The sequence below is a fragment of the Alienimonas sp. DA493 genome, from assembly GCF_043951915.1.
Classification (GTDB): domain Bacteria; phylum Planctomycetota; class Planctomycetia; order Planctomycetales; family Planctomycetaceae; genus Alienimonas.
In genome coordinates this window covers 1-57671 of sequence record NZ_JBINJD010000012.1, presented here as the reverse complement: position 1 = coordinate 57671, position 57671 = coordinate 1, and the positions used below count along the sequence as shown (strand labels likewise).

Annotated in this window: 44 protein-coding genes (1 of these 44 running past the window's edge); 27 read left to right on the top strand and 17 right to left on the bottom strand. The window is 72.2% G+C overall.

Annotated features, from left to right (window positions below; all coding sequences use genetic code 11):
- Together ACG2DA_RS03305 and ACG2DA_RS03300 are read left to right on the top strand one after the other, a co-directional pair.
- Positions 1 to 173, top strand: partial view of a molybdopterin-dependent oxidoreductase gene (locus tag ACG2DA_RS03305; protein ID WP_395254043.1) — the final stretch only. 646 nt of this gene lie to the left of the window's left edge; only the last 173 of its 819 coding nucleotides appear in the window; its start codon lies off the left edge, out of view; it ends in the stop codon at positions 171 to 173.
- A gap of 54 nt (positions 174 to 227) precedes the next feature.
- A complete protein-coding gene (locus ACG2DA_RS03300; RefSeq protein WP_395254042.1) occupies positions 228 to 1067 on the top strand; it encodes a hypothetical protein in 840 nt (279 codons plus the stop codon).
- Positions 1068 to 1099: 32 nt separating this feature from the next.
- Here ACG2DA_RS03300 and ACG2DA_RS03295 read toward each other — a convergent pair whose 3' ends face one another.
- On the bottom strand, positions 1100 to 4141 hold the full coding sequence (locus tag ACG2DA_RS03295) for a cytochrome P460 family protein (RefSeq protein ID WP_395254041.1): 3042 nt from the start codon (positions 4139 to 4141) through the stop codon (positions 1100 to 1102).
- Between the two features lie 90 nt (positions 4142 to 4231).
- On the bottom strand, positions 4232 to 4531 hold the full coding sequence (locus ACG2DA_RS03290; RefSeq protein WP_395254040.1) for a ferredoxin family protein: 300 nt from the start codon (positions 4529 to 4531) through the stop codon (positions 4232 to 4234).
- A gap of 265 nt (positions 4532 to 4796) precedes the next feature.
- Here ACG2DA_RS03290 and ACG2DA_RS03285 point away from each other — a divergent pair, with 265 nt between their 5' ends.
- Positions 4797 to 5381: an RNA polymerase sigma factor gene (locus tag ACG2DA_RS03285; protein ID WP_395254039.1), complete on the top strand. Its 585-nt coding sequence runs from the start codon at positions 4797 to 4799 to the stop codon at positions 5379 to 5381.
- 163 nt (positions 5382 to 5544) lie between these two features.
- Positions 5545 to 8475: a hypothetical protein gene (locus ACG2DA_RS03280; RefSeq protein WP_395254038.1), complete on the top strand. Its 2931-nt coding sequence runs from the start codon at positions 5545 to 5547 to the stop codon at positions 8473 to 8475.
- Here the strand turns inward: ACG2DA_RS03280 and ACG2DA_RS03275 are convergent.
- The 4 genes from ACG2DA_RS03275 to rph all read right to left on the bottom strand — a co-directional run bounded on the left by ACG2DA_RS03275 (position 8444) and on the right by rph (position 13680).
- On the bottom strand, positions 8444 to 10252 hold the full coding sequence (locus ACG2DA_RS03275; protein WP_395254037.1) for a hypothetical protein: 1809 nt from the start codon (positions 10250 to 10252) through the stop codon (positions 8444 to 8446). The genes ACG2DA_RS03280 and ACG2DA_RS03275 overlap by 32 nt on opposite strands.
- 152 nt (positions 10253 to 10404) lie before the next feature.
- Positions 10405 to 12171 carry an ammonia-forming cytochrome c nitrite reductase subunit c552 gene (locus ACG2DA_RS03270; RefSeq protein WP_395254036.1) on the bottom strand — a complete coding sequence of 589 codons (1767 nt, stop codon included), beginning with the start codon at positions 12169 to 12171 and terminating at the stop codon, positions 10405 to 10407.
- Positions 12172 to 12240: 69 nt separating this feature from the next.
- Complete coding sequence (gene nrfH / locus ACG2DA_RS03265; protein WP_395254035.1) at positions 12241 to 12744, bottom strand: cytochrome c nitrite reductase small subunit; 504 nt, start codon at positions 12742 to 12744, stop codon at positions 12241 to 12243.
- Between the two features lie 150 nt (positions 12745 to 12894).
- Entirely contained in the window at positions 12895 to 13680 is a 786-nt protein-coding gene (gene rph / locus ACG2DA_RS03260; RefSeq protein ID WP_395254034.1) for a ribonuclease PH, read from the bottom strand.
- A gap of 185 nt (positions 13681 to 13865) precedes the next feature.
- Between rph and ACG2DA_RS03255 the strand changes: the two genes are divergently transcribed.
- Positions 13866 to 15038, top strand: a complete 1173-nt coding sequence (locus tag ACG2DA_RS03255; protein ID WP_395254033.1) for a peptidylprolyl isomerase — start codon at positions 13866 to 13868, stop codon at positions 15036 to 15038.
- 33 nt (positions 15039 to 15071) lie between these two features.
- On the opposite strand, the gene ACG2DA_RS03250 is transcribed toward ACG2DA_RS03255, so the two are convergent.
- Both ACG2DA_RS03250 and ACG2DA_RS03245 read right to left on the bottom strand, forming a co-directional pair.
- A complete protein-coding gene (locus ACG2DA_RS03250) occupies positions 15072 to 15593 on the bottom strand; it encodes a GNAT family N-acetyltransferase (protein ID WP_395254032.1) in 522 nt (173 codons plus the stop codon).
- A gap of 48 nt (positions 15594 to 15641) precedes the next feature.
- A complete protein-coding gene (locus ACG2DA_RS03245; RefSeq protein ID WP_395254031.1) occupies positions 15642 to 15857 on the bottom strand; it encodes a hypothetical protein in 216 nt (71 codons plus the stop codon).
- A gap of 168 nt (positions 15858 to 16025) precedes the next feature.
- On the opposite strand from ACG2DA_RS03245, the gene ACG2DA_RS03240 reads away from it, so the two are divergent.
- Positions 16026 to 17618, top strand: a complete 1593-nt coding sequence (locus tag ACG2DA_RS03240; protein WP_395254030.1) for a hypothetical protein — start codon at positions 16026 to 16028, stop codon at positions 17616 to 17618.
- A 136-nt stretch (positions 17619 to 17754) separates the two neighbouring features.
- Here ACG2DA_RS03240 and glnA read toward each other — a convergent pair whose 3' ends face one another.
- A complete protein-coding gene (glnA, locus tag ACG2DA_RS03235; protein WP_395254029.1) occupies positions 17755 to 19179 on the bottom strand; it encodes a type I glutamate--ammonia ligase in 1425 nt (474 codons plus the stop codon).
- A gap of 692 nt (positions 19180 to 19871) precedes the next feature.
- Here glnA and ACG2DA_RS03230 point away from each other — a divergent pair.
- The 4 genes from ACG2DA_RS03230 (at position 19872) to ACG2DA_RS03215 (ending at position 24206) form a co-directional block, all read left to right on the top strand.
- Complete coding sequence (locus ACG2DA_RS03230) at positions 19872 to 20444, top strand: helix-turn-helix domain-containing protein (RefSeq protein ID WP_145361065.1); 573 nt, start codon at positions 19872 to 19874, stop codon at positions 20442 to 20444.
- 225 nt (positions 20445 to 20669) lie between these two features.
- Complete coding sequence (locus ACG2DA_RS03225) at positions 20670 to 22517, top strand: ArnT family glycosyltransferase (protein ID WP_395254028.1); 1848 nt, start codon at positions 20670 to 20672, stop codon at positions 22515 to 22517.
- A 92-nt stretch (positions 22518 to 22609) separates the two neighbouring features.
- Positions 22610 to 23125, top strand: coding sequence for a cyclic pyranopterin monophosphate synthase MoaC (gene moaC / locus ACG2DA_RS03220; RefSeq protein WP_395254027.1), 516 nt, complete (start codon positions 22610 to 22612; stop codon positions 23123 to 23125).
- Positions 23126 to 23168: 43 nt separating this feature from the next.
- Positions 23169 to 24206, top strand: a complete 1038-nt coding sequence (locus ACG2DA_RS03215) for a polyprenyl synthetase family protein (protein ID WP_395254026.1) — start codon at positions 23169 to 23171, stop codon at positions 24204 to 24206.
- Between the two features lie 44 nt (positions 24207 to 24250).
- Here ACG2DA_RS03215 and ACG2DA_RS03210 read toward each other — a convergent pair whose 3' ends face one another.
- Positions 24251 to 24958, bottom strand: coding sequence for a zinc metallopeptidase (locus tag ACG2DA_RS03210; RefSeq protein ID WP_395254025.1), 708 nt, complete (start codon positions 24956 to 24958; stop codon positions 24251 to 24253).
- Positions 24959 to 25077: 119 nt separating this feature from the next.
- On the opposite strand from ACG2DA_RS03210, the gene arfB reads away from it, so the two are divergent.
- The 3 genes from arfB to ACG2DA_RS03195 all read left to right on the top strand — a co-directional run bounded on the left by arfB (position 25078) and on the right by ACG2DA_RS03195 (position 27927).
- Positions 25078 to 25617 (top strand): alternative ribosome rescue aminoacyl-tRNA hydrolase ArfB, encoded by a 540-nt coding sequence (gene arfB, locus ACG2DA_RS03205; RefSeq protein WP_395254024.1) that lies wholly within the window; start codon positions 25078 to 25080, stop codon positions 25615 to 25617.
- A gap of 106 nt (positions 25618 to 25723) precedes the next feature.
- The gene (gene nth / locus ACG2DA_RS03200; protein WP_395254023.1) at positions 25724 to 26494 is read left to right on the top strand and encodes an endonuclease III domain-containing protein; all 771 of its coding nucleotides are present in this window, start codon (positions 25724 to 25726) and stop codon (positions 26492 to 26494) included.
- Positions 26495 to 26616: 122 nt separating this feature from the next.
- Entirely contained in the window at positions 26617 to 27927 is a 1311-nt protein-coding gene (locus ACG2DA_RS03195) for an ATPase, T2SS/T4P/T4SS family (protein WP_395254022.1), read from the top strand.
- 196 nt (positions 27928 to 28123) lie between these two features.
- Here ACG2DA_RS03195 and ACG2DA_RS03190 read toward each other — a convergent pair whose 3' ends face one another.
- Together ACG2DA_RS03190 and cls are read right to left on the bottom strand one after the other, a co-directional pair.
- A complete protein-coding gene (locus ACG2DA_RS03190; RefSeq protein ID WP_395254021.1) occupies positions 28124 to 29605 on the bottom strand; it encodes a nitrogen regulation protein NR(II) in 1482 nt (493 codons plus the stop codon).
- A 258-nt stretch (positions 29606 to 29863) separates the two neighbouring features.
- Positions 29864 to 31354: a cardiolipin synthase gene (cls, locus tag ACG2DA_RS03185; protein ID WP_395254020.1), complete on the bottom strand. Its 1491-nt coding sequence runs from the start codon at positions 31352 to 31354 to the stop codon at positions 29864 to 29866.
- 140 nt (positions 31355 to 31494) lie between these two features.
- Between cls and ACG2DA_RS03180 the strand changes: the two genes are divergently transcribed.
- On the top strand, positions 31495 to 32298 hold the full coding sequence (locus ACG2DA_RS03180) for an enoyl-ACP reductase (protein ID WP_395254019.1): 804 nt from the start codon (positions 31495 to 31497) through the stop codon (positions 32296 to 32298).
- Between the two features lie 63 nt (positions 32299 to 32361).
- Here the strand turns inward: ACG2DA_RS03180 and ACG2DA_RS03175 are convergent, their stop codons facing one another.
- Complete coding sequence (locus tag ACG2DA_RS03175) at positions 32362 to 33270, bottom strand: GHMP kinase (protein ID WP_395254018.1); 909 nt, start codon at positions 33268 to 33270, stop codon at positions 32362 to 32364.
- A gap of 128 nt (positions 33271 to 33398) precedes the next feature.
- Between ACG2DA_RS03175 and ACG2DA_RS03170 the strand changes: the two genes are divergently transcribed.
- A complete protein-coding gene (locus tag ACG2DA_RS03170; RefSeq protein WP_395254017.1) occupies positions 33399 to 34526 on the top strand; it encodes a lactonase family protein in 1128 nt (375 codons plus the stop codon).
- 221 nt (positions 34527 to 34747) lie between these two features.
- Entirely contained in the window at positions 34748 to 41587 is a 6840-nt protein-coding gene (gene uvrA, locus ACG2DA_RS03165; RefSeq protein WP_395254016.1) for an excinuclease ABC subunit UvrA, read from the top strand.
- Between the two features lie 100 nt (positions 41588 to 41687).
- On the opposite strand, the gene ACG2DA_RS03160 is transcribed toward uvrA, so the two are convergent.
- A complete protein-coding gene (locus ACG2DA_RS03160) occupies positions 41688 to 42407 on the bottom strand; it encodes an SDR family oxidoreductase (protein WP_395254015.1) in 720 nt (239 codons plus the stop codon).
- Between the two features lie 70 nt (positions 42408 to 42477).
- On the opposite strand from ACG2DA_RS03160, the gene ACG2DA_RS03155 reads away from it, so the two are divergent.
- The 6 genes from ACG2DA_RS03155 (at position 42478) to ACG2DA_RS03130 (ending at position 48133) form a co-directional block, all read left to right on the top strand.
- Complete coding sequence (locus ACG2DA_RS03155; RefSeq protein ID WP_395254014.1) at positions 42478 to 42894, top strand: rhodanese-like domain-containing protein; 417 nt, start codon at positions 42478 to 42480, stop codon at positions 42892 to 42894.
- Positions 42895 to 43017: 123 nt separating this feature from the next.
- Positions 43018 to 44178 (top strand): HD domain-containing phosphohydrolase, encoded by a 1161-nt coding sequence (locus tag ACG2DA_RS03150; RefSeq protein ID WP_395254013.1) that lies wholly within the window; start codon positions 43018 to 43020, stop codon positions 44176 to 44178.
- Positions 44175 to 44966, top strand: coding sequence for a type II CAAX prenyl endopeptidase Rce1 family protein (locus ACG2DA_RS03145; protein WP_395254012.1), 792 nt, complete (start codon positions 44175 to 44177; stop codon positions 44964 to 44966). Before ACG2DA_RS03150 ends, ACG2DA_RS03145 begins: the two co-directional genes overlap by 4 nt.
- 99 nt (positions 44967 to 45065) lie before the next feature.
- Positions 45066 to 46352 (top strand): site-2 protease family protein, encoded by a 1287-nt coding sequence (locus tag ACG2DA_RS03140; protein ID WP_395254011.1) that lies wholly within the window; start codon positions 45066 to 45068, stop codon positions 46350 to 46352.
- Between the two features lie 72 nt (positions 46353 to 46424).
- Complete coding sequence (locus ACG2DA_RS03135) at positions 46425 to 46658, top strand: DUF3072 domain-containing protein (RefSeq protein ID WP_395254010.1); 234 nt, start codon at positions 46425 to 46427, stop codon at positions 46656 to 46658.
- Between the two features lie 143 nt (positions 46659 to 46801).
- Positions 46802 to 48133: a PQQ-binding-like beta-propeller repeat protein gene (locus tag ACG2DA_RS03130; protein WP_395254009.1), complete on the top strand. Its 1332-nt coding sequence runs from the start codon at positions 46802 to 46804 to the stop codon at positions 48131 to 48133.
- Between the two features lie 235 nt (positions 48134 to 48368).
- On the opposite strand, the gene ACG2DA_RS03125 is transcribed toward ACG2DA_RS03130, so the two are convergent.
- Together ACG2DA_RS03125 and ACG2DA_RS03120 are read right to left on the bottom strand one after the other, a co-directional pair.
- Positions 48369 to 49373: a zinc-dependent alcohol dehydrogenase family protein gene (locus ACG2DA_RS03125; RefSeq protein WP_395254008.1), complete on the bottom strand. Its 1005-nt coding sequence runs from the start codon at positions 49371 to 49373 to the stop codon at positions 48369 to 48371.
- Positions 49370 to 50557 (bottom strand): phosphotransferase, encoded by a 1188-nt coding sequence (locus tag ACG2DA_RS03120; protein ID WP_395254007.1) that lies wholly within the window; start codon positions 50555 to 50557, stop codon positions 49370 to 49372. Before ACG2DA_RS03120 ends, ACG2DA_RS03125 begins: the two co-directional genes overlap by 4 nt.
- An 86-nt stretch (positions 50558 to 50643) precedes the next feature.
- Here ACG2DA_RS03120 and ACG2DA_RS03115 point away from each other — a divergent pair, with 86 nt between their 5' ends.
- The 4 genes from ACG2DA_RS03115 to ACG2DA_RS03100 all read left to right on the top strand — a co-directional run bounded on the left by ACG2DA_RS03115 (position 50644) and on the right by ACG2DA_RS03100 (position 55740).
- Positions 50644 to 52461, top strand: a complete 1818-nt coding sequence (locus ACG2DA_RS03115) for a hypothetical protein (RefSeq protein ID WP_395254006.1) — start codon at positions 50644 to 50646, stop codon at positions 52459 to 52461.
- A complete protein-coding gene (gene polX, locus ACG2DA_RS03110) occupies positions 52458 to 54266 on the top strand; it encodes a DNA polymerase/3'-5' exonuclease PolX (RefSeq protein WP_395254005.1) in 1809 nt (602 codons plus the stop codon). The genes ACG2DA_RS03115 and polX overlap by 4 nt, the downstream gene beginning before the upstream one ends.
- A gap of 83 nt (positions 54267 to 54349) precedes the next feature.
- Complete coding sequence (locus tag ACG2DA_RS03105; RefSeq protein ID WP_395254004.1) at positions 54350 to 55513, top strand: prolyl oligopeptidase family serine peptidase; 1164 nt, start codon at positions 54350 to 54352, stop codon at positions 55511 to 55513.
- 59 nt (positions 55514 to 55572) lie between these two features.
- Complete coding sequence (locus ACG2DA_RS03100; protein WP_395254003.1) at positions 55573 to 55740, top strand: hypothetical protein; 168 nt, start codon at positions 55573 to 55575, stop codon at positions 55738 to 55740.
- Positions 55741 to 55748: 8 nt separating this feature from the next.
- Here the strand turns inward: ACG2DA_RS03100 and ACG2DA_RS03095 are convergent, their stop codons facing one another.
- The gene (locus ACG2DA_RS03095; protein ID WP_395254002.1) at positions 55749 to 56345 is read right to left on the bottom strand and encodes a zinc-ribbon domain containing protein; all 597 of its coding nucleotides are present in this window, start codon (positions 56343 to 56345) and stop codon (positions 55749 to 55751) included.
- Between the two features lie 122 nt (positions 56346 to 56467).
- Between ACG2DA_RS03095 and ychF the strand changes: the two genes are divergently transcribed.
- Complete coding sequence (ychF, locus tag ACG2DA_RS03090; protein ID WP_395254001.1) at positions 56468 to 57556, top strand: redox-regulated ATPase YchF; 1089 nt, start codon at positions 56468 to 56470, stop codon at positions 57554 to 57556.
- The last annotated feature ends 115 nt before the right edge of the window (positions 57557 to 57671 follow it).

Genomic DNA, 57671 nt, shown 5'->3' with positions numbered 1-57671 from the left:
TCGTCTCCCTGCGGCTGAGCGACCGCGACGAGCCCGGTTACTGGGAACGCCTCGGCTACGCCGATCGGGGCGACCCGTGGTTGCAGGACGAAACGAACCCGGACGGCGAACGCTTCCGCGACGCCGCCGGCCGCCGCCCTGACGAGGCCGGCGACGAAGCGATGATGATCTGATGAAGGCCGCCAGCGTCGGTTGAGTGCCCTGCGGCCGGCGCTCACCCTGCAGCGATGCTGCCCGTCCTCGCCTTCGCCCTGCTCTCCCCCCCGCTGCCGGTCGGCCCTGCATTCGAGGAGGTCGCCACGTTCCAGGCCCCGGAAGCCCACCAGGCCGTCGCCGTGGACGCGGACTGCTTCTACGCGATCGGCAACCGCGTGATCGCCAAGTACGACAAACGCACCGGCGAGCGGCTGGCGACGGTCGAGGCGAGCGCCGACCTGCCGCTGATCCACATGAACGGCGGGGTCGTGCAAGGGGGAGAGTTGATCGTGTCCCACTCGAACTTTCCCTTCACGCCGATGACGGGGTCGGTGGAACGGTTCGCAACCGGGGCGTTTCCGCGACAAACCGCACTGACGCATCTCGAATCGTACAGCCTCGGTCTGACGGACGGGTCGCTCACCTCCTCGCTCCCCTTTCTGCGCGAACCGTTCAGCCCTGTCGGGCCGAGGGCGGCAACCGTCTACACCTTCGCCCATTATGAACTGCCGTTGATCCCCGGCTACGAGTCCGGGGTGGAACGGACCCGCATTGAGGTGCGGCCGAACGACGGAGACGCCCCCGCGGGCTTCGTTCTGCCGGAGTCGCTCCTCCGTCGCCTCCGCCCGCACTCCGTCAGCGGGGCGAGCTTCGACGTCGAAGGCCGGCTGTGGCTCTCCGGCCACGACCTGCCGGAGCTGTACCGCGTCGCCTTCCCGCGCGTCGGCAGCGAGATGGTCCTCGAAGCGGCCCACCCCGCCCTGATCGCCGGTCAGGGCATCGCGTGGGACCCCAGCGAACCCGGCGTGCTGTGGGGGACCCGGCGGCGCGAGGGGCTCGTCGTGAAGATGCGTCTCAAACAGACGCCGTAACGCCGAGGCCCCGCGGGGCCTCGGCGTTACGCTCACCGCACCGGCGCCTCCGCGGCGACGACGGGCAGCTTCCAGTTGGCGATCGAGGTGCCCTCGGTCTTCAGGTTCGCGCAGAGGGCGTACAGCCGGCGGGCCGCGGGGCCGGGTTCGGCGTCGGCCGGGCCGTTCATCACGGTGAACAGGTTCCGCAGGAAGTACGGCGGCGTCGCCTGATAGAACAGCCGGGCCCGCACGGTGCAGGTCGCCGGGTCGACGCCGTCGGGGACGCTCATCTCGTAGCGGGTCACGTCCGCCCCGTCGCCGGCGGTGAAGTCGGCGTCCTGCGAGGCCAGCGGCCCCGGTCGGGTCGCGGCGAGGTACGGGCCGTCGAGGTCCGGCGAGGGGCCGTCGTGCGTCCAGCCGCGAGGCAGCAGGCGATTGTCCTTCACCGTCTCGCAGCCGTGCACGAAGCTGGTCGTGAACCGGCCGGCGTGGTTCTTCAACAGCGTTTCGTAGATCTGCACCTGCGACGGATCGCGGACCACCCGGTGATGGGGCTGGTATTGCTGGACGCCGGCGGCGTCCTCGGCGAAGAACTCTGTGGGCAGCGGCTCGCCGGCGGCGTCGACCAGCGTGCCGGTTGCGTCCGTGGCCCCGCTGATCCAGACGACTTCGCCGTCGGCGTCGACCAGCGACACTTCCAGGAACGCCCGCCGGAAACCCACGCCCGTCGGGAAGCGGTGCCCGGCGAGGTTTTCGACCCGCACCGTCGCCGTCACGGCGCCGTCGCCCGGTTCGGCCGTCACCGTGAGCCGGGCCGTCTTGGAGGCGGCGGTCTGCACCATGCCCGCAATCGCGTTGGGCAGGTCGTTCGTGCCGCCGGTCATGAAGTCCGTCTTGCGGACCCCCAGCACGTCGTCGTGCTGGTTCATCATCTCCAGGAGGAACACGTTCAACCCGCTGAAGTCGTGCCGGCGGTAGCCCTCGCGGACGGGGATCGTCAAATCGGCGTGCGGGGCGAGGTTCTCCGCGTCCGGGTAGGTGACGTCCTGCACCACGGCCACGCGGGAGCGGGTTTTCGGACCGTCCGGCGTGCCGTCGGCCGTGTCGCTCATGTGGCACTCCTGGCAGCTCCGCCCCGTCGGGTTCTTCAAGCCGTCGGGGCCCTCGAACTCCGTCTGGAACTCGCTGTTGAGCCATTCCAGGTAGGTTGCCTGCTCCACGTGGTGATGGAACCCGCGGAAGCTTGGCGTGCTGTCGACCGCCGCGAGGCTGCCGTCGTGCTCGTGGCCGGGCCCGCCGTGGGCGTCCAACGGCATGTCGACGTTCGGCAGGCTGACGACGTGACAGGTGCCGCACATCCGGCTGTCGGTCAGGTAGTCGCTGGTCTTCGGCTTCAGCCCGGTGGCGTGGTGCATCACGTAGGGGCGGAGCGAATCGTCCCGGTCCGGTGCGGCGATCTCGCCCGGCGGACCGAAGACCGCGTTGCCGGTGGTGTTTTCGTCGAGGTAGTGCCGCAGGTCGCTGCGGTCGTCCCCGGCCGGCTGCTCCCGCGGGACCATCCGGTGGCAGACCAAACAACTCACTCCGTCCCGGGCGAGGGCGCCGTAGCGGTCCTCGCCGAGGCCGATGTGGGCGTCCGCCGCGGCGGTGGCGGCGTGGCCCTCCAGGGTGAAGCGGGCGTCGGGGCCGCCGTCGTCTTGGAAGGCGTGCTGGCCCATCGCCCCGTGGCACCGCAGGCAGGCGTCCTGCAGGTCCCGGGCGAGGGCTTTGGCCTGCTCCGCGGGGAATTCCCGCTTCACGATCGCCAGCTCGGTTTCGAGCTGGGCGAGGAAGATCGGATCGCGGCCGGCGAGCCCCATCGGCGTCCAACGCCACTCGCCAAAGGGCGACTGGTGCAGGCCGTCGGCGCCGTACTCGGCCCGGTCCGGGTCGTCCTTCGCCCCCAGCGGGAGGAACATCGTCGGACCGAACGGCGCCGTCAGGCCGGCGTGACAGCCCATGCATTGGTTCGACGTCGCCCAACGCTTCGCCGGCCCGTCGCCCTCCGCCGGGGCCAGCGGGGCCCAGTCGTGCGTCACGCCGGGCAGGCGGGCGCAGTCGCCCAGTTCCGCGTTCGGCAGCGGGCCGAACCGGGCGAGGAACGCCGCATCGACGGAGCGTTCCGGCCGGTCGCACACCCCCGGCCGGGTGCAGCCGGGGTGGGAGCCGTGGCCGTCGGCGGCGCCCTCGGCCTCGGCGTCGGCCGCCTTGCCGTTGGCGATCCAGGTGCCGAGGGCCGCCAGCAGGGCGTCGTTGGCGGTGACCGCCGGCTCCGCCTCCGCGGTCGCCTCCTCCCGCCAGCTGTCGTCCACGCGGAACAGCAGCGGCTCGCCGGGGAAGCCCTCGACGTTCCGCAGCGAGGCGAACAGGAACTCGTTGTCGCGGCTCGCCGGGTCGTCGACGCCGGGGCTCTGCGTCGCCCCGTGACACCGGGTGCAGTAGTGCCCGAAGCCGCTGACGGGGTGCTCGTTGGTCGCGTGATTGTCCGCCGGCGGCGTATCCGGAACGGGGTTGCTCCAGAACCAGCCGTCGCGGGACCCGTTCGAGTCCTTCACCATCACGGTCCAGCTTTGCAGGCTGGCCCGCAGTTCCTCCTCCGTCTTGCCGGCGTGGCGGGCGGCGGGGGCGTCGTACTGCTCCTTGACGACCATCGCCCCGTCCGGCAGGGCCCCGACGCGGCCGGCCTTCAGCCACTCGATCACCTCCGGGCTGTACCAGACGCGCACCGCCGGGTGCGTGCCGTAGTACTTGCCGTTCAGGTACGGCCCGGTGTCGCGGACGACGCCGTCCTGCTCCCACCCCAGTGCGACGTAGGTGCGGTCGTTGAGAAAGGGGAACAGGATCGCCTCGTACGCCGCGACGGAGCCGGTCGAGGGCAGCGGCAACCCGGCGGGCCGCCCGTGCGGGGCGGCGCCCGGCGCCGGGGGAGCGGCGTCGCGGCCGCGGTCGGCCGGGTCGGCGCCGCGGACGGCCGCGGTTCCCGCGACGATCAGCAGCGCCGCGCCCGCCGCCAGGACGCAAGCGGAGCCGGGGCGGAACGAAAGACGCGGCACGGGGGCGGGCTCGAACGAGGACGATTCGCCATCTTATCGGCAGAACCGCGCCGTCCCTCCCAATCCGATCCCGCGGGTCGGAAAGGTTGCCTAGCTCTGCTGGCAGGCGGCGTCGTCGCCGCCCATCGGGGCCTTCTGCTCGGTGATCACCGGGCACTGCGGGGACATTTCCGCGTTCAGCTCGGTGAAGGCGTTCCACTCCTCGGGGAGGTTGTCCTCGTGGAAGATCGCCTCGACGGGGCACTCCGGCACGCAGGCCTCGCAGTCGATGCACTCATCCGGATGGATGTAGAGCATGCTCTCCCCCTCGTAGAAGCACTCCACCGGGCACACGACCACGCAGTCGGTGTATTTGCAGTTGAAGCAGGGCTCGGCGACGACGTGCGTCATAGGGATATGGGGGACCGACAAGCGGCCTCGGCAGCGGATCAAAGAGGGGACGCTGTTCTAGTCGGCACGCGCGGCCCCTTCAACCCGCACAGATTTCGCAGGCTCCGCGCGCCCGGGACCGCGATCCGTTGTCCGGCCCGTCGCGGCGGTCGTAGACTTTGGGGGCGGGCACGGATCCGGCCCCGCCGATAGGGCCGCTTTCCCTTCGACCACACGCGACGCCGCCCCCCGCCGGGCGACGCGCCGTCCCAGCCCCACCCCGCCGATGGCCCTCACCGACGTCGATCGCGGCCTGCTGACCCGCTGTCTGCGGCAGACGCCCGGCGCGTGGGAGGAGTTCGTCAGTCGGTTCGGAGGCCTGCTGGTGCACGTGGTGCGGCACACCGCCGCGGCCCGCAGCGTGCCGCTGTCGAAGGACGTGGAAGAGGACGTCGTCGCCGACGTGATGCTGGAGTTGCTCGCCGACGACTGCGCCGCCCTGCGGCGGTTCGAGGGCCGCAGCAGCCTGGCGAGCTATCTGACCGTAATCGCCCGCCGCACCGCGGTGCGGGAGCTGGCCGAACGCCGGGCCGCCGCCGCGATGGGGCATGTCGAGGGCCACGCCCCGCCCGGGGTGAAGCCGGCGCCCGCCAAGGCAGCCGCCCCCGCCGCGGACGGCCGCATCGCCGATCGGGAGCAGGTCGAACGGCTGTTGGCCGCCCTGCCCGACCGCGACGCGGAGATCGTCCGCCGCTACCACCTGCAGGGCGAAAGTTACCGGGAGATCGCCGCCGGGATGAACGTCCCGGAGAACTCCATCGGCCCCGCACTTTCGCGCGCCCGGCAGAAGCTGCGCGACCTGGGTCTGTAGAAGAAACGGCGAAGATCCGGAGCCCCGACGGGCGCGACCGGACGTTTCGGCACATCCGCCGGGCCCGAAGGGCGCGCCGCTTGCCGCGGACCAACGCCCCGCGGCAGACGGACGGCTAGGTTTACCGGCTGCCGCGTTCGCCCCCCGTTCCCCGGCCCCCGCCGTGTCGCTCGCTCGCCCCGCCCCGGTCGTCCTCGCACTGCTGTGCGGCCTTCTCGCCCCGGGTCCGCTCGCGGGCCAGAGCCCGCTCGCCGCGCCGGAGCCGGCCGCCGAACGCGCCGCCCCGGGCGGGCGGCCGCCGGCCGGGTTCTCCGTTCGCACCTACACCGACGAGGCGGGCGACCACAAATACAGCGTGTACGTGCCCCGCACGCCCCCGCCGCCGGAGGGCTACCCGATCGTGCTGTTCCTGCACGGGGCGTACGAACGCGGGACCGACGGCCTCCGGCAGACGACCGTCGGCCTCGGCCCGATCGTGCGGGAGGACCCGGACTTCCCCGCCGTGGTGGTGTTTCCCCAGGTCGAGGATTCCGACGGCCGCATCCTGCCCGCCTGGAACCCGGACCGGCCGGACGGCGAGCGGGCGCTGGAGATTCTCGAGGAGGTCGAGAACGCCCTGCCGATCGACCCGGCCCACCGGGTCCTCGCCGGCTGGAGCATGGGCGGCTACGGGGTGCTCGGCCAGTTGGCGCAGGGCGATCCGCTGCGGTGGTCGGCGGCGGTGTCGGTGGCCAGCGGACGGTCGATCGGGTTGGATGTCGAGGCGCTCGCCGCGGCCTCCCGGGTCACGCCGCTCTGGATCGTCGCCGGCGCCCAGGACCGCTACGTGCCGTTCATCGAGACGGAGGAGACGGTCCGTGAAATCCGCGAGGCCGGCGGCCGGGTGCGGTTCACGCAGGTGCGGAACGCCGGCCACGACGTGTGGAAGACGGCGTTCTCCTCCGACCGCTTCGCCGCGATCCTGCGCAATCCCCGGGTGGTGGCCCCGCGGGCCGCGAACGGGGCGCCGGGCGAAGTGGACGAGGGCCTCGTCGAACCGCCTGAGGAGCAGTTGCCGGACGAGGACGAGCTCGACCGCTCCGAGGCCGTCGCCGCTTCGCCGGAAGAGTTCGAACCGGAGCTGATCCTCGAACGCGGCGCCTTCGTGCGGGCGGACAACGCCCTGTTGGAGAAGCTCGTGCGGCAGTACGCCCGCTCCCTGCCGGCGGACGCCCTCACCGGCACGATCCCGGACCAGAACATCACCCGGGAGGCGCTGGGTCACAAAATCCACGTGTTTTTCAGCGGCATCCGCTATTCCGGGCGGGTCGTCGACGCGTCGCTGGTCGGCCGGGCCGGCAACTACGTGACGGGCCGGGTGGAGGTCGTAGACGCCAGCATCACGGTGCAGCGAATCTTCATGCGAGCCCCGCTGGGCCACCGCGGCTTCGCCGGTCCGATCGCCGTGCGGGCCGGCGTGCGGCGGCCGCTCGTCCTGGAGGTCGACATCCGCCCCTCGGTGGTGAACGGGGAGTTGCAGCTCACCGCGCTGCGCACCCGGTTCGCCCTGCCGCCGGACGACTACTACGTCTGCGGTCCGGGCTGCGTGGACGAGGACGGGCTGTTCCTGACGGAATCGAAGCTCGCCAAGACGCTGGTCGAGGGGCTCTACGACGCCCGCACCCAGGGGGAGCAGGCCGTGCACGATGCGGTGCCGGAGTTCCTCCAAAACGCCGGCTCAAACGTCTCGCTGGGCGACCCCGGCGGACTGACCGGCGAACTGTTGCCGCTCCCTCTGGTCGAGCCGTCCATTCAGGTGAGGCTCGCCGGGGTGCAGGCCGACGAGAAGGGGCTGAACGCGATCTTCGATCTGGCGTTCGGCGCCCCGGCCGATCATCCGCCGCACCCGCCGCGGCGGGCCGACGGCGGCGTCACCTTCGACTTGGCGACCGGCGCCGGCAAACCGGAGGGGTTGGCCGTGGGCGTCTCCGCCAGTCTGGTGCGGGTGCTCTCCGACCAGTTGGTCGAGGAGGGCGTGCCGCGGATCGACGCCCGCGACGTGCCCGGCAACCCGCTGGCGAGCCTCCATCAGCGGGAGAACCTCCTCCGGATCGTCCCCGGTCTGAACCGGCCCGAATACGCCGACCACGAACTGCGGGCCCGGCTGACGCTCGTCGGCCCGATCGCCGCGATCGGGGGGGATTCCCGGGAGAACGCGCTGGTGCGGATGGAGTCCGACGCGGTCGAACTGACGATCGACCACCGCCCTGACGGCGGGGACCGGGACGGCGGCGCCTGGCAGCGGGCCGGCGTGGTGCGACTCGCCCTGCGGCAGCCGATCCGGGCCACGGTGCGTCGCAACGGCTCCTACCGCAACTTCCTCGCCGTGGCCGAGGGGGAAGACGCCGGCATCGCCGCGCTGGACGCCCGCGCCCTCGTCGGGGACCGCATCGACGGCGACCTCGCCGCCCGCCTCGTCCGCGAGGGTTGGGACAACTGGCTGGACGACGAAGGCCCCTTCAGCGGCCCGCTGCAGGACTTCGACGTGCCCGGCGCCGCCCTGCGGATCGAGGAATTGAACTCTCGCGGCCCCGCCTCCGGCGCCACCGATGGCCTGGTGATCGCCGAATTCATCGTGCCGGACACGACCCTGGAGAACCGCTCCGAACTCACGCTGACCTACCGGGTGCGCGAGGAGCCGAACGGCCCGTGGGGCGGACCGTTCACCCTCGCCCCCGGCGAGATTCACACCTACAAGGTGCGGGAACCGCTGCGGTTCGAGCAGCTCGGCGCCGCCTCGACCGTCGAGGCGACCCGCACGCTGGAGGTCGGGCAGGCGTACCAGTTCCACGTCCCGGTCGGGGCCGTCTACCCGACGCTGGACGCGGCGCGCGATTTGGCGGAGGAACTGTCGCTGTACCAAAAAGACCCGCGACCGTGGCGGCAGCGCGCCCCGATCGCGGGTCGAGAGTTTCCGACGCTGACGACGGCCCCCCCGGCGGCGGATCGCCCGGGGACGGCCGTCCGGCGGACGGAACGGACGGCCCGGGGCCCCCTGCGGAGCCCCGCGGCCGTGCGGAGCCTCACTCCGTATCCGTCTCCAGCCCGAAACTGACCCACAGCCCGCCGTGCTCGTCCGGCACGAAGTAGCTGGCGGAGACGCCGAGGTACTTCTGGATGGCGTCGAACGGCGGGAGGGCGTCGGCGATCTCGTTCATCGCCTCGGCGGTGCTGGGATCGGGCACCGTGCCGGTCAGCTGGCCGGAGCGGAACAGGTCGTAGTAGACCTCCGCCTGTCCCCGCTGATCGGAGAAGGAGAGGATCGAGACCTCCGCCGGCATCTTGCCGAGCGCCTCGGCGAAGGCGGGGGCCTCGGCCAGCGGTTCGTCGGCCGGGCCGCGGAGGGCGGCTTCCAACCGGGCCACGTCGGTCGTCAGCAGCAGGGACTCGCCGCTGACGGCCATCGCGATCGCGCTGCCGTCGGCCGGGTTGCTGCCCTCGTAGATCGGCGTGCCGCGGAAGTCGCGGCTCTTCAGCATCCCGCCGGAGGCGTCCAGCGCCTGGTCCAGCAGTTCGGAGACCCGCCGGGCGTCGCTCAGGCCGAGGGCGAAGATCACCGGCTGAACCGGCGGCTGGGCGGCTTCGTCGCCGTCGTCGTCGAAGGAGTCGGCGCCGTCCAGCGCCTCGGCGAGGTTCGTCACCGGGTAGCCGACGATCTCGACCCGCCCGGTGAAGGAGTCCACGACGTCCTGCTTGATGTCCACCGGCAGCGTCTCGGACCGCTGGGCGACGGCCCGGTCGAACTCGCCGGGGCCGACCATGCTGTCGTAGGTGGTCCGCACGGCGTCGTAGGCGGCGGCCAGGTCCCAGTTGAAGGCGCTGTAGCTGGAGGCGTCCGCCCCGGCCCACGCGGGCGGGGTCAGGCGGGCCGGCGGGAACTTGAACACGCCCAACGCCCGGTCGGTGCGGTCCGCGTACAGCACGACCTTGCCGACGCTGGCGTACTCCTCGGTGGCGAGATCCATGCTGCCGCCGATCGCCTTAAATTCGTCCAGCCCCAGCACGGGCAGGTAGCTGAGGGCCATCTGCACCGGCAGACCGCCCTGCCCGCTGCCGAGCACGGCGCTGCGGACGGAGCCGATGACGTCCGCGTACCACACCAGCACCGGCTCCCGGTCGTCGGTGCGGGTGCGGTCGGCGATATAGCGGAACACCTCGTTGTCGGCGAAGGTGCTGTCGTGCGTGCCGTCCCAACGGACCAGGATCGCCTCCAGCGCCGCCGGATCGCTGGCGACGACCAGGTGGGTGTCCTTGCGGAAGTAGGCGAACTGCTGCGGCTCCGGCGGGTCGGCCTCGGCGTCGAAGTCCTCGGCGAACTCGTCGACTTCTTCCTCGGGGGCCGTCCAGACGATCATCGGCGTGCCCTCGAAGCTCTCCTCGGCGCTGGTCAGGCCGTTCTCCTCCAGGGCGTCCTCCGCCTGATCGATCAGCTTGAGGACGGTCTCCTCGCTGTCGCCGTAGTCCAGCAGGCCGACGACGGCGACCTCCCGCGGGGCGGTCTGCACGACGGCGAAGGTGACCTCGCCGGTGGGAACCTGCAGCAGTTCGTCTAGGGTGATGCCGAGGCGTTCGCGGAGGGCCTCGCCGCCCTCCTCCAACTTCTCGCCGAGCATCTCCCGCAGATCGGCCAGCGCCGGATCGGTGAACAGGCCGGCGGACCGCGTGGCGTTGAACCGCTCCTTGGCGGCGGTCACGTCCGGCACGGTAACGAAACCGTAGGTCATCGGCGGCAGCCGCTTGGCGGCCGGCACCGCATCGGCCGCTACGACGGGCGCGGGCGCCAGCAACGCCGCGACCGCGGCGCATGAGGCGAGAAGGGGGAGTCGACGCATTGGGGAGTTCTGAATGGGAACGGGGAGCCGGGCAATCTACGGAGCCTGTCCGCCGGCGCCACCCGATACCCCCCGGCGCCGCCGCAGGTTTCGCCGCGGCGCCACTCCCCCCGAGATCGGCCCCCGCCGCCCGCGGTGCGACGTGCCGACGCTCACCCCGCCCGGGCGACGGCGTCGCCCTCCGTCGGGACGGACGTCGGCGCCCCCAGGGGGGCCCGTTCCGTCGGCGTGACGCCGCGCACCGGCTCGTCGGTTCGCTCCGACTCGGGCGCCGCGGGGGTCCGCAGACGCAGCGCCCGGACCTGGGCCTGCCGGCTGTAGTCGATCGATTCGCCCAGAATCCGCATCGCCTCCTGATCGGCGTGGAAGCCCTTGGAGTTTTCGCTGCTGATAAAGTCCAGCCGCCACATCGCCTTCCGCTGCAGGGCGAAGATCGGGGCCAACTCCTCGTCGGTCGCCCCCGCCGCCTGGGCTTCCTCGATGGCGTCGAGCATGTCCGTCATCGCGACGGCGGCCCGCTCCATCTGGGCCGTCGTGCGGTCCTGGATCGCGGCCACCCGGTCTCGCAGTTCCTGTTCGGGCACGTTGTGGCAGGTCTGGCAGGCCCGATTGAGGTTCAGCAGCGGGCTGCGGACCCAGTGACTGCTGACCTTCATCGCCCCCTGCCGTTCGTAGGGCATGTGGCAGTCCGCGCAGCTCACCCCGCTGCGGGCGTGGATCCCCTGGCTCCACAATTCGAACTCCGGATGCTGAGCCTTGAGCACCGGCGCCCCGGTTTCGCCGTGGGCGTAGTCGTAGAACGGGCCGCCGTCGGGGAACTCGGTGTCGTCCCAGAACCGTTCGATCTGCTCCGCCTTCAGCCCGTTGCCCCAGGGGAAGGTGAGGGACATCTTGTCGCCGCAGTAGTACTCCACGTGGCACTGCCCGCAGACGAAGCTCCGCATCTCCTGCCGGGTGGCGTCGAGGTTGGGGTCGTACGGCTCGGCCCGGTTCCCTTCCCGCCAGCGTTCGACGCTGGGCAGATGGGGGACGGGTTCGTCGCTCTCGGCGAGGGCGGCGATCCCCAGCACGAAGCCGGGCCGCGTGACCCGCACCCGCATCGACTCTGGGTCGTGGCAGTCCACGCAGCTGACCGGGTGGGCCTCGCCCGGCTGGTGGGGGTCGCCGTCGCCGCCCGCCGGGGCCGGGGGTAGCTCGGCGACGTTCGCCGGCGTGGGCGTCTCGGTGGTGGAGCCGCCGGGGAACATCGGCCGGTTCTCCCCCGGCGTGCCGTCGGGGGTGCGGAGCAGTTCCTCGTGCATCTCGTCGTAGAACAGCGTGCTGGAGGTGCGGAAGCCGGCCATCACCGCGGGCCAGTCGAAGTCCGCGGCCAGGCGTTCCGGCGTCGGCTCCTCGCCCCGCTCCTCCTGCCCGAGCCGGCGGTAGGTCGGCACGACGGAGGCGTGACAGTGCAGACAGGCGCCGGACTGCGTGCGCTTCGTGACCCGTTCCGTGACCTCCTGATCGAAAAGCATGTAGGCGTGCCCGCGGGCCTCCCGGTAGTCGAGGCTGAAGGCGTAGCCGGCGTAGAGCCGCCGCAGCCAGGGGTGCTTCTCCAGCTTGCTGGCGGGCATGGCGCTGGAGCCGCCGTACTCGGTCTCCGCCGAATCGACGCTGCGGCGGTAGCTGTCGAACTGGTGGGGCCAGTTCGCCCCCCAGGGGACCGGGTCCGTGCTGGTCTCGTTGACCTCGACCACCCGCACGAACGGCGTGCGGGCCTCCTGTTTGTGCTGGAAGATCGACACCAGCAGCGCCGCCACGCCGACCGTCGCCAGCAGGGCGGCGCCCGTCACCGCGGCCAGCAACGGGAACCGACGACGCGGCGAAGCGTCGCCGGGGGACGCGGGCGGGGGCGTCGGGGACGGGGCGTCGGCGGGCATGGGTCTGAGCGGCGAGGCGGGGGAGCGGGGTTCCGGCGGGAGCCGCGAGGAGAGCTCAGCGGGCGGGAATCAGTGGAAGGCGTGACCGGCGTCGCGGTGGCAGTGCACGCAGGAGAGCGTCTCCCCGCCCGCATCGGCGGGGAGCATCTGGTGGACGGTGTCGGCGTGGCAGTCCATGCAGGCCCGCTGCGTCACCCGGCGGTTCCGCGGCTTGATCTGGATGGGCTCGTGGAAGTTCTCCAGCGTGAACGCCCAGGAGTGAAAGAAGCCGTTGTCCGCCTTCACCACCCACTTCCCCACCGGATCGTGCGGCAGGTGACAGTCGTTGCAGACCGCGACGTGTCGGTGGGCGGAGTGTTGCCAGGAATCGTGGTGCCCCTGCATGACGTGGCAGTTCACGCACGCCTCCGGATCGTTGCTGAGGTAGCTGGCCCCTTGCCCGTAGCCGAACGTGAACGTCCCCAGCCCGCCGAAGACCCCCAGCAGCGCGGCGAACAGCAGCGAGACCCGGCTCACGCCCGCAAACCCGCCCCGCCGCAACACGGGGGGGCGGGGGGAGGACGCCGCGGGCATCGGACACGGGAGGCAGGCTCAGAGCGAAACCGACCGGGAGCCGCCCGGCCGCCTCGATCCTAAATCGTGCCGATCGTCGCGCAAACCGGCCGCACCGGACGGATTCCCGCGCCGGGACCGCGGCGTCGCTTCCCCGGGCCGCTCCGCGGTTCAATTCGGGAAACGGTCGCCCAGCAGTTCCCGCTGCAAGGCGGTGAGCCCCGCGCAGCCGGCGGCGGCCAGATCCAGCAGTTCGTCCAGCACGGCCCGGGGGAACGGTTCGCCCTCGGCGGTGCCCTGCACCTCGATGAAGTCGCCCGGCGTGTCGCCCTCCGGCGAGGTCGTGCCGCCGGTCATCACCACGTTCAGGTCGACCGCGGCCCGGCTGTCCTCGGCGTAGTCCAGGTCCAGCACGCAGCCCTCCGAGGTCACGCCGACGCTGACCGCCGCGATCGAACGCTTCAACACCTGCACCCCCGGCCGGCCGTTGCCCTGTCCGTTGGAACCGGCGCGGTCGAGGTTCAGGCTGGCGACCGCGTCGGCCAGGGCGATGAACCCGCCGGTGATCGCCAGCGTGCGGGTGCCGCCGTCGGCCTGCATCACGTCGCAATCGACGGTGATGGTGCGGTTGCCCAGCGCGGCGAAGTCCACCGCGGCCCGCAGGCTGCGGCCGATCAGGCGTTGAATCTCCGTCGCCCGGCCGTCGGTCCCCCGCTTCTTGCGGCCCGGGGTGCTGCCGGGGTGCATGGCGTACTCGGCCGTCAGCCAGCCCTTGGAGCGGGCCGGGTCCTCCCGGTTCTCCCGCCACGGGGGGACGCCGTCGGTCACGGAGGCGGTGCACAGCAGCACGGTGTCGCCGGCGGCGATCAGCACGCTGCCGGCCGCGGCGCTGGGAAACGGCCGTTGGACGGTCAGTTCGCGCAGCTGGCCGGGTTCGCGGCCGGAGGGACGGGGCACGGGAGAGCTTCGGTGCGGGGAGACGGAGCGGAGCCGAGGAGCGCGGGAGTGTCCGGCGCCCGCCGCCGCGACCGCAACCCGCCCGATCGACGCGCGGCCTCCCCGCGGGGACGCCGGAACGAAGCGGTCGCGGTCGGTATGCTCCGCGGCCCCGTTCCCCCGCCGTCCCCGAACCGCTCGCCGCCATGCGTGTCTCGCCCCCGCCCCGCCCCCTCTCGCTGCTGCCCGGCGCCGCCCTCGCCGCGTTCGTCGGCCTCGGTCTGCTGACGACGGGGTGCATCCGGGACTACGAAGACCCGAACGCCCCGGAGTTCACCGCCGACGACGAGGCCGAGGCCGAGGCGAACCCGGCCCCCGCCGACGACGCAACGAACATGGAGCCGTTCCGCGTGGAGTTCGTCACCACCGAGGGCCCGTTCGTCGTCGAGGCCCGGCCGGAATGGGCCCCGCTGGGCGCCGCCCGTTTCAAGACGTTGGTGGAGGAAGGCTTCTTCGACGGCGCCGCGTTCTTCCGGGTGATCCCCGGTTTCGTGGCCCAGTTCGGCATCGCCGCCGACCCGGCGGACAGCGCCCGCTGGCGGGGCACGGACCTGCAGGACGAACCGGTGAAGGCCAGCAACACGGCCGGCACGCTCAGCTTCGCCAAAAGCGGGCCGAACACCCGCACCACGCAGATGTTCATCAACCTGGCGGATAACTCCGCCAGCCTGGACCCGCAGGGGTTCAGCCCGTTCGCGGAGATCGTCTCCGGAGGCGACGTGCCGTCGAAGTTCCACGCCGAGGAGGTCCAGGCCCAGCACGTGATCGAAGCCCGCGGCGCCGAATACCTGGAGGAGAACTATCCGGAGCTGGACACCATCACCAGCGCCCGCATCGTCCCCCGCTCCGAGTGGGCCGACGACGCCGACGCGGGAACCGAGTCCCCAGCGGAGACCGGCGACGAAGACGGCGACGCCGACCTCTCCGCCCTCGCCGGCCCGGAGGCGGACGAGCCCGCCATGGAAGAGCCGGCCCCCACCGAAGAGCCCACGCCCGAACCGGCCCCCGCGGACGCCCCGGCCCCGGCCGACGAACCGGCCTCCGAGGCCCCGCCGGCCGAGGAGATGACCGAGGAGCCCGCCCCCGCGGACGAGTCGGCGCCGGAGCCCGCCTCGACCGAGGAGCCCGCCGGCGAGGAACCGGCCGGCGAGGAACCCGACAGCGAGGAGCCCGCTGCGGAAGGCTCCTCCGAGGAACCGGCGATGGCCGACCCGCCGTCGGATCCGGAGCCGGAGACGGAACCGGAACCGGAACCGGAACCCGAGTCTGAGCCGGAGCCCGAGTCGGAAGAGGAAGAGTCGGAGGAGCCGGCCGCCTGACCGCGGAGCGAACGTCGCGCCGCCCGCCCCGCCTCAGCCTTCGACGGGGCGGGCGGGGACCTCGCGGGTTTGGAGGAACAGGGCCTTCTTCTCGCCCGGGAGGGTGAAGTCGAACCCGCAACTGGCGAAGAACGCTTCGCTGCTGGTCACGGCCATCACCTCCAGCACGTTCCGCTGCCGGGCCAGAGCCACGCAGCGGGCCACCAGCGCCTTGCCGACTCCTTTGCCGCGGCAGGAGTCGGCCACGGCGAGGCTGCGAACCTCGGCCAGCTTGGAGGAGTAGATCTCCAGCGCTGCGAAGCCCACCACCTGCCCGTCGGGGGGCTCCGGAGCGTCGCTCGAGGGGTCGATCGCCACGAAGCCGGTGGGGACCAACTCCTCGAGTTCGTCCATCGTCCGCTCCAGCAGACGGCCGGTGGCGACGAACGGGCGGATGAAGGCGTGCACCGCCGGCACGTCGCTCGGGACGGCCGGCCGCACCAGCGTGGGGGGGCTCGGAACGAGCACGGAGCCGACGGCGGTCGCGTCGGCGGCGGACGGGGGGGAAGCGGCCATGGCGGAGTCTACCGCTGCCGCCCCCCGCCGTTCAGCCCGTCGCCCCGTTCAGCCCGGCGGCCGACGATCGGCCGGGGCGACGGGCACCGCCCCCGGAGCCGACCGCCGGGCGGCCAGCACCGCCGGGGTCGAGCGGGCGAGGGCGGCCCGGGTCCGCACGGCCAATCGCTGCCCCGCCCCCAGTCCGTAGGTCTCGGGACAGTATTGCCCCGCGGTCGCCGGGTGGGGGGCATGACCGGGCCGGGACAGATCGAGGGGCGGCATGACGGGGCGAACGGGCAGGGAGAAACGCGGGGACAGACCCTTCGGTCGGCACGCCGACCGCCCCGCATGCATCGGCCGATTCCGTGCGACTGTTTGCCGCGACCGGCGTCGGTCGGCACAGTCCCCGCCGCCGGTCGTTCCCCTTCCCTCGCCCCAACCGCCGCCCGCATGTTCGGTCTCTTCACGCCCCGCCCGCCGCTGGAAGTGCAGGAACAGGCGTGGGTCGAGCGGCACCTGAACGTGCTGGCCGGTCGGCTGGGACCGGAACGACTCGGCCTGAACGGCGGCGAGCCGGTCGAGCAACTCCTGCCGTCCCGGGAACTCGCCGGCTTCGACGGGTCCGCGGAGAAGACGGCCCAACTGTTCGCCCGGTTCGCCGCCCACCTCGGCATCGATCCGGACGGCGTCACGGTGGAATGGTTCGACGGAGATCGGCGAACCGACCCGAACCAACTGCACGTCGTGGGGGGGCAGTCGCGGCCATGGGGGCTCTGGAGCCTCGGGGACGGCCAGACGCCGACCGTCTCCCTCAATCGGGAACTCACTTCGGAACCGACGAACCTCGCCGCGACTGTCGCCCATGAACTCTGCCATCAGATCCTGTTGGGCGAATCGCTCCGCGGAGAGCGCTTCATGAGCTTGACGGACGCTCTGGAAGAAACGCTCCGCCCCCCATCCGACCGCGAGGCGTCCGGTTCTCCACTGGACGATCCGGATGAGGAACCCCGCACCGACCTGACCTGTGCCGCGTTGGGGTTGGGCCTGTTCGTGGCGAACGCCACGGTTCAGGAACAGCGGATCCCCGCGACGGCGGCGGGCACGTTCGGCCACTGGTGGCAGATTGGCCGCAGCGGATACCTCACCAGCCGGGAACTCGGTTACGCCCTCGCCCTGCTCTGGCACGTCCGGCAGGAACGGGACGGTTCGACCGGCGATCCGCCCTGGATCGGCGAACTCCGCGGCGACGCGGCCGCGGCGGTCACCGGCGGGCTGAAGTACCTCCGCAAAGTCGGCGACGCCCGCTTCAGCGCGGCGTCGCTCCGTGACTCCTCCCCGCCGACGGAGGCCGGCGTGCGGGAAGACCTGCACCACAAACGCCCCGCCCGCCGTTTGGCGGCCGTGTGGGACGCAGCGCAACTCCGGGACCGGGAGTCCCGGACTCCCGCGGTGGAGTCAGAGACTCTTTCCGCGCTCCTCGAAACGCTCCGCGACCGGGAGCCGGCCGTGCGGGCGGCGGCGGCGGAGGCGATCGGGCGCCTCTGCCCCGACGCGGCGACGGACCGCGACGCCTGGGACCGCTGCCTGGTCGGACTGATCGCGGCGACGGACGACCCGCTGGCCGCGGTGCGGGCGGCGGCGCTGCGGGGGTTGGCGGCGGCACCGGACCTCGCCCGGGCGGAGGCGGCCCGGGAGGAGTTGGACCGGGTGGCGCTCGCCGGCCTGGGGGCTCGCACGCCGGCGGTGCGATCCGCGGCGGCGGCGATCGCCGTGCGGCTGCCCCCCGTCGAAGCGGAGTCCGGCGGGCTGTCCGAGCCGCCCTTCGCCCCCGCCGTGCTCAAGGCGCTGGTCGGGGCGCTGGTGCGGTGCGACGACCGCGAGGCCGCCGAGCACGTCGCCACGCTCCGGGAACTGCACCCGGACCCGGCGGCGTTCGCCGAGGAGCGGGTGGACGACGACGAACTGCTCTCCCGCGTGCTGGACGCCCTCGGCGTCGCCCCGCTCGCGGAACCGGAACCGGAACCGATGGGAGTCGCTCAGTAGGGCCGCGGTCCGCCGACGGACTCGGCTCATACCAGCCCGGAGCGCAAGCTCCGGCCGTGTGTCGTCGGATTGGGCGGCTGCGCCGACGGCCGACGCTTGCGCGTCGGGCTGGTATTACGGGCGCCTGTACCGCCCGTCACACGTCGTAGTAGAGGGCGAACTCGTGCGGGTGGGGGCGGCGGCGGACGGCGACGACCTCGTGCTCCGTCTTCACCCGGATCCAGGTGTCGATCACGTCCTCGGTGAACACGTCGCCCCGCAGCAGGAACTCGTGGTCGCTCCGCAGGGCGGCGAGGGCCTCGGCGAGCGTCGCCGGGACGGTGGGCACGTCCCGCACCTCCTCGCTGCCCAAATCGTACAGGTCCTTGTCCAGCGGCGGGCCGGGGTCGATCCGGTTCTGCACCCCGTCCAGCGCCGCCATCAGCAGCGCCGCGCAGGCCAGGTGAGCGTTGCAACTGGGGTCGGGGACGCGGAACTCGAACCGCTTGTCCTCCGGCCGCTGGGCGTTCACCGGGATGCGGACCGCGGCGGAACGGTTGCGGTAGGAGTAGGTGAGGTTCACCGGGGCCTCGAACCCGGGGACCAGTCGCTTGTAGCTGTTGGTCGTCGGGCAGCAGAACGCGAACAGGGCCGGGGCGTGGGCGAGGATGCCGCCCAGGGCGTGCAGCGCCGTGTCGGAGAGCCCGCCGTAGTTGTTGCCGGCGAACAGCGGGGCGCCGTCCTTCCAGAGGCTGAGGTGAAGGTGCAGCCCGTTGCCGGCGTCGTCGTAGAGCGGCTTGGGCATGAAGGTGGCCGTCTTGCCGCGGCGGGCGGCGACGTTCTTCACCACGTACTTGTACCGCAGCAGGTTGTCGGCGGTCCTCAGCAGCGGGGCGAATCGCATGTCGACCTCGCACTGGCCGGCGGTGGCGATCTCGTGGTGGTGGCCCTCCGCGGCGATGCCGACCTCCTCCAACACCCGCATGATCTCGCCCCGCAGATCCTGCAGGGTGTCGGTCGGGGGCGTGGGAAAGTAGCCCTCCCCCTGCCGGACCTGATAGCCGCTGTTGGACGTCCCGCCGGTCGAGGCGCCGCGGCGGCCGCGGGTCCACTGCCCCTCGGCGCTGTCCAGGTGGTAGAACGATTCGTGGGCGTTGGAGTCGAACGCGACGGAGTCGAACACAAAGAACTCCGCCTCCGGCCCGATCATCGCTTCGTCCGCGATGCCGAGGCTCCGCATGTAGCGCTCGGCGTTGCGGGCGATGTTGCGGGGGTCCTTGGGGTAGTCCTCGCCGGTGACGGGGTCGCGGACGGTGCAGGTCAGGGCGAGGGTCCGCTCCATGAACGGATCGACCATCGCGGTGTCCGCCTGCGGCACGACGAGCAGGTCGGACTCGTTGACGGCCTGCCAGCCGCGCATGCCGGATCCGTCGAACCCGAACCCTTCCTCGAAGCTGGCCTCGGTGAGGCGGGAGAGCGGGCGGGTGAAGTGCTTCTGCGTGCCGGGGAAGTCCATGAACCGCAGGTCGACCGCGTTGAGGTCGCGTTCACGGCAGAGGGCGAGGACTTCGCGGGGGGTCATCGACGGCGGGCTCGGAGCGGGAGGACGGGCGTCGCGGATCAGGCGACGCGGGACGGGGGCGTGCGACGCGGGGCGTGCGAAGGGAGGGATACGACGGGCGAGCGGGCCGTGTCGGGCCGGAGTGTAGCCGCTCGGGCGGACGCCCCGCCCGTGGCGGGACGGCGGGAGGCCCCGCGGTTGCGAGATTCCGGCCGATTTCGCCGGGATTGCGGGGGACCGGACCGATCCTGACGACGGCGGCGACCGGGGGGCCGATCGATTCGCACGCGATGCCGACGGTTCGCGCCCGCGGACATCGGGGTTTCTCCGAGCGTGCGTAACTCCGCTAGCGAAATAGGGTTCCGACGGGTCGTGTGGGTCGGTCCTGCTCAAGGCGACGCGGCGGTGGTGACGAAGTTTCCCCCCGGACGGCCTGCCGCTGCCGTGCCCTCCGGACCGCTTCGCCCCGCTGGGGGGACGAGGCGGAACGTTCGGGCCGACGGCGGCGACGCGGTCGTTCCCGTCGTCCGGCCGGTTCGACCCGCCGGCCGGACGTCCCCCCCTTTTGACCCGTTGACGACCCTCGGGCCGCCCTACCTCCCCCCGACCCGACCGCAACCTCGGCTCCGCTTGATGGGGTACGGGCGTGCGGCGGGGGGAACCGGGGGCATGACGCCCCCGACGGTCGGCCCAAAACTCAGGAGAGCCCGCACATGAGAACGATTTTCACGACCGGGCAGGTCGCCAAGATCTGTAAGGTCGCCCCCCGCACCGTTAGCAAGTGGTTCGACTCCGGTCGTCTCCGCGGCTATCGCATTCCGGGGTCGCAGGACCGCCGCATCCCCCGGGAGCATCTCATCCGGTTCCTCAAGGAACACGGGATGCCCTTGGGAGAGCTCGAAGACGAGGCGATGGGCAAGTTGCTCGTCGTCGGGACCGGGGGCGAAGTGCTCGCCGGTTTGACCGAGATGCTGGGCGAGAACGAGTTCAAGCTCGAGACCGCCGCCAGCGGCTTTGAGGCCGGCATCCAGGCCGAATCCCTGCACCCGGACGGCGTCGTGATCGACTTCGTCATGGGCCGCAGCGAAGCCCTGATGATCGCCGCCAACCTGCGGAAGAACGCCCAGTACAGCGACACCGTGCTGGTGGGCCTGATCTCCGACGAAGACAGCGCCAGCGGCTTCGACCGCACGCTGTTCAACGAGACCTTCCGCAAGCCGTTCGACACCGCCCTGCTGGCCGAACGGATCAAGACCCTCGTCAGCCGCAAAAAGCAGCTGGCGTAGATCCCCGAGAGCGGGTCGCCGCCGGAAACCCGGCCGGCTCCCCGTTCCCGCCGCCGCGTCCCCGGCCCGCACCCCGGGCCGGCTCTCCCCCCGAGCGGGGCCGGGCCGACACGGCGGCCGAACGGGGGAATCGGCGATCCCGCGTGAAACCCCCGCCCCCCGAGCGAACCACCCGGTCGCTTGGGGGGCGGGGGTTTTCGCTGCGCAGCGGCTAAACTCGTCCGGGTGAACCGTACTCCCGACGATCCGCCGGCGCCCGATCCCGCCCGGACCGCCCGCTGGAAACCTTGGGCGCCGCCGCTGGCCGCCGCGGCGGTCGTCTTTCTCGTCGTGCTCTGCCAGCTCGACCCCGGCGGGGCGGACCCCGGCATGCCGCAGGGGCCGGGGCTGACGGTCGACGAGGGCTTCTACACGCAGCAGGGCGTCTACCTTGCCGCGGCCCGGCACTACGGCCTGGCCCTGCTGGACCCGCGGACGCTGGGCGAGATCTTCGACACCGACGCCGGCTACATGGCGGACCACCCGCCGCTGGCGAAGCTCTGGCTCGGCCTGTGGCACGACCTTGCCTGGTGGGTCCACGCCCCCGAAAACCCCGGCGGCCCCTTCAGCGTGGCGCGGGCCCGCGTCGGCAGTGCCGCGGCGTTCGCCCTGACGGTCGGCCTGCTGATTCTCTGCGGAACCCGCTGGTACGGCCTGCCGACGGGGTTGGCGGCGGGAGCGAGCCTCGTGCTCATGCCGCGGGTGTTCGGGCACGCCCACATCGCCTCGCTGGAGACGGCGACGAACCTGTTCTACACCGCCTGCCTGTGCGGCGTGGCGGCGTGGTGGAACCCTCGCGTCACGTCGTTCAAACGACCGGCCCTGTGCGGGCTGCTGTTCGGCCTCGCCCTGCTCTGCAAGATCCAGGGGGCGCTGCTCGGGCCGACGGTCGCCGTCTGGGCGCTCTACCACGCCGGGCGGGAGCACGGGTGGAAAGAGTCCTGGCGGGCGATCGGCCCGGTGGCGGTTTTCGGGGGCGTGGGGCTGTGCGCGTTCTTCGTCGGTTGGCCCTATCTGTGGCTCAACCCGAGCGAACACGGCGCCGCCTTCCTCGGCACGATCACCGATCGGCTGCCAATTCGAAACTACTACCTCGGCCAGGTCTGGAACGGCGAGGGCCTCGAACCGACGCCCTGGCACTATCCGCTGGTGATGACGCTGGCCACGGTCCCGGTCGGGCTGACGGCGCTGGCCGTCTGGGGGGCCATCCGGGGAGGGGGGAGGAGTGATGAGGGAGGAGGAGAACGGCGAGCGGTCCCCGACACGCCCCCCCTCCTCCCTCCCTCCTCTCCCCTCACCCTGTTCACCGCCGCGGTCCTCGTCCCGCTGGCCCTCGTCTGCACGCGCGGCGAGAGCCTGTACGACGGCGTGCGGCTGTGGCTGGTGATCTTCCCCCCGCTGGCGCTGCTCGCCGGACGCGGAGCCGGCTTGATGTTCGAACGGCTGAAGCGTTGGCGGCCGAAGCTCGCGGCGCCGGCGGTCGTCGGGTTACTGGCCCTTCAGGGAGTGAACGTGGTCTGGATGAGCCCGGTGTGGCTGAGTTCCTACTCCGCCGCCGTCGGCGGGCTATGGGGGGCCGACCGGCTGGGGTTCGAGCGAAACTACTGGGGGGACGCCGTCACGCGGGAGCTGTGGCGCGCGGCGCTCCGCGATCACGAAAATTATCGGCCGCTCCAACACGCCCCGCGGCTGCATCAGTTCGTCGACAACGACCTGAAGGCCGCGGTCCCGGCGTTGGCGAGTCGCTGGGACTGGCTCTATCCGGACATGGAAACACTCAATTCCTCAGACCCGTTCCTGGCCCCGGCCGGAATCGAAGAGGCCGGCAACGTCCAGTTCGTACGGCTGGCGTATTGGAATCAGAGCCGGTTTCGGCGCTTCTATCCGCCGAGCGGCAACGCCGGACCGCTGTTCGACCGAGCCGGCTCCTTCCTTCCGGACGAGCGGGTCGTGCGGCGTCAGGGGGTGGTCCTTGGACTCGCCACCACCTCCGAAGACCCCATCTGGGAGTGGCGGCCGCCGAGTCGCCCCTGAAGTCGCCGCCGCGATCGGTCCCGTCAGAATGCACAGGGGGCTGACGCCCCCCGCTCGCCTTTCCTTCCGCCTTCCACCTTCGCCCTTCCGCCTTGCCCCTCACCCACTTCGACGAAACCGGCGCCGCCCGGATGGTGGACGTCGCCGCCAAACCGGTCACGCAACGCACCGCCGTCGCGGAGGCGACGGTCGTTTGCCGGCCGGAGACGCTCGACCTGATCCTCGCCGGCGACGGCAAGAAGGGGGACGTCCGGCAGGTCGCCCGGATCGCCGGGATTCAGGCGGCGAAGAACACCGGGTCGCTGATCCCGCTCTGCCATCCGCTGCCGTTGGACGGGGTGACGGTGGACTTCACCAGCGCGCCGCCGGACCGGCTGACCGTCACCGCGTCCGTCACCTGCACCGGGCGGACGGGGGTGGAGATGGAGGCCCTCTGCGCCGCCTCCGTCGCGGCCCTGACGGTCTACGATATGGTCAAGGCCGTCGACCGCGGGATGACAGTCGAGTCGGTCCGGTTGCTGAAGAAATCCGGGGGCCGCAGCGGCGATTGGCGTGCCGACGCCCCGACGGCGGCGCCGCGGTCAGGTGACGCGGCGGCGGGAGCGTAAGCTCTCCGGGTGAAGCCCCAGGTTCCGGAGCGGTTCCCCCCGCATGACCGCCGCCACGATCCCCGCCCCCGCCCCGCCGAGCGTCCGCGGAGGGGAACCGCGATCGCCCGAGGCGGCGCTGCTCGCCGATGTGGACCGCCTGATCGGTGAAGACCTCGCCGCCTGCGAGCGGCTGTACGCGGAGGAATTGGCCAGCGCCCACCCCGCCGTCCGGGACGTCCGGGACCATGTGGCGAAGTACCGCGGCAAACGGTTGCGGCCGATCCTCACCCTGCTGGCCGGCGCCGCCTGCGGCGGGGTGAACGGGAAGCACCGCACGCTGGCGGCAGTCTTGGAGATGGTTCACGTCGCCACGCTGGTGCACGACGACGTGTTGGACGGGGCCGACGTGCGGCGGCACGTCGCCACGGTGCATTCCCGCTGGAACCCGCGGACGGCGGTGCTGTTCGGGGACTTCCTGTTCACGCACGCCTTCCACCTGGCCGCGACCGTCGACGCCGCCGCCTGCCGGGCGATCGGCGCCGCGACGAACGCCGTCTGCGAGGGGGAGCTGACGCAGATCCACGAGCGCGGCAACGTCGACCTGACGGAAGCGGAATATTTTCGGATCGTCGCCGGCAAGACGGCCGCCCTCACGGCCGTCGCGGCCGAACTGGGGGCCGTGCACGCCGGGGCCGACGCCGCGACCGCCGCGGCCCTGCGGGGGTACGGCGAAGATCTGGGCGTGGCGTTTCAGATCGCCGACGACCTGCTCGATTTGGTCGGCGAGGAAGGCCGCGTGGGCAAGACGCTCGGTTCGGACCTCGTCGAGAAGAAGCTCACCCTGCCGATCATCCGCCTGCGGGACCGGCTCCAAAACGGGGACGCCCAGGAGGTGAAGGCCCTGCTGACCGCGCCGCCCGCGGACGCCCGCGACCGCCTCATGCCGTTGCTGGAAGGCGCCGGCGCCCTGGACAGCGCCGCGGCGACGGCCCGCGAACGGGCCGCCGCCGCGGTCGATCGGCTGGACGGACTGCCGGACAGCGAAGCGAAATCTTTACTCAAACGCCTCGCCCGCTTCAGCGTGCGGCGCACCCGATAACCGCGCCCGGGGGAGCGTTCCCGCCGGTCGCGGCCGGGCCGGGCTCACCGTCGGTCGTTCATCCGGGTGTAGACGAGGATGTAGTACAGCATCGTCGCGGCGGTGCTGAGGGTCGCGGCGACGTAGGTCCAGGCGGCGGCGTTCAGGCACTTGTTGACCCAGCGGCCGCCCTCCGCGTCCACGATGCCGAGGTCCGTCACCAGTCGCTTGGCCCGATTGCTGGCGTCGAACTCCACTGGCAGGTTGACGACCTGGAAGAACAGGATCGCCCCGTACCCCAGGATGCCCAGCAGGATCAGCGGTTGGGCGAAGCTGTAGGCGCCGATCCACATCGCCAGAAATCCGCCCATCACGGCAAGACTGGCGATCTTGCCGCCGGCGGTCGCGGCGGGCACGGCCATCGCCCGCAGGGCCATCGGGCCGTAGTTGGTGGCGTCCTGCAGCGCGTGCCCGGCCTCGTGGGCGGCGATGCCCACCGCGGCGGCGCTGCGGCGGCCGTAGATCTCCGGGGAAAGCCGCAGCGTTTTGCTGCGGGGGTCGTAGTGGTCGGACAGCTCGCCCTCCACCGGCTCGATGCGGACGTGCTGCAGGCCGGCCCGATCGAGGATCAGCCGGGCCGCGGCGGCGCCGGTCATATTCGCCCCGACGCGGCCGCCGGCGGCGACGTTGCTTTTCACCCGCCACTGGGCCCACAACATCAGGGCCAACGGCGGGAGGGCGAGAAGAAAGTAAACGGGGTCGAAGTGGATCATCGCGGTCGGATGCAGTGTTGGATACGGCCGGGGGATTCGTCCCGGCCGGTCGCTTCTTACGCCGTTCGCGGCCGGAGAGCGGGAAGAATCGCCCCGTTCTTCGAATCGGGGGCGTTACGATGCCCCGCCCGTCCCGCCGCCGCGTCGTCTTGTCGCCCCGCACGCTCTCGAAGCAAGATCCTGCGGTCGCCGCCGCCCGCTCGCCCCGAATTTTCGTCGTCATGTCGCTGCCGTCGCACCTGAACGTCTCGCGTGGCCTGCGGGTGCCGACGGACGAGTTCACCCTCACCTACGCCCGCAGCAGCGGGCCGGGCGGGCAGAACGTCAACAAGGTGGAGACGAAGGCCGTTTTGCGGTGGCCGGTCGTGGACAGCCCCAGCCTGCCGGAGGGCGTGAAGCAGCGGTTCTGCCAGCAGTACCGCACCCGCATCAACAACGACGGGGAGCTGGTAATGAACTGCGACGAGCACCGCGACCAACCCAGCAACCGGGAGGCGGTGCTGGAGCGCCTGCGGGACATGCTGGCCAACGTCGCCCGGCCGCCGAAGCGGCGGAAGAAGACGAAGCCGACGCGGGGCTCCCAACGCCGCCGGCTGGCCGCGAAGAAGGAGCGGTCCGAGAAGAAGAAGCTGCGGCAGACCCCCGGCCGCGACGCCTGACGGAACGCCCCCGCGGTTCCCCCATCGCAGGGTGCCCCGCCGGTCTGATGCGGCGCCCGCCGCGGCCGGAGAGTGTGGGCGAACGTTCCCGACCCGGTCGTCGCTCATGTCCGTCGTTCCCGCTTCCGCCGCGTCGGTCGACAAGTCGGCCCTCGCCCTGGAGATCCACCGCCGGCTGTGCGAGGAGTACGGCTGCCCGGTGCCCTACTTTCACAGCCTCTCGCCGATGGCGGAGCTGGTCAGTTCGTTCCTGTCGCACCGCACCCGCAACGCGGACAGCGGCCGGGCGTTCAAACAGCTCCGCAAACGCTTCCCCGCCTGGGAGCAGGTCCGCGACGCCCCCACGGAGCAGGTTGAGGAGGAACTCGCCCCCTGCACCTGGCCGGAGCAGAAGGCCCCGCGGCTCCAGGAGATTCTGCGTCGGATCACGGCGGACCGCGGCCACGTCGGCGACGACGCCCTCGACTTCCTCGCCGATCTGCCCGTGCCGGAGGCCCGGGCCTGGCTGGAAGAACTGCCGGGGGTGGGGCCGAAGACCAGCGCCGCGGTGTTGTGTTTCTCCCGGCTGCGTCGCCCGGCACTGCCGGTGGACAGCCATCACCACCGGGTCGCCCAGCGGGTGGGATTGATCCCGAAATCCCTCGCCGTCGGTCCGTCTCACGCCCGGCTGGAGGCGTTGCTGCCCGGCGACTGGGACGGCCAGCAGGTCTACGACCAACACGAATTGCTGATGTTCCTCGGGCAGCGGGTCTGCCAGTACCGGGCGCCGAAGTGCCCGCGCTGCCCGCTGCTGGACCTCTGCCCGACCGGGCAGGCCCGGGTCGGTTCGTCGGCAGCGGACGACGACGCCCCCGCCCAACCGGCGAAGCCGCGGTAACCCCCGGGGAAGGCGTCGCGACCGTCCCGCCCCGGACCGAGCCCATTGGCAATCCGCGTCCCGCCGGGGATGATGAGCGACCGCGACCGGCGATCCGCCGGCCCACTGTCCGGAGACGCACCATGTTCGGCCGCCGCAACGCTCCCAAGCCCGTCGAGGACGACGACGAACTCGAACCGGAATACGACCTCGTCACCTTCCGCGGCCCGCTCTCCGGCGAGCCGGTCGACATGAGCGCCCACGCCTCCGTGGCCCGCGTCGGTCTCAAACCGGCCCGGGAGATGATCTCCGACGCCCTCTCCCGCCGCGGCGAGATGGTTCGGCTGGACACCCGCGGCGCCGCCGCGGCCGTTCGCACCTACATCGACGGCGTCGCCTACCCCGGCGGCCGCATGCCCGCCCGGCAGGCGGCGGCCATCACCCAGGTGCTCAAGCTGCTCGCCGGGCTGAACGTCAAGCTCCGCGACAAGCCCCAGTCCGGCGGCATCAAGGCGGACCTGGACGGGGTGGACTACGTCCTGCGGATCGACACCGAACCCGCCGGCAATACGGAGCGGCTGACCGTCCGGGCCGAGAACCAGAAGGAGAAGCTCGAGAAGCCGGAGGAGTTGGGCTTCCCGCCGGACCTCAAGGAGCTGATCCGTGAGATGGCCGGCGGCGCCAAGGGCGGGCTGTTCGTCGTCGGTCCGCCGCTCTCGGGCGTGACGACCACCACGTTCGGCGTGCTCCGCAGCGTGGACAGCTACGTGTACAACATCTACGCGATCGGCGACCTGGGCGGGCGCGACATGCACACGCTCACCGACTTCACCCCCAACGAGGGCGAGTCGATGGACGACGCGATCACCCGCGTCATCCGGGCCGAGGCGGACGTGATCTACGTCGACCGCATCAGGACCAAGGAGGAGGCCGAACGCGCGCTGAAGTTCGGCGAGGACCTCTCCATCATCGCCGAGTTAGCCGCGAAAGACCTCGTTTCCGGCATCGGGCAGCTGTGCAAATGGTCCGGCGACCCGGCGCTGGTCGCCGAGCGGGTCAACGGGCTGATCCAGCCGCGGCTGATCCGCAAGCTGTGCGGCAAGTGCAAGCTGGCCTTCCGCCCCAACCCCAAGCTCGTGGCGAAGGTGAACCTCCCGCCGGAGACCGACGTGCTCTACCGCCCGCCCGGCCGGGAGGCGATGGAGGCGGAAGACTACGTCCCCTGCCGGCGCTGCGGCGGCGTCGGCTACCTCGGCCGCACCGGCATCTTCGCCGCCCTGCGAATGACCGAGGGGGTGAAGGAGATCCTCCGCACCAAGCCGAGCGGCTCCGCGATCAAGCAACAGATCCGGGCCGACGGCATGCCCACCTTCGAGAGCGAGGGCCTGCGGCTGGTCGCCGAGGGCGTCACCAGCCTCGAAGAGTTGCAGCGGGTCTTCCAGGAAGCCGCCTGAGCGAACCCCGGCCCGGCGGTCCGGAGCTGAGCTCGAAGCGGAAGTCCCACGAATCTCTCGGGGCGACGCTCTGCGTCGCCCCGCACAGGACGCGGAGCGTCCGGCCGCTCCGCGGCCCGTGCGTCCCGACGCAGAGCGTCGGGACGAGCAGGGAAGCAGCCCGACGATCGGGTCCGGCAGCGCCTCGGACTGCCGTTTAGACCCTGATCATCTCTCGCAACGCCGCCGTGCGGGCGTTGTCGGAGTACGGCAGGATCAGGTCGAACTGGGCCCCCCGCCCGGCCCCCTTCGCCTCGGCCGGCTCCCGCAGGGTCAGCGAGCCGCCGTGGGCTTCGAGGATGCGGCTGCAGATCGCCAGCCCCAACCCGGTGCCCTCGGATTTGGTGGTGAAGAACGGTTCGAAGGCCTTGCGACGGGCCTCCGGCGTGAGACCCGGCCCGTTGTCGCGAACGCTGACCCGCAGCGCCGGGCCGTCGGCGGCCCCGTCCCGGCTCACCCGCACCTCGACGCGGACCGGGTCCGGGCAGGCGGCGAGGGCGTTCTCGAACAGGTTGCGGAACACCTGCTCGAGCCGAAACGCGTCCGCCACGCAGGAGGCGCCGTCCCCGCCGTCCGGCCCGGCGTCGGGCAGCGTCTCGATCAGTTCCGCCTCGCGGCCGTTGCGGTCGCAGGCGTTCCAGGCCCGTCGCCAGACGTCCGGCAGCCGGCAGGGGCCCGGGTTCAGGCGGATCGGCCCGGCGTGATGGCGGACGTCCTCGAACAGCCGCGACAGGCGACGTTCGCTCGCCAGCAGGTCCCCGATCAATTTGGAGCACTGCGGGTCGAGGCGGTCCTCGAGAATCTTCAGGCCCATGCGGAAGGCCAGCAGTTCGTTGCGGGCCTCGTGGGAAAGCACCGCCAGCGTTTCGCCGACCGCCGCCAGGCGTTCCATCCGCAACGTCTGCTGCTGCGCGTCGCGGAGCACGGTGACGTCGCGGACGACGGCCACCTGCTCCGGGGCGCCGGGCTCCTCGCCGCCGGGACGCCCGCCGGCGCCCCGGTTCCCCAACGCCCCGTCGGCGTCCGCCGCCCGGGGGAAGCGGCTGACGGAGACCTCCGCCGGAAACCGCGAGCCGTCCGAGCGTTGGGCGACCAGGGTCCGCAGCCGGGAGGCCGGCGGCGAATCGTCGGCGAGATCAGGCAACAGGGCGGAGAGCGGCGTGCCGATCAGCAGTTCGCAGCGCCGGCCGAACATCGCTCCGGCGGCGGGGTTGCAGGATTCGATGCGGCCGTCGGCGTCGACGGTGAGGATCGCGTCCGGCGCCGCAAGCAGCACCGCCCGCAGGCGCCGCTCCCGCTCCCGGACCTCCCGCGTCTGGGCCAGCAACCGATGGCCCAGCGCCGCGGTCACGACGATGGCGAACAGGGCGATCACCCGGTTCTCCAAGCCGATCCAGAACGCCGGTCCGTGCAGGGGGACCGGCAGGAAGAACCCGGCGACCGTCAGCAGCCCCGCGGTCACCGCGACGGCCAGCCGGAGGCGCTGGCTGTCCAACCACAACGCGAGCAGCACCGCGGCGATGTAGGGCACCCCCGCGGCGACGCCCAGCGGGAAGACCAGGTCCAGCAGGAAGATTCCCGCCAGCAGCAGGCCGATCGCCGTCAGTGCCCCGGCCCGACGCCGCGCCTCCGTCTCCACGTCGTCCCTCGGCGTCCCGGACGGACCTCCGCCCTGGGCGGTAGGTTGACTGCTCCGGCGAAGCGATCTCAAGGGAGCGTCCAGCAGGGAACGAGCGAACGCGCAGGGTATCCGCCCCGACCGATCCGTCACAAGCCCCCCGACCGGCGCCCCATCCCGGGCCCCGGGCGGTTGTTACGGCAAAGGCCCGGTCCGAACGACGCCGGACCGGGCGGCCCGCGCGGCCGCCCGGCGAACGTACCGTCCCGCCGGGCGCGGTCAGAGCACCGGATTGAACAGGCTCGCCGCCGCTTCGCCGAGCCGCCGGGGCAGCGGGCGGTCGCCCCACCCCTGCGGGTCGACCCGCACCGCGGTGCGCAGGTCCCGATCGAACTGCCCCGCCAGCGTTTCCGCGAGCCCGACGTCGAGGGCGATCAGCGACAGTTCGAAGTTCAGCCGGAAGCTGCGGGTGTCGCAGTTCGTGGTGCCGACGAGGCCGAAGCAGCGGTCCACCGTCAGCGCCTTGGCGTGATAGGTGCCTGCCTTGCGTTCGTAGATCTCCACGCCGCTGTCCATCAGGTCGGCGTACTGCCAGCGGGCCGCCCAGCGGGTTGCCAGGGGGGAGCCGGGGCCGCCGTGCATCACCCGGACCCTCACCCCCCGCCGGGCGGCGCATTGCAACGCCCGGTCGATCGGCTCGGTCGGGACGAAGTAGCCGGTGCTCAGCTCGACGGACTTTCGCGCGGCATGGATCGCGGCGCTGTAGACGCTCTCGTGAGCCCGGTCGCGGCGGTCCGGGCCGTCTTCGAGGATGCGGAGCACGACGTCCCGATCCCATTCGGCCCCCTCCGGCGCGGGGCAGTCCTCGTAACCGTGGTACAGCCGCGGCTCCGTCAGCGCCTCCCCGGCGATGTACAGCCAGTCCTGGGCGAAGACCCGCTGCAACCGGCCGGCGGCGGGACCGCAGACCTCCACGAGGGTGTCCCGCCACGGGGCGGTGCCGGGGTCCTCGGAGATGTATTCGTTGCCGACGTTCAACCCGCCGGTGAAGCCGATCGCCCCGTCGATCACGATGATTTTGCGGTGGTTCCGCATGTTCAGCCGGAGGCGGTCCACCAGCCCGTTGGCGCGGGGCGAGAACGTCTCGGCCCGGCCGCCGGCGTGGGTCAGCGGGCGGAGGAAGCGTTTCGTCAGGCCCAGCGAACCGAACCGGTCGTACAGCAACCGCACCTCCACGCCCCGCCGGGCCGCCCGGGCGAGGGCGTCGCGGACGCGGGCCCCGGTGGCGTCGGTGCGGAAGATGTAGAATTCCATCGAGACGGACCGTTCCGCCGCGTCGACCGCGGCCACGAGACGATCGGTCGCAGCGACGGCGTCGGAATAGACCCGCACCGCGTTCCCGCCGGCGGCGGGCTGACCGGCCAGCACGCCGGACAGTTCCCACACTTGGAGCAGCGCCTCGGGGGCCTCGCCGGCGTCCTCCTCGTCCGGGTCGGAGAGCAGGTCCTGCAGTTGGGCGTCGGCCTTCCGTTTCAAGGCGGCGTATTTCCGTTCCCGCCCGGCGCTGAAGATCAAATACAGCAGCCCCCCGAGCACCGGCAGCTCGATGATCGACAGCACCCAGGCCACCTTCCCGCTCGGCTGGGAGCTGCGGGAGAGCAGCACCGCGGGGATCAACCCCAGCGACAGAAACCACAGGGCCAGGGGGATCCACGCCCAGGCGGAGCGATCCGCCAGCCAGTGAGCGGAGGTTTCGGCGAACTCGAACAACGCGGGCGGGGCCGGTACGGGGAATGATCGGGGCGCGGGGGGAAGCCGGGGACGCGGCAACCTAGCCGCGGTCGGCGCCGGCCGGTACGGTCTCCGCCCCGTTCTCCCCCACCGTACCTCGACAACGACCCCGGCCCCCGATGATCTCTCTGGAAGGCAAAACCGGGCTGGTGTTCGGCATCGCCAACGACCGCAGCATCGCCGCCGCCATCGCCCAGCAGTGCCACGACGCCGGCGCCCAGATGGCCTTCACCCACCTGCCGGACGCCGACCCGGACCGCCCCAAGGCCCGCAACCGCTGCATGAAGGTGGTGCAGGACTGGGATCCGAAGCTCGTGCTGCCCTGCGACGTCACCGACGACGCCCAACTGGACGAGGTGTTCGACAAGGTGAAGGCGGAGTACGGCAAGCTGGACTTCGTGCTCCACAGCATCGCCTTCGCCAGCTTGGAGGACCTGAAGGTCCCCACCTACCAGTGCAGCCGCGACGGCTTCAAAATGGCGATGGACATCTCCGCCTACTCCCTGCTGGCCCTCGCCAAGCGGGCGGAGCCGCTGATGACCGACGGCGGCAGCATCCTCGCGATGACCTACCTCGGCGGGGAACGGGTCATCCCCGGCTACAACATGATGGGCGTCTGCAAAGCGGCGCTGGAGTGCTGCGTGCGGTACGCCGCCGCGGAACTGGGGCCGAAGAACGTCCGGGTGAACGCGATCTCCGCCGGTCCGCTGCGGACGCTCGCCGCCAGCGCCGTGGGCGACTTCTCCGCGATGAGCAAGCTGTACGAGACCTTCAGCCCGCTGCGGCGGAACATCACCGCGGAAGAGGTCGGTAGCGCCGGGGCGTTCCTGCTGAGCGACGCCGCCGGCGGAATCACTGGCGAGAACCTGCACGTGGACGCCGGCTTCCACGCCGTCGCCGCCCCGCCGGAAGACGCCGCGTAGGGTCCGCTCCGCGGACCGCGTAGAGATCAGGCGGAGGGACGAAAACGGTCCGCCCAGCGGACCTTACGCCAGCGGCGCCGCGGCGGCGTCCGCGACGCGGAACGGCATCGCCGTCGCCCCCGCCGATCGGGCCGCCTCCTCGATCGCGGCCTGCCGGTCCGGGGGGCCGACGAGCAGCAGGCAGCCGCCGCCCCCCGCCCCGCAGGGTTTCCCCCCGAACGCCCCGGCCCCCGCGGCCGCGGCGAACGCGCGGTCCTGCCCCGGCGTGACCGTGCCCGGGTCGAGCCGCCGGGCCAGTTCGCGGTTCTCCGTCGTCAGTTCGCCCAGCCGTTCCCAGTCCCCGCCTTCCAAGGCCGCCCGGGCCGGGGCGACCGTCTCGCGGAGCGCCCGCAGCGTTTCGACCAGCCCCGGCTCGCCGGCGCGGAACCGCTCCCAGACGTCGGCGTGCGAACCGCCGGAGGAGGCGTCCTCCTCCGCCCCGGCGTAACAGAGCGTGACCGCCCGCTCGAACTCCCGCAGCCGGTCGGCGGGCAGGTCGATTCGCTGCACGTCGGCCGGCGTGCTCTCCTCGTGGAACCGCAGATGCAGCACGCCGCCGAGGGCCGCGGCGTAATGGTCCTGCTTGCCGCCCTTCTCCCCGACGAGTTCCGCCAGCCGGTAGGAACGCTCGGCGAGGTCGACCGCATCGGCGGGCTCCTTCCCGGCGACGGCCCGGCTCAGCCGCAGGTAGGCCACGCCGGCCGACGACGAACTGCCGAGGTGATTGTCCGCCGGCAGGTTGGCGTGCATGTGCAGCTCGAACCGCCCGCCCCGCCAGAACGCGGCGCCCTCGACGGCGTGGGTGAGCGCGCAGGAGAGCGTCGCCCCGCCGCCGGGGTCGCTCGCGCAGAAGTCGTGCACGTCGGTCCAACCGCCGGCGAAGTCCGCGCGGGTCGGCACGCGAACGCGGTGGGTCGGGGCGTCGTCGGGCACGGGGGCGGTCCGGCGGTGGTTGGAGGAGAGGAACGATCGAGCATGCCGACGCTCGCCGCCGACGCCACGGGGAACGCCCCGGTCCGGCCTCGCCTGCACGCCGCCGGCGACACCGCTACGATGCCGCGATGCTCGCCGCCGCTTTGATCGCCTCCGTGATGTCCGCCGCCCCCGAGGCCGCCGCCGCCCCGATCGAGGTGCTGATCGGCACCTACACCGACGGCGAGAGCCGCGGGATCTATCGGGTCACGCTCGACTCGAAGACCGGCGCCCTCGGCGAGCCGACGCTCGCCGCGGAGATCGAGAACCCCTCCTTCCTCGCCCTCTCGCCGGACGGGTCGCACGTCTACGCCGTCAGCGAGGCGTTCGGCGGCGGCCGGGCCGACGGGGTCACGGCGTTCGCCCTCGGCGACGACGGCGGGCTGACGAAGCTCAACGCCCAACCCTCCGCCGCGGACGGGGCGAAGGCGGGGGCCTGCCACGTCTCCGTCTCCCCGGACGGCGAAGCGGTCTTCGCCGCGAACTACGGCGGCGGCAGCGTGGCCTCCTATCCGGTGCGGGAGGACGGTTCCCTGGGCGAGCCGGCCACCCTCGCCCAGCACGAGGGCTCCAGCGTGAACCCCCGCCGGCAGGAGGCCCCGCACGCCCACTGCGTCACCCCGGCGCCGGGCGGCGGGTTCGTGCTCTGCGCGGATCTCGGTCTGGACCAGATCCTCGTCTATCAGGTCGACCCGCAGACCGCCGCCCTCACCCAGCACAGCGTGACCGACACGCCCCCCGGCGGCGGCCCGCGGCACGTCGCGTTCACCCCGGACGGCCGGTTCGCTTACTGCTGCCTGGAAATGGGCAACGCGGTCGTCGCCCTCGCCTGGGACGGCGACGCCGGCACGCTCACGCCCCTGCAAACCCTCCCCACGCTGCCGGAGGACTTCGACGGGAACAGCAGCACCGCGGAGGTCCGCGTCCACCCGAACGGCAAGTTCGTCTACGTCACCAACCGCGGGCACGACAGCGCCGCCGTCTATGCGATCGGTGAGGACGGCCAACTCACCCTCGTGGAGATCGAACCGCTTGCCGTCGATACCCCCCGCGGCATGAACCTCACCCCGGACGGCCGCTTTCTGCTGGCCTGCGGGCAGGCGTCGGACGATCTGGTTTCTTTCCGGGTGAACCTGGAAACCGGCGCCCTCGCCCCGACCGGTTCCCGCGTGAACGTGCCGAAGGCGGTCGACGTGCTGCCCCTCCCCGCGAACTGACGCGGCCCCCGGCGGGCCGCCGGGCGGGTTGACGATCCGAGGCGCCCGGCCAGAATGCCGGACCGATACAGGCGTTCCCCGGTGCGTTCCCCGGCGGTTTCCCGTCCGGAAACGGGACGTCGGTATCGCCCGCGGCTTGCAGGGAGGCCCGCCGCCGTTCGGCGCGAACGGGGCCGACCGTGCGTCCGCGGCCCCCGCCCGGCCCCCGCCGTCCGCCGCCGATGCCCGCGAAGCAGTCCGCCAAGTCCTCCCGCTCCCGCCGTACGAAGGGGGGCGGCACGGCGACGGAGATCACCGTCCGCGGCGCCCGGGAGCACAACCTGCGGGACGTCTCGCTGACGCTCCCGAAGAACCAGCTGGTGGTCTTCACCGGCGTCTCCGGCAGCGGCAAGAGTTCGCTGGCCTTCGACACCCTCTACGCCGAGGGGCAGCGGCGGTACGTCGAATCCCTCTCCAGCTACGCCCGGCAGTTCCTCGGCCAGATGCCGAAGCCGGAGGTGGACCATATCGGCGGGCTCGCCCCCTCGATCAGCATTCAGCAGAAGACCGCCGGCCGGAACCCGCGGAGCACCGTCGGCACGATCACGGAGGTCTACGACTACCTCCGCGTCCTCTACGCCCGCGTCGGCCAGGGTTATTGCTACGTCTCCGGCCTGCCGATCCGGGCTCAGTCGACCGATCAGATCGTCGCCGCGATCGAACAGACGGAGGCGGGCACGAAGTATTCGATCCTCGCCCCGCTCATTCAGAACCAGAAGGGCGAATACCGCGACCTGTTCGAAGACCTCGCCCGCCGCGGCCACCTGCGGGCGCGGGTGGACGGGGAGGTTTGCGACCTCTCCAACCCGCCGGCGCTGAAGCGGCACTTCAAGCACACGATCGAGGTGGTCGTCGATCGCCTGCAAGCCGGCAAGCAGTCCCGTACCCGGCTGGCGGAGGCCGTCGAGCAGGCGTTGAAGCTCTCCGGCGGCACGTTGCTCGTCGTGCCGGAGGACGGGCCGGAAAAGCTCTACAGCGCCGACTATTCATGCCCCGAAAGCGGCATGAGCTACGAGCCGCCCAGTCCGCAACTGTTCTCCTTCAACAGCCCCGCCGGCATGTGCCCGGCCTGCCAGGGACTCGGCGTCCGGCACGAGTTCGACGAGGAGTTGTTGGTCGCGGACGAGCGGAAGGCCCTCCGCAACGGCGCCCTGAACCTGCTCAAGCCGTTCAAAGATCTCGGCAAGTGGAAGAAGCACATTTACGAGGGCGTCGCTGCGGCGATCGAGGAGGACTATAACCTCACCAAGAAGACCTTCCTCAAAACGCCCTGGCAAAAACTGCCGGAGCCGGCGCAACGGGCGTGGCTGGACGGGCTGGGCGACCGGCACGTCACCTTCCACTGGAAGGGCCGCGGCGGCTGGAAGCACGGCGGCGAATGGGCCGGCTTTCTGAACGAACTGCTGGAGTCCTACCGCGACGCCAAGAACCCGATGCGGCGCCGGCAGCTCGAAAAGTTCATGCTCACCCGTCCCTGCAGCGCCTGCGGAGGCACGCGGCTCAATAAACAGGCGAACCACGTCCGCCTCAAAACCGCCTCAGAGACCTTCGTCGAAGAGCACGGCCGGGACGAACTGAGCCTGCCGGAGGTCTGCGCCCTCCCGATCGGGGCCGCGGCGGAGTTCTTCACGGACCTCGTGCTGTCCGACACCGACCGCGTGATCGCCACGGAGGCGATCAAGGAGATCCGCGGCCGGCTCGGCTTCCTGTTGAAGTGCGGGCTGCACTATCTCTCCCTGGACCGCAGCGCCCCGACGCTCTCCGGCGGGGAGGCCCAGCGAATTCGCCTCGCCGGGCAGATCGGCTGCGGGCTGGTGGGGGTGCTTTATATCCTCGACGAGCCCAGCATCGGCCTGCACCCGCGGGACAATTCCCTGCTGTTGGATTCGCTCCGCGATTTGCGGGACCGCGGCAACACCGTGCTGGTCGTGGAGCACGACGAAGAGACGATGCGGGCCGCCGACCACGTGGTCGACTTCGGCCCCGGCCCCGGCGTCCGGGGCGGCGAACTGGTCGCCAGCGGCAGCGTCGCCGACGTGATGCAGGCCCCGCGGAGCCTGACCGGCCAATACCTCAGCGGCAAACGGACCATTGAGGTCCCGGAGACGCGCCGGGCCGGGTCCGGCGAAAAGCTGATCGTCCGCGGCGCCACGCACAACAATTTAAAGAACGTCACCGCCGAGATTCCGCTGGGGGCGCTGGTGTGCGTGACCGGGGTCAGCGGGTCCGGCAAGTCGTCGCTGACGAACGACATCCTCTGGCAGGCGTTGAACCGCGACGTCAACGGCGGCAACGGCGAGCCGGGCGCCCATGCGGAAATTCTTGGGCTGGAGCATTTCGATAAAGCGATCGACATCGACCAGTCGCCCATCGGCCGCACCCCGCGGTCGAACCCGGCGACGTACGTCAAAGTCTTCGACCTGATCCGCGACCTGTATACCAAGCTGCCGCAAAGCAGCCTGCGGGGGTTCAAACCGGGCCGGTTCAGTTTCAACGTCCCCGGCGGCCGGTGCGAGCACTGCGAGGGACACGGGGCGACGAAGCTGGAGATGGACTTCCTCGCCGACATCTGGGTCCCCTGCCCCGTCTGCGAGGAGCGCCGGTTCAGCCGGGAAACGCTGGAGGTGAAGTTCAAAGGGGCCTCCGTCGCCGACGTGCTCAACATGGACGTCGCCGAGGCGCTGGAGCACTTCGAAAACGTGCCCAAGATCAAACGCTTGCTCCAAACGCTGGCGGACGTGGGGCTGGACTATCTGAAGCTTGGCCAGCCGTCGCCGACGCTGTCGGGCGGCGAGGCCCAGCGGATTAAACTGGCCCGGGAGCTCGGCAAGCGGAGCACCGGCAGCACGTTCTATCTGCTGGACGAGCCGACGACCGGCCTGCACTTCGCGGACGTGCACAAATTATTGGACGTCCTGCACGGGTTCGTCGATAAAGGGAACACCGTGCTCGTCGTGGAGCACAGCCTCGACGTCATTAAAACGGCGGACTGGATCATCGACATGGGCCCCGACGGCGGGGCCGGCGGCGGGCGGGTGGTCGTCGCCGGCACGCCGGAGCAGGTCGCCGCCTGCGACGAGAGCTTCACCGGCCGGGCCCTCCGCGACGTGCTGCCGGCCTACGAGCACAAGCGGAAGACCGTCGTCGCCCCCAAGCCCGCCCCGCCGACGAAGACGCCGCCGATCACCGTCAAAGGTGCCTCGCAACACAACCTGCAAAACGTCGACCTGACGCTGCCCCGCGGCAAGATGAGCGTCTTCGCCGGTCCCAGCGGCAGCGGGAAAAGCTCGCTGGCAATGGACACCCTCTACGCCGAGGGCCAGCGGCGCTACGTCGAGAGCCTGTCCGCCTACGCGCGGCAGTTCCTCGGCCAGATGCCCAAACCGCGGGTCGACTCCGTCGCCGGGCTCTCCCCCGCCGTCGCCATTGAGCAGAAAACCGTCGGCAGCACGCCCCGCAGCACCGTCGGCACCGTCACGGAGATTTACGACTACCTCCGCATTCTCTTCGCCCGCCTCGGCACGCCCCACTGCCCGTCCTGCGGCACGCCTGTCGGCACGAGCACCACGGACGAAGTCGTCGGCCGGGTGATCAACCTCAACGAAAAATACGGCAACGGCGCCCCCGCCAAGGCCCTGCTGCTCGCCCCGCAAGAAATCTTTAAAGGGGAGACGTACGAGGAATTATTCGAGCGATTGAAAACCCGCGGCTACAGCCGGGTGCGGGTGGACGGGCACACGCACCCGCTGGCGGACCCGCCGAAGCTCGACCGGCGAGAGGAGCACGTTTTAGAAGTGGTGGTCGACCGTGTCGCGCTCGATCCGGCGCAGGTCGGCCGGCTGACGGACAGCATCGAGCAGGCGCTGGACCTCGGCCGCGGGGTGATCCGCGTGGCGATCGCGGAGAAGTCGAAGCCGGAGCCGGAGTGGCCGACGAAGCGGTTCAGCCTGCACGCCGCCTGTGAGACCTGCGACCGCAGCTTCGAACCGCTCTCTCCCCAGAACTTCAGCTTTAACTCGCCGCTGGGCTGGTGCGACGCCTGCGAGGGGCTGGGCAACGAGCGCGGCACGGACCAGTCGGCCCTGATCGCCGATCCGACCCGCTCCCTCCGCGACGGGGCCGTCACCGCCTGGCCGGATCCGGCGACGAACCCCCAATTCGCCGCCATCTTGGAGGGTCTGTCCGAGACCTACGGGATCGACCTGGACGCCCCGTTCGACGCCCTCCCCGCCCACGCCCGCCGGGCGGTGCTCTACGGCGGAGAGAAGTGGGTGACGGTCTCGCCGAAAGACGGCCCGGCGTACCGGCTGCAATACAAAGGGCTCTACCCCAGCCTGACCGAGGCCAGCCGGCTGAGCTATCAATACCGGCAACGCCTGCGGGACCTCGTCGGCGATAAACCGTGCAGTCAGTGCGACGGCGACCGCGTTCGAGACGACGCCGCCGCCGTCCGCTTCCGCGGCCAAACGCTGCCGGCGCTGTGCCGCCTGCCGCTGACAGACGCCCTCGCCTTCCTCAACTCGGTCGAATTGAAGGGGAGCGAACAAAAGGTCGCCGGCGACCTGCTCAAGGAGGCGACACATCGGCTCGGCTTCCTCGTCGAGGTGGGTCTGACCTACCTCACGCTGGACCGCTCCATGCCGACGCTCTCCGGCGGGGAGTCGCAGCGGATTCGCCTCGCCGGGCAGGTCGGGCGCAGCCTGACGGGTGTGCTGTACGTCCTCGACGAACCCACGATCGGCCTGCACCCGCGGGACAACGGGCGGTTGCTGAAGGCCCTCAAAAAGCTGCGGGACCTCGGCAACACCGTGGTGTTGGTGGAGCACGATAAAGAAGTCATCGAAGCCGCCGACCGGCTGATCGATTTCGGCCCCGGCAGCGGCCGGCTGGGCGGAACGGTGACCGCCGAGGGCACGCCGAAACAGGTCGCTCGGAAAAAATCCTCGACGACCGGCCGCTACCTCTCCGGCCGGGACGAAATCAAAATTCCCGCGACGCGGCGGCCCTGCGACGGGCCCGCCGTCGCGTTGAAGGGCGTGAAGCACCACAATTTGCGGAACGTGGACCTCACGCTGCCGTTGGGGGCGCTGGTCTGCGTAACGGGCGTCAGCGGCTCCGGGAAAAGTTCGCTCATAGAAGGCACGCTCGCGCCGGCGATCGCCCGGGCGCTGGGGCAGAGCGGCAAGACGCCGGGGCCGTTCCGCTCGCTGACGGGGACGGAGCACCTGTCGAAAATCGTCGCCGTCGACCAGGCCCCGCTCGGCGCCACGCCGGCCAGCAACCCGGCGACCTACACCGGCGTGTTCGATCTGATCCGCGAGTTGTACTGCCGCCTGCCGGCGGCGAAGGCGCGGGGTTATAAACCGGCCCGGTTCTCCTTCAACCGCCCCGGCGGACGCTGCGAGGTGTGCGAGGGGATGGGGCAGCGAAAGATCGAAATGCACTTCCTGCCGGACGTGTGGGTCGACTGCGACGCCTGTGAGGGGAAGCGGTACACCGCGGAGACGCTGGCCGTCACCTATAAAGACAAGTCGATCGCCGACGTGCTGGAGATGTCGATCGGCGAGGCCTACGACCTGTTCCAAAACGTGCCCAAAATCCGGGCCGTGCTGGGGGTGTTGAAGGCAATCGGGCTGGATTATCTCTCGCTCGGCCAGAGCGCCCCCACGCTGTCCGGCGGGGAGGCCCAGCGGGTGAAGCTCGCCGCGGAACTGGCCCGGCCGGACGCCGGCCGCACGCTGTATCTGTTGGACGAGCCGACCACCGGCCTGCACTTGGCGGACATCGCCAAGCTGCTCGAGGTGCTCAACGGGCTGGTGGAACGCGGCAACACGGTGTGCGTGATCGAGCACAACCTCGACGTCATCAAAACGGCCGACTGGCTGATCGACCTCGGCCCGGAGGCCGGCAGCGGCGGCGGGCGGATCGTCGCCGACGGCACGCCGGAGGACGTGGTGCGGGACGCCGCGGAGATCAGCCATACCGCCCGCCTGCTGCGCCCCGTGCTGGAGGACGGCGGCCGGGCGGAGCGAGCCGCCTTCGACGTCGAGGAGGAAGCCGCCGAACGGGAAGGCGACACCACGCTCGCCAGGTTCGGCAAGGACGAAAAGGCTCCCTGGCAGGCCGACGGCAAGCGCTGGCACACCCGCGATCGCCTCGCCCACAACGGCAAGCCGGCCCGGTGGGAGGGCGATCTGCTGGCCCACGTCGTGGCGACGCTGGAGGACCTCGGCGGCTTCGCGCAGCCGAACTGGGGCGAGCGGTCCGTGGTCGAGGTCACCGGCGAGGAGAAGCCGGCGACCTGGTTCCTGCACGCCAAGACCGCTCAGGAGTGGTTCTGCGCCCTCACCTTCCGCGTGAAGCAGGACGCCTTCGACCAGGCCGCCCTGCGGCGCCGCTTCCCCTGGGCGCCGGCGGACGAACTGGACCTGCCGACGTACGGCTCCGACAAACGGGTCCGCACCCGCAACCTCGCCGGCGGTTGGCAGGAGGTCACCTTCAAGCCGCACTGGCTGAGCGAGGTGAACACGCCGGCCTTCCACGCCTTCCTGGAGGAGGCCCGGGCGAGCTACCTCGACGCCGCCGCCCCCCAAGACGACGAGGCGGAGGACGACCGGGCTCCGTGGGAGCGGCTGGGCCGGCGCTGGCACGCCTCGCCGCAGGGTTTCGTCGGCCGGCGGCCGAAGTGGAAGCCGGAAGTGTTGGACGCCCTCGCCGATAGCATCGCCGCCGCGGTACCGGACGCCGCGGCGAACTGGACGGCGAAGACCGTCGTCCCCTTCACCCGCAACGGCGACGGGACCGCCTTCGCGGAGCTGCACACCAAACGCCCGGCAGGGCTGGACCTGACGATCCCCGTCGAGCCCGGTTCGCTCGCCCTCGGCCGGGTGGCGTCGCTGGGGGCGGAGCGGGAACTCGCCCGGCACCGCGGCGGCGAGGCGGTGAAGATGCGGTTCAAAACCGTCAAACAGGCCTCCGACCCGCGGTTGCGGGAATTACTGGCCGAGTTGGCCGGCGGCTGACGGGCGGGCGGCTCCGGCCCTCACCCGTCGGGGCGCAGTGAGGCGCGCCCGCGTCCCGGCCCCTTCGAGGGCCCGGGACGCTCCGTTCAGGGAAGCGGCCTCAGGCCTCCGGCACGGTGAGGCTCTCGCCGGTCTGCTCCGGGCCGAGGCCCAGCAGGTAGGGGACGGCCCGCGCGGCGAAGTCCTCCGGGTCGGGGTAGCTGGCGGCGTCCTCGCCCCAGTTGCGGCGGGTCATGTCCGTTTCGACCACGCCGGGGGAGAACGGCACGGCGCAGAACCGGCCCGGGGCGGCCTCTTCCAGGTCCTTGGCGAGGGCCTTCGTCAGGCCCTCCACGCCGAACTTCGCCGCGTTGTAGGGGGCGACGCCGGCGCTGGCGGAGCGGCCCCAGCCGGAGGAGAACACCACCACGGTGCGGTTCTTTCCGTCCCGCTTCGCCGCCTCGATCATCCGGGGCAGGAAGTGGCGGGCCAGCGACGCGGCCCCGCCGACGCTCACGGCGACCACGGCGTCGCACTTGGCGGCGGAGATCTCCCACAGCGGGGCCCGGTCGTTGATCAGCCCGGCGTTGTGGATCAGCAGGTCCGGCACGCCGCTCTGCTGGAACACGGAGTCCGCCCACCTGTCGACGTGGGCCTCGCGGGTGACGTCGGCCCGCTGGAAGCGGTGGGGCGGTTTGAAGGCGGCCCGCAGTTCGTTCAGCGCCTCCTCGTTCCGACTGCACCCGCTGACCACGTGGCCCTCCGCGGCGAATCGTTCCGCCAAAGCCCGGCCGATGCCGCGGGTGCAGCCGGTGAGAACGATCAGTTTCCGGTCGGACATGACGGGGCGGAGGCGTGACGGGGAGAACGGGACTGTAGGATGACGCCCATCCGCCGTTGATACACCCCCGATGACGCCCGCCCTCGTCCTGCTGGCCCTGGTTCCGATGCCCGCCCCCCCTGCGACCGACAACCTCACCCCCCGCGGCCACACGACCGCCGAGCCCGCGCAGATCGCCGCGTGGGTCAACGCGGGCACGGCCACGTTGGTCGACGTGCGGGAGACGGACGAGTGGGAGGACGGCCACCTGCTGGCCGCCACCCTGGTGCCGCTGTCGGAGTTGGGGGAGAAGGCGAACGACCCGGCGTGGGTCGCCGATCTGAAGCGGCGGGTGCCGACGGACCGGCCGGTGTACACGCACTGCAAAAGCGGCGGCCGCTGCGTGATGGCCGCCGAGCCGCTGCGGGAACTGGGCTACGACGTGCGGCCGATGAAGGAGGGGTACGTCGACCTGCTCTCCGCCGGATTCGAGCGCGACGAAAACTGAGCCGGCGTCCCCCGTCGCGTGAGGCCCCGGTCCGCCTGACCGGCACGACCGGCGCTGCGGTCGCGGTCGGGGCGGCCGACGGTCGATGAGGAGGACACGCCGCGTCCCCCTCCGCCGCCGCCCGTGTCCGACGCCCCCGTCGCCCCGACCGTCCGGCTCGACCGTCCGGCCCCGCCCGCCGCCCCGGTCGGCGGGGACGTGCGGTTCGTCGCGGCGGCGCTCTGCGCCCTGCTGAACGACCCGCTGCTGAGTTCCCGACCGATGCGCGGCTGGGCGGACGGGTTACGGTCGGCGGCGAAGCGCCTCGCCGCGGCGGGCGTGCGGGGGGCGATCCCCACCGCGGAGGTGCGGCGCCTGGGCGGCGTCGTGCGGGCGGCGGCGGCGGCCCGGGATCAGCGGGAGCGGTTCGTTCGCTGGACCGCGGACCTCGGCCCGGCGCTGGCCGACCTCGCGGTCGCCGATCACACGGCCGGCTCCCGGCTGCTCGCGCTGGCTCGGGGGATTCTTGCCGAGACGCGGGACCTCGCCGCCGGTTCGCTCCCCCCGACTGCCCTGCTGCCGGCCCCGCCGTCGGGGCGGACAGAGCGGGGCGTCGCCGGGGCCTGCCTCGCGGCGTGGGCGGCGACGCACTACCGCCCGCTGTGGGGCGAGGCGGAGGCGGTGGTCGTGGCGGCGCTGGCCCGGGACGCGGGGGAACTCACGCCGGTTGCGTTTCATTCTGACGCACACCGTCGGGCGGACCGGCCGAGCGAACCGGCGGCGGCCCACGCGGCCCGCTCCGCGGCGCTGCTGACCGTCTGCGACCGCCTCCCGCCCGCCGCCGCCCGCTGTGCCGCCCGGCACCACGAGCGCCCGGACGGCGGCGGCGGCCCCGCCGGGCTGACCGGCGCCGACCTCACCCCCGCCGACCGGCTGCTCGGCTGGGCCGACCGCTTCCTCGCCCTGCTCCCGGCGCCGTCGGCGGGCGCCGGCGACGCCCCCCCGGACCCGGCCGCCGACTGGCAGGCCTGCTGGCAATCGGCCGCCGCGGCGACCTACGCCGCGGCCCGGCGGGGGGAACTCTGCCTGTCGATCGCCGCGGCGGGGATCGAGGCGCTGGGGCTGTCGCGGGGCGATCAGGGGGCGACGGACGCCTCCGGCGTCGCCCCGGTCGGACTGGCCCTGACGGACCTCGGCCGCACCCGATTGCGATTGGACGCCGGCCACGCCGTCGCCGCCCCGCGGTTCGCCGTCGCGGCGGCGAAGCGGGCCGCCGCCTCCCCCGTCGGGCGGGCGGCGGCATGAACGGACCGCACCTGCATCACGACGGGGAGGACCCGTTCGGCCCGGGGTCGTACTTCCATCAGACGCGGCGGCCGATCGTCTGCCTGGCGTTCCTCGCCCCGCTGCTGGCGGCGTACGAGGTCGGCGTGATCTGGCTGGCGAGCCGGGACGAACCGATCCACGGCGGCGCCGGCGGGTGGCTGCGGCAGTCGCTCGCCGAGACCGGCGCCGGGGCGGCGTTCGCCCTGCCGGCGGTCGTCGCGGCGATCCTGCTGGGCTGGAACTTCTACGGCCATCACCGCTGGGAGGTGCGGTGGGACACGCTCGGCGGGATGCTCGGCGAGAGCCTGCTCGCCGCCTCGCTGCTGGTCGGAGCGGCGTTCGGCACGCACGCCCTGCTCGGCGACGGCGGGGCCGGCGACGCTCCGACCGTGACGGTCGATTTGGCCGACGACGCCGGCGGCGCCCCCCGCTCGACCGCGGCGAACCTCGTGGGGGCGGTCGGGGCCGGGGTGTACGAGGAACTGCTGTTCCGCCTCGCCCTGCTGCCGCTCGCCTACGGCCTGTTCCGGTTGCTCCGCTGCGGGCCGAGGGGGGCGGCGGCGCTGGCGGTCGTCAGTTCCAGTCTGCTGTTCGCCCTCTGCCACCACCTCGGGCCGCAGGGGGAAGTCCCGACGCTGGGGCCGTTCCTGTTCCGGGCCGGCGCCGGCGGCGTGCTGGCGGCGCTGTTCTGGTGGCGGGGCTTTGGCGTCGCCGTAGGCGCCCACGCGGCGTACGACCTGATCGCCGGCGTGCTGCTGGCGGGATGAGGGCGGGCTGCTGGCGGGATGAACCGGACGGGGTGACCTTCCCCGCCGGGGCCGCATAATGCCGCCCCCCGCCCCGCCTTCTCTCCCGGTGTTCCCCCGTTGCTCGGTCCGCGTTTGCCGCTGGGATCGCCGGGCGGGGTGCCGGTGGGGGTCGATCTCTCCTGGCTGCCGTTCGCGGCGCTGGTAACCTGGGGCTTGGCGACGGAGCACTTCCCCCTCGTATTGCCGGCGCTGACGCCGACCTTCTGCTGGGGGGCCGCGGCGGTGGCGGCCGTCGGGCAGGCGGGGATGGTGCTGGCCCACGAGTTCGGCCACATCTATTGCGCCCGGGCGTTCGGCACGCCGACCCGGCGGGTCACGCTGTTCCTGTTCGGCGGGCTGGCGGAGTTGGAACGCGAACCGCCTTCCCCCAAGGCGGAGGTGCTCGTCGCCCTGGCCGGGCCGGCGGTCTCCGTGGCGCTGGCGGTCGGCTGCTGGGCGCTGTGGTACGCCTTCGCGGCGCTGGGCTGGGCGGGCGTGGAGATCACCGCGGACGGCTTCGCCCCCGGCCTGCTGACGACCGGGCTGGCCGGCGGCGAATCCCTCGGCGACGCCCTGCGGGCCGCCACGGTGGGCGTGCTCGGCTTCTGGTTGCTGGTGAACGCGGCGATGGCGTTGTTCAACCTGCTGCCCGGCTTCCCGCTGGACGGCGGTCGCGTGCTGCGGGGCCTGCTGTGGGGGGCGACCGGCAATCTGAAGAAGGCGAACCGGGCGGCGTCCGCGGCGGGGGTGGTCGTCGGCGGGATGATCGTGGGGCTGGGCGTCTGGTCGGCGGCCAGCGGCGGCGGATGGGGGGCCGCGTGGCCGGTGCTGATGGGCGTCGCCGTGATCGCCGCCGCCCGCTGGAGCGACTCCCGCGGCCGGCTCCGCCGGGCCGTCTCCGGCGTGCAGGTGCGGAGCCTGATGCGGCCGGTCGACCGCGTCCACGTCGTCCCGGACGACGCCACACTGCAACAGTACTTCGAGGGCTCCGTGCTCGGGCTGGGCCGGGCGAACGTGCCGGTGGTGCGAACGGACGGGACGCTGGCGGGGCGGCTGTCGGTGCGGACCCTCGCCGCGACGCCGCCGGACCGCTGGCCGCTGGTGACGGCCGGCGAGGCGTGCGAACCGGCGCCGGACGCCGCCCGGGTGCGGCCGGGGGTGGACGCGATCGCGGCGCTCTCCTGGATGCACCACACCGGCCGCACGCGGCTGGACGTGGTGGACGGCGGCGGGCGGCTGATCGGCGTACTCACCGCCGCCGACGCCAGCCGGGCCCTGCACCGGGCGATGGACCTCGACGTGCCCGCCGAACCGCAGGCCGTCCTCTCCCCCGCCCCGGCGATTCCCCCACGGCCGCACACCTGAACATCCGTGTCAATGCGGAGCGGCCCGCGGCTACCCTTCCCGCGATCCCCGCTCCTTCCGAAAGCCGCCCCGATGGCCGCCGACGCCGACCTCGAACAGCCTAAAGCCGATCCGCCGGAGGACTCCAACGCGGTCAAGGATCCCGACGACTGGACCACCGGCGACGAGCCGATGACCGGCGCCCAGGCCAGCTACCTGAAAACCCTCTGCGAGGAGGCCGGCGAGGAGTTCGATCCGAACACCACCAAGGCGGAAGCGTCCAAACGGATTGACGCCCTCCAGGAGAAAACCGGCCGCGGGCAATAACCGTCGCGAGGCCGGCCGACGCCCACCGTTCGCCGTCGCCGAGAGGCGGCGCGTCCCGCGGGCCGGGGAGCGCCCGCTGCCGATGCGTGCGGTCGACCGGGAGGCTTCCTAGACTGCACAACCCTCCCCACCCGGACTCGCCCATGCCCGCCCGCCTGCTTTCGCCCCGCTGTCTCGCGCTCGGGGTCGCGGCCCTGTTCGCCGTTGTCGTCTCCCCCCTGACCGCCGGCGACTGGCCGCAGTGGCGGGGTCCGGACCGGGACGGGTTCGCCGCGGACGACGAATCGCTCGGCCCCGCCTGGGGCGACGACGGGCCGGAAGAACTGTGGTCCCTGGAAGGGATGGGCAAGGGCTTCGCGAGCGTGGCGGTCGTCGGCGACCGGCTCTACACCACCGGGAACTTCGACGACGGCCAGCGGGTCGTCGCCGTCGACCTGCCCGCCGGCGGCGGGCAGCCGTCGATCGCCTGGTCGAAGACGTTCACCGAGGGCGTCCCGAAGCACGGCTACGACGGCTCCCGCAGCACGCCGACCGTCGTCGGCGACAAGCTGTACGTGACCGGGTCCAACGGCAGCATCGCCTGCCTGTCGACCGACGGCGAGGTGCTCTGGAGCAAGGACTTCGCCGCGGAGTACGGCAGCGGCAGCCAGTCCTGGGGCTACGCCGAGAGCCCGCTGGTGGACGGCGACCGCGTGATCTTCACCCCCGGCAGCGAGAGCGCCCTGATGGTCTGCTGCGACCGCAACACCGGCCGGGAGATCTGGAAGACGCCCTACCCGCCGCAGTTGACCGGCGGCAAGCGCGAGGCCGGCTACAGCAGCGCCGTGATCTCCGAGGGCGGCAACGTGCGGCACTACGTCCAGATGACCGGCGGCGGGCCGATCGGCCTGCGGGCCTCCGACGGGAAGATCCTCTGGGGCAGCGACGCCGCCGCCAACGGCACCGCCGTCATCCCCACCCCGCTGGTCGGCGGCAAGGGCGGCGACTGGGTATTCGTCTCCAGCGGCTACGGCGCCGGCGCCGCCTGCTTCGAACTCACCCCCGCCGGCCGGAACGAATTGAAAGTGCGGACGGTCTACGAACTCGACGGCCGGGACTTCCAGAACCACCACGGGCAGATGATCCTCGCCGACGGCTACGTCTACGCCGGCGCCGGCCACGGCGGGCGGGCGAACAGCCCGGTCTGCCTGAAGCTGGAAACCGGGGAGATCGTCTGGGGCGGCGAGAAGGACAAACTGACCGGCCCCGGCAAAGGCAGCATCGCCGCCATCGCCGTCGGCGACGAACTGCTGTTCCGCTACCAGTCCGGCGAGATCAGCCGCCTCGCCCTCACCACCGAGGGCTACCGGCCCACCGGTCAGTTCACCCCCCGCGTGAACGAGAACGACCCCAGCTGGGCCCACCCCGCCGTCGCCGGCGGCGTGCTGTTCGTCCGCGAACAGGACACCCTGCTGGCCTACCGCGCCGGCGAGTGAGGCCGCGTCCGCGGTTCGCGTCCGCGGTTAGAGTGCTCTTCCGTCTGCCGTCGCGGCGGTTACCAGCCCGATGCGCGAGCATCGGCCGTCGGCGCAGCCGTCCGGCAAGGACGCACGGCCGGAGCTTGCGCTCTGGGCTGGTAAGCCTCGCTATGGTCAGCGGAAAAGCGATCCAAGCGGCGCAGAGGAACGACGAGCCGGGGGGCGGCCCCCCGGCTCGTTCTCGTTCAGCGGCTCACTCCCCGATCGTCAGCCACGCCTTGCCGCCGCGGCCGGGTTTCTCGGCCTCGGCGACGGCCTCGGCGACGCGGTCCAGCGGGAAGGATTCGCCGACGTCGTTGGCGATCACGCCGGTCGACAGCAGCTTGCCGACGGTTCGCATCACGCGGAGCTTCGTCGGCAGGCTCGCCGCGTCCATCCACTTGCCGAGGTAGAACCCCTCGACCGAGAGTTGGTGGAACAACAGGTGCCGGGCCGGCACGGCGAGCGGCTCCCCGGAGAGCGTGCCGAAGGAGATCAGCCGTCCGCCCCCGGCGAGGCAGCCCACCGCCGCCCCGCCGGTCGCGCCGGCGACCGGGTCGATCGCGTGCCGGACATCGGCCCCGCCGGTCGCCTCCCGCACCTTTGCGGCGAGGTCGGCGGGGGCCTCGGTTTTCTCGTCGAAGACGACCACCGCGTCGGCCCCCAGCCCCCGCAGCGTCTCGGCCTGCTCCGCCCGCCGGACGACGTTCACGGTGCGGAATCCGCGGTGGACGCCCAGCCGGATCACCATCTGCCCGAGGCTCGACCCCGCCGCGGTCTGCAACAACCAAGCCCCCCGCGGCACGGCGAGGACCTTGGCCGTCAGCAGGTACGCCGTCGCCGGATTGACGAAGAACATCGCCGCCTGCGGCAGGCTGAGGTCGGCCGGCAGCGGCACGCAGCGGTTCGCCGGGAGGGTGACGAACTCCGCCCAGTTCCCGCCGGCGCCGTTCAGCACGGCGACCCGCTTGCCCCGCAGCGCCAGGCCCAGCAGGCCGCCGCCGGATTCGACCACGCCGACGCCCTCGTAGCCCGGCACCGCCGGCGGGTCGGGGAGCGAGCCGTACTCGCCGCGGACGGTCATCAGGTCCGACGGGTTGATCGGGCTGGCGAGCATCCGCACCCGGACCTCCCCGCCGCCGGGCGTCGGCTCCGGGCGGTCCACGCACCGCAGCACGTCGGCGGGCTCCCCGAACGACTCGAACTGGGCGGCTTTCATGTGAGAACTCCCGGGGGCGAATCGAGACGGGCCGCGACGGCGGCGAAGTGGGCGAGGCGATCGAGAGCGGCCGGCGTGCGGGCCTCAGGGTGATTCTCCCACGTCCCTCGGGCGACCCAGGCGAGCCCGCTAAGCAGTGCCCCGGCGTCGTGCAGTGTGCCGGCCAGCCGTTCCTCCTCGTCGGAGAGCGGCCGGACCGTGCGGTAGGCGGCGATCAGCGGCTCAAGCGAGGGCGATGCGAAGCTGCCCGCCAGCCGGGCGAGGTCCGCGGCGGGGCTGTCCGTGAGGGCCGCCGCGGGGTCGATCAGCCCGGTCACGCGGTCGCCCGTGAACAGCAGGTGTTCCCGGTGCACGTCCCGCAGCACGGGGGCGAGCGGAACCGGGCGGCGAGCCGCCTCCTCCAGCCGGGCGGCGAGCGACGGGCCGACGGCGGCCAGGGTCGCCAGCAACCGCTCGCCGTGCTCCCGAAACGGCGAGGGCGGCTCGTCCCGCAGGGCCGCGGCGGCCCGGGCGGCGCCGTCGTCGAGCCACGCCCGAAGCCGTTCCCGCCGATCGAGCAGCGACCGCGGCGCGCCGGCCGCCTCCGGGGCGAAGTACGGCCGGGCGGCGGGCGGCGGGGCGAACGACTCCGCCGCCGCGTGAAATCGGGCCAGCGCCACGCCGGCCGCGGCACGCTGGGCCGGCGTCGGCGTCGGCGCCAGCGGGTCGCCGGGCAACCAAGGTTCGAACTGGGCCAGCCGGTCGCCGAGCGGGAATAGCGTCTCCCCCGCGAGAGTCGTCGCCGGCACGGCGATCGGCAGGGTTGGGTCGACGCGGCGGAGGTGAGCCAGCAGGGCGTGCAGCCCGCTCAACCGGGCCCGCGGCGGGGGGGCCGCCGGCCAACGCCGCAGGGCGAAATCGCCGGCGGCGGTGGGGATCCGCGTCACCCCGGCCCCGCTGAACCCGCCGCCGACCAGGACGGCCGGCCCGGTCCGCCGATAGTCCGGGCCGAACAGGGCCTCGGGACGAAACTCGTCGCGCCGCGGGAGCCCCCGGGGGAGTCCCCGCGGCGCCGGGATCGGGGGACGGCGGGCCGGCGGTGGGGCGGCGATCGCGGGCGTCGGGAACGGGGCGTGGGGCGGGGCCTCGCAGTGTGGTCGGCGACGGGCGGCCGTCCACCCGGCCCGGGCGAATCCCCGGGACACCGGCAGGCTCCGCAGAGTTTGACAACGCCCCGCGGCCCGGTAGAACCGGGGCCGTTCCTTTCGCCCCCGGTCCCGCTCCGCTCCGCATGCCCCGCCCCGCCCGCGGTTTCGATCGGCCCTCCCTCTCGCGGCGGTCGCGGTTCTCTCCCCGGCGACTCGCGGAACGCTGGTTCGGCGGGCGCCGCTGGGCCGGGGCCGCGGCGCTGCTGGCCGCCCTCGCCGTGCCCGCGGGGCTCGGCGCCCAGGCCTACACGAGCTTCTACGGCCTGCGGGCGTACACCACCTACACGGACCCCTACAGCGGCGTCTCCACGCAGACGGTGCGGCCGTTCTGGGACGTCTTCGGCGTCTTCCAGCGGCCGGTCGTCTCCTCCGGGTCGGTCGTCTCCGCCGGGTACGCCTCCCCGAGCGTCTACAGCGCCTCCTACGCCCCGGCCGTCACCACGGCCGGCTACGGGACCTCCTACTACGGCGGGAGTTCCTACGTGCCGACGGTCTCCTCCTACGGCGACTCCGTCCTGGACGCCGGGACGACCTATTACGGCGGCACGGTGACGGACGCCGGGTACGGCGGGTCGTTCTACAACTCCAGCTACGCCGGCGGGGCCGTGCCCTACGGCGGGACGACCTCCTACAGCGTGTACGGCTCCTCCCGCGGGGCGGTCACGCTGAGCGACGCCTGCTGCCAGCCGGCGCCGGTCTGCTCGCCCTGCGCCGACCCGTGCGGCGGGACCGGGACCTCCTGCCCCGGCGGGAACTGCACCTCCTATTCGGTGCCCGGGGACGACGACGTGATCGAATCCGATCCCGTCTTCGCCGACCCGCCGGACGACCGCGACGACGACCTCGACCCGGTCCCGCGGCGCCGCCCGGCTCCGCCGACGGACCGGGATCGCCCCGGCCGCGACCCGCTGGACGACCTCGAACCCCCGGCGTTCGACGACTCCTTCGACGACGCCGCCCCCTCGGATCGCGACCGCCCCGCCGCCCCCCGCACGCCGGAGGACTCCGTCCGCGACGAGTTCTCCGACGACTTCCCGGACGACGACCGGCCGACCGGCAACCCGTACGAGCTCCCGACGGACGACGACTTCGGCGACGACCCAATGACCGGGTCGAACGCCGACGTCGACTTCGGCGACGCCCCCGGCAGCGGCGTGCGGCCGGCGGAGAATACCGCCCCCTTCCGCCGCGACCGCGGCGGCCTCGCCGACCCGCCCGGCGACCGTACCCGCCCGGTGCCCTCCACCGACGAATCCTTCCCGGACTTCGACGCCCCGGCGACCGGCAACTTCGAAGACTCCCGCCCGATCGGCGGCGCCACCCCGGGCGACTACGGGAGGAACCCCGGCGGCATCGAGCGTCCCGGCGGCACGGGCGACGCTTTCGGCGGCGATCCCGGCATCGTCGGCCAACCGGGCGACGGATCCTTCTCCGATATTCCGGGCGAAGATCCCGCCTTCGGCGACGACCTGTTCCCCGGCGACAGCTACGGCGACGACCCGAGCGCCCGGTCCTCCTTCCGGGTAGAGCCGAACGAGGTCGATCTGACCGGTCCGCCGACCCCCGGAGAGGAGGCGGCCGACGGGCCGAGCGAGGCCGCGGAGGAGACCGCCCCCGAAACGGACGCCGACTCGGACGCCGAGGCGGCCCCGTCCCGCCTTTCGGCCCCGGAGCCGGAGGAGGGCCCGACGCTGGACCCCGCAGCGCCGGCCGAGCCGGCGGCCCCCGCCTCCGGCGACTCCGCCGCCGCCCAGCCGCGGCTGATTACCGCCCAGCTGCTCCGCGCGGAGTTGGAACGGACGCGGCTGACGCCCCGGGCGGGTCGCACCCGCATCGCCCGCTTCCGCCACCGGCCGGTCGAGCCGACCGCCACCCCGGACGTGCAGATCGCCGCCCAGTGAGCCGCGGGACGGAGACCCCGGACGACGACTCCCCGACGGCGGCCCACCCGCCCGCGGCGGAGGCGCCCGGCAACGGCACGATCGCGGCCCGGCTGACAGAACTGGCGGATCTACTGGAGATCGCCGACGCCAACCCCTTCCGCGTGCGGGCTTACCGCTCCGCCGCCCGCACCTTCAAAGGGCTGGCCGAGCCCGCCGCGGACCTGCTCGCCGCGGGGCGTCCGCTGACGGAATTGCAGGGCGTCGGCAAGGACCTCGCCGCGAACGTGGCGACGCTGATCGAGACCGACACCTTTCCCTCCCTGGAGGAGGCCCGGGAAGGCGTCCCGCCGGGGGTGCGGACGATGCTTCGCCTGCCAGGGCTGGGGCCGAAGAAGGTGGGGGCGATCTACCGGGACCTCGGCGTCGAGACGCTGGAGGGTCTGGAGGCGGCGATCGCCGACGGCACGCTCGCCGGGCTGCCCGGGTTCGGGAAGAAGACCGGCGAGAAGATCCTCGCCAACCTCGCCCTGGTGCGGGAGGGGATCGCCCGGTCGCTGCTGGCCCGGAGCCTGCCGATCGCCGAGAGCCTCGCCGACGCCGTGCGGGCCGCCGCCGGGACCACGGCCTGCGAGCCGGTCGGTAGCGTGCGGCGGCGGGCCGAATCCGTGGGCGACGTGGACCTCTCCGCCGCCTCGACCGAGCCGGCGGCGGCCGTCGAGGCGTTCTGCTCCCACCCGCTGGTCGCGGAGGTAACGAGCCGCACCGAACGCACCGCCCGCGTGCGGCTGACGGTCGATCCGGGCCGGCCGACGGAGGCGGAGTTGGTCGTCAACGCCCCGGAGGCGTGGGGCGCCGGGCTGATCCTCGGGACCGGATCGAAGACGCACGTCGCCGCCCTGCGGGACTGGCTCTCCCCCGCCGGCCTCAAGCTGACCGACGACGGCCTGATGCGCGACGGCGTCCCGGTCGACAGCGCCACCGAGGAGGCCGTGTACGCCGCGGCGGGGGTCGCGTTCGTCCCCCCTGAACTTCGCGAGGGCGGCAACGGCGTGCTGCGGGTCGCCGATCTCGAGCACGGCGGCGGGCTGCCGGAACTCGTCACGCTGGACGACCTCCGCGGCGATCTGCACATGCACACGACCGCCAGCGACGGCGCCGGCACCGTCCGCGAGATGGCCGCCGCGGCGAAGGCGCGGGGGCTGAAGTACATCGCAATCACCGACCACTCGCAGCGGGTGACGATGGCGAACGGCCTGAACGCCGAACGCCTGCGGGCCCACTGGCGGGCGATCGACGCGGCGAACGTGCTCACGCCCGGCGTGCGGATTCTGAAGGGGATCGAGTGCGACATCCTCGAGGACGCCACGCTCGACCTGCCGGACGACGTGCTGGCGGACGCCGACTGGGTCGTCGCCGTGCTGCACTACGGCCTGACCCAGCCGCGGGCGCAGATCATGAAGCGGCTCACGGCGGCCCTCGAAAGCCCGCACGTGGACTGCATCGGTCACCCCAGCGGCCGGCTGATCGGCAAGCGGTCGGGGGCGGACATTGATTGGGACGCGTTCCTCGACCGGGCCGCCGCCACCGGCACGCTGCTGGAGATCAACGCGGCTCCCGAGCGCCTCGACCTCTCCGCCGAACACGCCCGAGCCGCCGCCGCCCGCGGCATCCCGATCGTCGTCAACACCGACGCCCACGCCCCCTCCGCCGTCGGCGCCGCGACCTGGGGCGTCTATCAGGCCCGCCGGGCCGGCCTCACCGCCGAGCAGGTCGCCAACACCCGCGACTGGCCGGCCTTGAAGGCGCTGCTGAAAGACGGGTGAACCGGCGGCGGCCCCCGAAGTGTTTCGATGCTCCCGCACCGGTAGGTTGCCGGGGCGATCGTTCCTCCCCACTCGCCGGCGCCATGTCGTTCCGAACCGCTGCGTTGCTCCTCGCGGGCTGCTCCCTGTGCGGTCCCGCCTGCGGCGGCGAATCGATGTTCACGCCGCCGCCGCAACTCGTTGGTGAGTTGGGCGATTATCGGTCCCCGCTTCTCTTCGACGACGGCCGGCCGGTCGAGACGCCGGCCCAGTGGGAACAGCGGCGGCGGGAGATCCGGCGGGCCTGGGACCGCCTGCTGGGACCGTGGCCTGCCGTCATCGAACGGCCGAACGTGGAAACGCTCGGCACGTCGCAGCGCGACGGCTACGAACAGCGCCGGGTTCGCTTCGAACTGGCCCCGGATCATCCGACCGAGGGCTACCTGCTGATTCCCCCGGGCGACGCCCCCCGGCCCGCGGCGCTGGTGGTGTACTACGAACCGGAGACGGCCGTCGGCGACGGTAAGCCGCACCGGGACTTCGCCCGCCAACTGGCCCGCCGCGGCTTCGTCACGCTGTCGGTCGGCTGTCAGCCGTCGCTGTACTACCCCAGCCGGGAGGACGCCGAACTCCAACCGCTGTCGGCGCTGGCCTACGGGGCGGCGAACGCCTACCACGTGCTCGCCGCGCAGCCGGAGGTCGACGCCGACCGCGTGGCCGTCGTCGGTCACTCCTACGGCGGGAAATGGGCCCTGTTCGCCGCCTGCCTGTACGACAAGTTCGCCGCCGGCGTCTGGTCGGACCCGGGCGTCGTCTTCGACGAGAGCCGGCCGAGCGTGAACTACTGGGAACCGTGGTACCTCGGTTACGAACCCGCCCCGCCCCCTGCGGAAGGGGCGAACGAACCGGCCGCCGAGGTTCCCCCGCAGCACCGCCGCTGGGGCGCCGGACGGGCCCGAACCGCTTCCGGCCCGCCCACCGCCGAGAACCCCGCGTTCGGTGCCTACCCGGAGCTGATTCGACAGGGCCGGGACCTGCACGAACTCCACGCGTTGATGGCGCCGCGGCCGTTCCTGGTGTCCGGCGGGGCCGAGGACCCGACGGAGCGTTGGCGGGCCCTCAATCACAGCGTCGCGGTGAACCGCCTGCTCGGCTACGAGAACCGCGTCGCGATGACGAACCGTCCGGAGCACGCCCCGAACGAGGAATCGAACGCCCAGATCGCGGCGTTTCTCGAACGGTTCCTCAAACCCGGCGCGGGCGATTGAACTGACGGGAGCCGCCCGGCGTTCCGCCCTGTCCCTTCCCCGTCCGAGAGCCAGTCCCGATGACTGTCCAGTTCCGCCTGTTCCGCAGTTCGATGAGCAGTTGGGAAACGCTGTTCCAGGAGGCGGCCGACTTCGCCACCTCCGTCGGGCGTGAGCACGTCATTTCGATCTCGCACAGCGAGGACCAAAACGATGGCGTGGTGACGGTCTGGTACTGGGGCGAGTGAGGCGGCCCTCAGGCCGTCGGCTCCGGCCGTTCCGCCGCCGCGTCGAGTCGCCGACGGAGCCGGTCCGCCGCGGCGACGAGTTCCGGGTCGTCCGGCAGCCGATTCAACGCCGCCCGGACCCGCTGGTGGGCCTTTGGCCCGAACACGCCCTGTTCGATCAGCCGCACCCCCGCGGCGGCCCCGGCGAGCAGGTCGTCCGGCGCCGCGGCCGGTCCGGCGTCGGCGACGCGGGCGTAGCGGTCCGCCAAAGCCTTCTCGCGGTGAATCCGCCGGCGACATTCCACGCAACGGACGCACCACGCGGCGAGGTCGAATTTCAATTCTTCGAACCAGTGCTTCTGTTCCTCGGCGAACCAGATAAACCGGCGGCCGCAGTCCACACACCCGCAGTCCTGATCAAAGTAGCCCGCTCGCGGCACGACCGACCACTTCTGCCGACTGACGTCTGCCCGCACGTAGGTCCCCGGGATCGCCATCGGACGATCGTCGAACCTGCGAACGCCTCCAAACCCGAGCACGCCCTTCCACGAATCTGGCGTGAACCGCGGCCCACGGCCGTAACGGGGGTGTTCGACGTAATCGGCGTAGCGGCTGAGGTCGGGCACGGGCGGGTTCCTGTTCGACGGGGCCAGTCTACCGACAACAACAAGCCGTGGGCCTGCCGGTTCGGGCGGCGCTCGGGTATCCTTCGCCGCCGCTCCCCCCGCCCCGCCCCGTAAGTTCTCCCATGGAAGCCGGCATCGTCGGTCTGCCGAACGTCGGCAAGTCCACCCTGTTCAACGCCCTCACCCAGGCCGGGGCGTTGGCCGCCAACTACCCCTTCGCCACCATCGAGCCGAACGTCGGCGTCGTCCCGGTGCCGGACCCGCGGCTGGACGTCATCCAGTCCTTTATCACCTCCCAGAAGGTGATCCCGGCCAGCGTCCGGCTGGTGGACATCGCCGGCCTCGTGAAGGGCGCCAGCACCGGCGAGGGATTGGGCAATAAGTTCCTCAGCCACATCCGCAACGTGGACGCGGTCTGCCACGTCGTGCGCTGCTTCTCCGGCGAAGTGACCCACGTCGACGGCGACGTGAACCCGGTCCGCGACATCGAGACGATCCAGACCGAACTGCTGCTCTCCGACCTGCAAACGGTCGAATCCGCCAGCCAAAAGTCCGCCAAGCTGGCCCGCGGCGGCGACAAGGAGGCCAAGGCGAAGCTCGCCCTGTTGGAACAGGTCGGCGCCGTCCTCAACGAGGAAAAGCCGGTCCGCAGCCTCGAAATCGAGGACAAGGAGCAGCGCAAACTGCTCCGCGGCTTCGCCTTCCTGACGGCCAAGCCGGTGCTGTACATCGCCAACGTGGACGACTCCGACCCGGCCGGCGAAGGCCCGCTGGTCCAGGCCGTGCGGGACTTCGCCGCCAGGGAGGGGGCGGACGTCGTGCCGGTCTGCGCCCAACTGGAGAGCGAACTGGCGGAACTGGACGAGGAAGACCGGGCCGAGATGTTGGCCGAGGTCGGTCTTGAAGAACCGGCCCTGGCGAAGCTGGCCCGGGCGGCGTACCGCACCCTGGGCCTGCAAAGTTTTTACACGGCCGGCCCCAAGGAGGTGCGGGCCTGGACGGTGCCGGTCGGCGCCACGGCCCCGGAGGCCGCCGGACAGATTCACACCGACATCCAACGCGGCTTCATCCGCTGCGAGACCTACAGCGTCTCCGATTTAGAAGAGCTCAAAAGCGAAAAAGCGATCCGCGAGGCCGGCCGCCTGCGGGTCGAGGGCAAGGATTACGTGATGCGCGACGGCGACGTCTGCCACTTCCTGCACAACGGCTGACGGGCCGGCGAGCGATCCTCACGGCTGCGTGACGGACGACCCGTAGGGTCCGCTCTGCGGACCGTTTTTCGCGGCGCCCATGAGCCTGCACGTGGGGTGGCCGGGGTCGGCTGAC

What these genes read in the sequence shown, in the direction of transcription:
- ACG2DA_RS03275 (WP_395254037.1), bottom strand. Translation starts at nt 10,252, where the DNA reads ATGCGTCGACTCCCCCTTCTCGCCTCATGCGCCGCGGTCGCGGCGTTG.
- ACG2DA_RS03155 (WP_395254014.1), top strand. Translation starts at nt 42,478, where the DNA reads ATGACGCCCGCCCTCGTCCTGCTGGCCCTGGTTCCGATGCCCGCCCCC.
- ACG2DA_RS03215 (WP_395254026.1), top strand. Translation starts at nt 23,169, where the DNA reads ATGACCGCCGCCACGATCCCCGCCCCCGCCCCGCCGAGCGTCCGCGGA.
- ACG2DA_RS03245 (WP_395254031.1), bottom strand. Translation starts at nt 15,857, where the DNA reads ATGCCGCCCCTCGATCTGTCCCGGCCCGGTCATGCCCCCCACCCGGCG.
- ACG2DA_RS03255 (WP_395254033.1), top strand. Translation starts at nt 13,866, where the DNA reads ATGCGTGTCTCGCCCCCGCCCCGCCCCCTCTCGCTGCTGCCCGGCGCC.
- nth (WP_395254023.1), top strand. Translation starts at nt 25,724, where the DNA reads ATGTCCGTCGTTCCCGCTTCCGCCGCGTCGGTCGACAAGTCGGCCCTC.
- ACG2DA_RS03290 (WP_395254040.1), bottom strand. Translation starts at nt 4,531, where the DNA reads ATGACGCACGTCGTCGCCGAGCCCTGCTTCAACTGCAAATACACCGAC.
- ACG2DA_RS03250 (WP_395254032.1), bottom strand. Translation starts at nt 15,593, where the DNA reads ATGGCCGCTTCCCCCCCGTCCGCCGCCGACGCGACCGCCGTCGGCTCC.
- ACG2DA_RS03130 (WP_395254009.1), top strand. Translation starts at nt 46,802, where the DNA reads ATGCCCGCCCGCCTGCTTTCGCCCCGCTGTCTCGCGCTCGGGGTCGCG.
- nrfH (WP_395254035.1), bottom strand. Translation starts at nt 12,744, where the DNA reads ATGCCCGCGGCGTCCTCCCCCCGCCCCCCCGTGTTGCGGCGGGGCGGG.
- glnA (WP_395254029.1), bottom strand. Translation starts at nt 19,179, where the DNA reads ATGACCCCCCGCGAAGTCCTCGCCCTCTGCCGTGAACGCGACCTCAAC.
- ACG2DA_RS03285 (WP_395254039.1), top strand. Translation starts at nt 4,797, where the DNA reads ATGGCCCTCACCGACGTCGATCGCGGCCTGCTGACCCGCTGTCTGCGG.
- ACG2DA_RS03195 (WP_395254022.1), top strand. Translation starts at nt 26,617, where the DNA reads ATGTTCGGCCGCCGCAACGCTCCCAAGCCCGTCGAGGACGACGACGAA.
- ACG2DA_RS03180 (WP_395254019.1), top strand. Translation starts at nt 31,495, where the DNA reads ATGATCTCTCTGGAAGGCAAAACCGGGCTGGTGTTCGGCATCGCCAAC.
- ACG2DA_RS03300 (WP_395254042.1), top strand. Translation starts at nt 228, where the DNA reads ATGCTGCCCGTCCTCGCCTTCGCCCTGCTCTCCCCCCCGCTGCCGGTC.
- arfB (WP_395254024.1), top strand. Translation starts at nt 25,078, where the DNA reads ATGCCCCGCCCGTCCCGCCGCCGCGTCGTCTTGTCGCCCCGCACGCTC.
- ychF (WP_395254001.1), top strand. Translation starts at nt 56,468, where the DNA reads ATGGAAGCCGGCATCGTCGGTCTGCCGAACGTCGGCAAGTCCACCCTG.
- ACG2DA_RS03210 (WP_395254025.1), bottom strand. Translation starts at nt 24,958, where the DNA reads ATGATCCACTTCGACCCCGTTTACTTTCTTCTCGCCCTCCCGCCGTTG.
- ACG2DA_RS03115 (WP_395254006.1), top strand. Translation starts at nt 50,644, where the DNA reads ATGCCCCGCCCCGCCCGCGGTTTCGATCGGCCCTCCCTCTCGCGGCGG.
- ACG2DA_RS03270 (WP_395254036.1), bottom strand. Translation starts at nt 12,171, where the DNA reads ATGCCCGCCGACGCCCCGTCCCCGACGCCCCCGCCCGCGTCCCCCGGC.
- ACG2DA_RS03100 (WP_395254003.1), top strand. Translation starts at nt 55,573, where the DNA reads ATGACTGTCCAGTTCCGCCTGTTCCGCAGTTCGATGAGCAGTTGGGAA.
- ACG2DA_RS03135 (WP_395254010.1), top strand. Translation starts at nt 46,425, where the DNA reads ATGGCCGCCGACGCCGACCTCGAACAGCCTAAAGCCGATCCGCCGGAG.
- uvrA (WP_395254016.1), top strand. Translation starts at nt 34,748, where the DNA reads ATGCCCGCGAAGCAGTCCGCCAAGTCCTCCCGCTCCCGCCGTACGAAG.
- ACG2DA_RS03170 (WP_395254017.1), top strand. Translation starts at nt 33,399, where the DNA reads ATGCTCGCCGCCGCTTTGATCGCCTCCGTGATGTCCGCCGCCCCCGAG.
- ACG2DA_RS03125 (WP_395254008.1), bottom strand. Translation starts at nt 49,373, where the DNA reads ATGAAAGCCGCCCAGTTCGAGTCGTTCGGGGAGCCCGCCGACGTGCTG.
- ACG2DA_RS03160 (WP_395254015.1), bottom strand. Translation starts at nt 42,407, where the DNA reads ATGTCCGACCGGAAACTGATCGTTCTCACCGGCTGCACCCGCGGCATC.
- ACG2DA_RS03240 (WP_395254030.1), top strand. Translation starts at nt 16,026, where the DNA reads ATGTTCGGTCTCTTCACGCCCCGCCCGCCGCTGGAAGTGCAGGAACAG.
- ACG2DA_RS03145 (WP_395254012.1), top strand. Translation starts at nt 44,175, where the DNA reads ATGAACGGACCGCACCTGCATCACGACGGGGAGGACCCGTTCGGCCCG.
- ACG2DA_RS03230 (WP_145361065.1), top strand. Translation starts at nt 19,872, where the DNA reads ATGAGAACGATTTTCACGACCGGGCAGGTCGCCAAGATCTGTAAGGTC.
- ACG2DA_RS03105 (WP_395254004.1), top strand. Translation starts at nt 54,350, where the DNA reads ATGTCGTTCCGAACCGCTGCGTTGCTCCTCGCGGGCTGCTCCCTGTGC.